This window comes from Burkholderia sp. KBS0801 (genome assembly GCF_005937855.2).
Classification (GTDB): domain Bacteria; phylum Pseudomonadota; class Gammaproteobacteria; order Burkholderiales; family Burkholderiaceae; genus Burkholderia; species Burkholderia ambifaria.
In genome coordinates, this window is record NZ_CP042179.1 from 288194 (window position 1) to 345864 (window position 57671).

Annotated in this window: 47 protein-coding genes (2 of these 47 running past the window's edge); 28 read left to right on the plus strand and 19 right to left on the minus strand. The window is 68.5% G+C overall.

Annotated elements, in window-relative coordinates; translation table 11 throughout:
• Nucleotides 1-184: the beginning of a LacI family DNA-binding transcriptional regulator gene (locus FFI87_RS30770; protein WP_012372361.1), read on the minus strand. 830 nt of this gene lie to the left of the window's left edge; only the first 184 of its 1014 coding nucleotides appear in the window; the start codon lies at nt 182-184; its stop codon lies off the left edge, out of view.
• A 235-nt stretch (nt 185-419) separates the two neighbouring features.
• Between FFI87_RS30770 and FFI87_RS30775 the strand changes: the two genes are divergently transcribed.
• The 6 genes from FFI87_RS30775 (at nt 420) to FFI87_RS30800 (ending at nt 8114) form a co-directional block, all read left to right on the plus strand.
• Entirely contained in the window at nt 420-1574 is a 1155-nt protein-coding gene (locus FFI87_RS30775; RefSeq protein WP_138850336.1) for an ABC transporter ATP-binding protein, read from the plus strand.
• Nucleotides 1575-1642: 68 nt separating this feature from the next.
• Nucleotides 1643-2881 carry an ABC transporter substrate-binding protein gene (locus FFI87_RS30780; protein ID WP_138850337.1) on the plus strand — a complete coding sequence of 413 codons (1239 nt, stop codon included), beginning with the start codon at nt 1643-1645 and terminating at the stop codon, nt 2879-2881.
• 143 nt (nt 2882-3024) lie between these two features.
• Nucleotides 3025-3942 carry a carbohydrate ABC transporter permease gene (locus FFI87_RS30785; RefSeq protein ID WP_138850338.1) on the plus strand — a complete coding sequence of 306 codons (918 nt, stop codon included), beginning with the start codon at nt 3025-3027 and terminating at the stop codon, nt 3940-3942.
• An 11-nt stretch (nt 3943-3953) separates the two neighbouring features.
• Nucleotides 3954-4805: a carbohydrate ABC transporter permease gene (locus FFI87_RS30790; protein WP_012372365.1), complete on the plus strand. Its 852-nt coding sequence runs from the start codon at nt 3954-3956 to the stop codon at nt 4803-4805.
• Between the two features lie 38 nt (nt 4806-4843).
• Nucleotides 4844-6814 carry a beta-galactosidase gene (locus FFI87_RS30795; RefSeq protein ID WP_138850855.1) on the plus strand — a complete coding sequence of 657 codons (1971 nt, stop codon included), beginning with the start codon at nt 4844-4846 and terminating at the stop codon, nt 6812-6814.
• A 4-nt stretch (nt 6815-6818) separates the two neighbouring features.
• Nucleotides 6819-8114 carry a sugar efflux transporter gene (locus FFI87_RS30800; protein WP_138850339.1) on the plus strand — a complete coding sequence of 432 codons (1296 nt, stop codon included), beginning with the start codon at nt 6819-6821 and terminating at the stop codon, nt 8112-8114.
• A 49-nt stretch (nt 8115-8163) separates the two neighbouring features.
• On the opposite strand, the gene FFI87_RS30805 is transcribed toward FFI87_RS30800, so the two are convergent.
• The 3 genes from FFI87_RS30805 to FFI87_RS30815 all read right to left on the minus strand — a co-directional run bounded on the left by FFI87_RS30805 (nt 8164) and on the right by FFI87_RS30815 (nt 11812).
• The gene (locus FFI87_RS30805; RefSeq protein WP_138850340.1) at nt 8164-9336 is read right to left on the minus strand and encodes an arabinogalactan endo-beta-1,4-galactanase; all 1173 of its coding nucleotides are present in this window, start codon (nt 9334-9336) and stop codon (nt 8164-8166) included.
• A 166-nt stretch (nt 9337-9502) separates the two neighbouring features.
• Nucleotides 9503-10591: an aldose epimerase family protein gene (locus tag FFI87_RS30810; protein WP_138850341.1), complete on the minus strand. Its 1089-nt coding sequence runs from the start codon at nt 10589-10591 to the stop codon at nt 9503-9505.
• Nucleotides 10592-10618: 27 nt separating this feature from the next.
• The gene (locus FFI87_RS30815) at nt 10619-11812 is read right to left on the minus strand and encodes a XylR family transcriptional regulator (RefSeq protein WP_105832117.1); all 1194 of its coding nucleotides are present in this window, start codon (nt 11810-11812) and stop codon (nt 10619-10621) included.
• Between the two features lie 265 nt (nt 11813-12077).
• On the opposite strand from FFI87_RS30815, the gene xylA reads away from it, so the two are divergent.
• The 5 genes from xylA to FFI87_RS30845 all read left to right on the plus strand — a co-directional run bounded on the left by xylA (nt 12078) and on the right by FFI87_RS30845 (nt 18796).
• On the plus strand, nt 12078-13400 hold the full coding sequence (xylA, locus tag FFI87_RS30825) for a xylose isomerase (RefSeq protein ID WP_138850342.1): 1323 nt from the start codon (nt 12078-12080) through the stop codon (nt 13398-13400).
• Nucleotides 13401-13404: 4 nt separating this feature from the next.
• Nucleotides 13405-14883 (plus strand): xylulokinase, encoded by a 1479-nt coding sequence (gene xylB / locus FFI87_RS30830; protein ID WP_138850343.1) that lies wholly within the window; start codon nt 13405-13407, stop codon nt 14881-14883.
• 57 nt (nt 14884-14940) lie between these two features.
• Nucleotides 14941-15969: a D-xylose ABC transporter substrate-binding protein gene (gene xylF / locus FFI87_RS30835; RefSeq protein WP_012372373.1), complete on the plus strand. Its 1029-nt coding sequence runs from the start codon at nt 14941-14943 to the stop codon at nt 15967-15969.
• Between the two features lie 71 nt (nt 15970-16040).
• Nucleotides 16041-17600: a D-xylose ABC transporter ATP-binding protein gene (gene xylG, locus FFI87_RS30840; protein ID WP_138850344.1), complete on the plus strand. Its 1560-nt coding sequence runs from the start codon at nt 16041-16043 to the stop codon at nt 17598-17600.
• A complete protein-coding gene (locus FFI87_RS30845; protein ID WP_012372375.1) occupies nt 17597-18796 on the plus strand; it encodes a sugar ABC transporter permease in 1200 nt (399 codons plus the stop codon). Before xylG ends, FFI87_RS30845 begins: the two co-directional genes overlap by 4 nt.
• A 27-nt stretch (nt 18797-18823) precedes the next feature.
• Here the strand turns inward: FFI87_RS30845 and FFI87_RS30850 are convergent, their stop codons facing one another.
• On the minus strand, nt 18824-19726 hold the full coding sequence (locus tag FFI87_RS30850) for a LysR family transcriptional regulator (RefSeq protein WP_012372376.1): 903 nt from the start codon (nt 19724-19726) through the stop codon (nt 18824-18826).
• A 99-nt stretch (nt 19727-19825) separates the two neighbouring features.
• Between FFI87_RS30850 and FFI87_RS30855 the strand changes: the two genes are divergently transcribed.
• Nucleotides 19826-20701: an aldo/keto reductase family oxidoreductase gene (locus FFI87_RS30855; RefSeq protein WP_138850345.1), complete on the plus strand. Its 876-nt coding sequence runs from the start codon at nt 19826-19828 to the stop codon at nt 20699-20701.
• A gap of 68 nt (nt 20702-20769) precedes the next feature.
• On the opposite strand, the gene FFI87_RS30860 is transcribed toward FFI87_RS30855, so the two are convergent.
• From FFI87_RS30860 to FFI87_RS30880, 5 genes are all read right to left on the minus strand, one after another.
• Entirely contained in the window at nt 20770-21168 is a 399-nt protein-coding gene (locus tag FFI87_RS30860; protein WP_138850346.1) for a cupin domain-containing protein, read from the minus strand.
• Between the two features lie 347 nt (nt 21169-21515).
• On the minus strand, nt 21516-21689 hold the full coding sequence (locus FFI87_RS34635; RefSeq protein ID WP_011661214.1) for a hypothetical protein: 174 nt from the start codon (nt 21687-21689) through the stop codon (nt 21516-21518).
• A complete protein-coding gene (locus tag FFI87_RS30870) occupies nt 21686-22654 on the minus strand; it encodes a DUF72 domain-containing protein (protein WP_138850348.1) in 969 nt (322 codons plus the stop codon). The genes FFI87_RS34635 and FFI87_RS30870 overlap by 4 nt, the downstream gene beginning before the upstream one ends.
• 182 nt (nt 22655-22836) lie before the next feature.
• Nucleotides 22837-24936 (minus strand): acetate--CoA ligase family protein, encoded by a 2100-nt coding sequence (locus FFI87_RS30875; protein WP_138850349.1) that lies wholly within the window; start codon nt 24934-24936, stop codon nt 22837-22839.
• Between the two features lie 19 nt (nt 24937-24955).
• On the minus strand, nt 24956-25732 hold the full coding sequence (locus tag FFI87_RS30880) for an enoyl-CoA hydratase/isomerase family protein (protein WP_138850350.1): 777 nt from the start codon (nt 25730-25732) through the stop codon (nt 24956-24958).
• Nucleotides 25733-26006: 274 nt separating this feature from the next.
• Between FFI87_RS30880 and FFI87_RS30885 the strand changes: the two genes are divergently transcribed.
• Nucleotides 26007-27338, plus strand: a complete 1332-nt coding sequence (locus FFI87_RS30885) for an MFS transporter (protein WP_012372382.1) — start codon at nt 26007-26009, stop codon at nt 27336-27338.
• Between the two features lie 27 nt (nt 27339-27365).
• Here FFI87_RS30885 and FFI87_RS30890 read toward each other — a convergent pair whose 3' ends face one another.
• Nucleotides 27366-28172, minus strand: coding sequence for an IclR family transcriptional regulator (locus FFI87_RS30890; protein WP_138850351.1), 807 nt, complete (start codon nt 28170-28172; stop codon nt 27366-27368).
• Nucleotides 28173-28296: 124 nt separating this feature from the next.
• On the opposite strand from FFI87_RS30890, the gene FFI87_RS30895 reads away from it, so the two are divergent.
• Nucleotides 28297-29082: a substrate-binding domain-containing protein gene (locus FFI87_RS30895; RefSeq protein ID WP_138850352.1), complete on the plus strand. Its 786-nt coding sequence runs from the start codon at nt 28297-28299 to the stop codon at nt 29080-29082.
• Between the two features lie 84 nt (nt 29083-29166).
• Here the strand turns inward: FFI87_RS30895 and FFI87_RS30900 are convergent, their stop codons facing one another.
• The 7 genes from FFI87_RS30900 to FFI87_RS30930 all read right to left on the minus strand — a co-directional run bounded on the left by FFI87_RS30900 (nt 29167) and on the right by FFI87_RS30930 (nt 38624).
• Nucleotides 29167-31125 (minus strand): phosphatase PAP2 family protein, encoded by a 1959-nt coding sequence (locus FFI87_RS30900; RefSeq protein ID WP_138850353.1) that lies wholly within the window; start codon nt 31123-31125, stop codon nt 29167-29169.
• Between the two features lie 238 nt (nt 31126-31363).
• Nucleotides 31364-32884 carry a GGDEF domain-containing protein gene (locus tag FFI87_RS30905; protein WP_138850354.1) on the minus strand — a complete coding sequence of 507 codons (1521 nt, stop codon included), beginning with the start codon at nt 32882-32884 and terminating at the stop codon, nt 31364-31366.
• A 217-nt stretch (nt 32885-33101) separates the two neighbouring features.
• Nucleotides 33102-34574, minus strand: coding sequence for an NAD-dependent succinate-semialdehyde dehydrogenase (locus FFI87_RS30910; RefSeq protein WP_012372387.1), 1473 nt, complete (start codon nt 34572-34574; stop codon nt 33102-33104).
• Between the two features lie 110 nt (nt 34575-34684).
• Nucleotides 34685-35176 carry an Lrp/AsnC family transcriptional regulator gene (locus FFI87_RS30915; RefSeq protein WP_006749694.1) on the minus strand — a complete coding sequence of 164 codons (492 nt, stop codon included), beginning with the start codon at nt 35174-35176 and terminating at the stop codon, nt 34685-34687.
• Between the two features lie 86 nt (nt 35177-35262).
• On the minus strand, nt 35263-36663 hold the full coding sequence (locus tag FFI87_RS30920; RefSeq protein ID WP_012372388.1) for an aspartate aminotransferase family protein: 1401 nt from the start codon (nt 36661-36663) through the stop codon (nt 35263-35265).
• Between the two features lie 161 nt (nt 36664-36824).
• Nucleotides 36825-37751, minus strand: a complete 927-nt coding sequence (locus tag FFI87_RS30925; RefSeq protein ID WP_012372390.1) for a 2-hydroxyacid dehydrogenase — start codon at nt 37749-37751, stop codon at nt 36825-36827.
• Nucleotides 37752-37763: 12 nt separating this feature from the next.
• Nucleotides 37764-38624, minus strand: coding sequence for a GNAT family N-acetyltransferase (locus tag FFI87_RS30930; protein WP_012372391.1), 861 nt, complete (start codon nt 38622-38624; stop codon nt 37764-37766).
• A gap of 482 nt (nt 38625-39106) precedes the next feature.
• Between FFI87_RS30930 and FFI87_RS30935 the strand changes: the two genes are divergently transcribed.
• From FFI87_RS30935 to FFI87_RS31005, 14 genes are all read left to right on the plus strand, one after another.
• Nucleotides 39107-39775, plus strand: a complete 669-nt coding sequence (locus FFI87_RS30935) for a haloacid dehalogenase type II (protein ID WP_006749698.1) — start codon at nt 39107-39109, stop codon at nt 39773-39775.
• Nucleotides 39776-39947: 172 nt separating this feature from the next.
• Nucleotides 39948-41486 (plus strand): methyl-accepting chemotaxis protein, encoded by a 1539-nt coding sequence (locus FFI87_RS30940; protein WP_138850355.1) that lies wholly within the window; start codon nt 39948-39950, stop codon nt 41484-41486.
• Between the two features lie 693 nt (nt 41487-42179).
• On the plus strand, nt 42180-43763 hold the full coding sequence (locus tag FFI87_RS30950) for an ABC transporter substrate-binding protein (protein WP_012372393.1): 1584 nt from the start codon (nt 42180-42182) through the stop codon (nt 43761-43763).
• A gap of 79 nt (nt 43764-43842) precedes the next feature.
• On the plus strand, nt 43843-44796 hold the full coding sequence (locus FFI87_RS30955) for an ABC transporter permease (protein WP_012372394.1): 954 nt from the start codon (nt 43843-43845) through the stop codon (nt 44794-44796).
• 30 nt (nt 44797-44826) lie between these two features.
• On the plus strand, nt 44827-45783 hold the full coding sequence (locus FFI87_RS30960; protein WP_138850356.1) for an ABC transporter permease: 957 nt from the start codon (nt 44827-44829) through the stop codon (nt 45781-45783).
• Complete coding sequence (locus tag FFI87_RS30965; protein WP_138850357.1) at nt 45783-47648, plus strand: ABC transporter ATP-binding protein; 1866 nt, start codon at nt 45783-45785, stop codon at nt 47646-47648. Before FFI87_RS30960 ends, FFI87_RS30965 begins: the two co-directional genes overlap by 1 nt.
• A gap of 139 nt (nt 47649-47787) precedes the next feature.
• Entirely contained in the window at nt 47788-49122 is a 1335-nt protein-coding gene (locus FFI87_RS30970) for an NAD(P)/FAD-dependent oxidoreductase (protein ID WP_138850358.1), read from the plus strand.
• A gap of 85 nt (nt 49123-49207) precedes the next feature.
• A complete protein-coding gene (locus FFI87_RS30975; RefSeq protein ID WP_012372398.1) occupies nt 49208-49663 on the plus strand; it encodes a helix-turn-helix domain-containing protein in 456 nt (151 codons plus the stop codon).
• Between the two features lie 120 nt (nt 49664-49783).
• Nucleotides 49784-50518 carry a cupin domain-containing protein gene (locus tag FFI87_RS30980; protein ID WP_138850359.1) on the plus strand — a complete coding sequence of 245 codons (735 nt, stop codon included), beginning with the start codon at nt 49784-49786 and terminating at the stop codon, nt 50516-50518.
• 2 nt (nt 50519-50520) lie between these two features.
• Nucleotides 50521-51846 carry an NAD(P)/FAD-dependent oxidoreductase gene (locus FFI87_RS30985; RefSeq protein ID WP_012372400.1) on the plus strand — a complete coding sequence of 442 codons (1326 nt, stop codon included), beginning with the start codon at nt 50521-50523 and terminating at the stop codon, nt 51844-51846.
• Nucleotides 51847-51983: 137 nt separating this feature from the next.
• On the plus strand, nt 51984-53261 hold the full coding sequence (locus FFI87_RS30990; RefSeq protein WP_138850360.1) for an NAD(P)/FAD-dependent oxidoreductase: 1278 nt from the start codon (nt 51984-51986) through the stop codon (nt 53259-53261).
• A complete protein-coding gene (locus FFI87_RS30995) occupies nt 53258-54727 on the plus strand; it encodes an aldehyde dehydrogenase family protein (RefSeq protein ID WP_138850361.1) in 1470 nt (489 codons plus the stop codon). The genes FFI87_RS30990 and FFI87_RS30995 overlap by 4 nt, the downstream gene beginning before the upstream one ends.
• Nucleotides 54728-54758: 31 nt before the next feature.
• Nucleotides 54759-55946 carry a M20 aminoacylase family protein gene (locus FFI87_RS31000; protein WP_138850362.1) on the plus strand — a complete coding sequence of 396 codons (1188 nt, stop codon included), beginning with the start codon at nt 54759-54761 and terminating at the stop codon, nt 55944-55946.
• Nucleotides 55947-56116: 170 nt separating this feature from the next.
• The gene (locus FFI87_RS31005; RefSeq protein ID WP_138850363.1) at nt 56117-57019 is read left to right on the plus strand and encodes a GNAT family N-acetyltransferase; all 903 of its coding nucleotides are present in this window, start codon (nt 56117-56119) and stop codon (nt 57017-57019) included.
• A gap of 31 nt (nt 57020-57050) precedes the next feature.
• On the opposite strand, the gene FFI87_RS31010 is transcribed toward FFI87_RS31005, so the two are convergent.
• On the minus strand, nt 57051-57671 hold the end of the coding sequence (locus FFI87_RS31010; protein ID WP_138850364.1) for a LamG-like jellyroll fold domain-containing protein. 1599 nt of this gene lie beyond the right edge of the window; 621 of the gene's 2220 nt are visible here — the last part of the coding sequence; its start codon lies off the right edge, out of view; it ends in the stop codon at nt 57051-57053.

Below are 57671 nucleotides of genomic sequence, written 5' to 3' on the forward strand. Positions count from 1 at the left end.
GCGTCGACGTGCGGCCTTCGGCGAGCGCCCGCGCGGTGAGATTCGGCCGATAGCCAAGTTCGCGGATCGCCGCCATCACGCGTTCGACGGTCGCCGGCTTCACCTTCTGCGGATTGCGCAACACGTTCGAGACGGTCGCCGCGGTGACGTTCGCGCGCCGCGCGACTTGCGCGAGCGTCACCATGCACGACCTCCGGCCAGTCGGGCAACGCTACGCAACGGAAGTGAAGCGGGGGAGTGTCTGCTCATATTCTGGGAGTGCGTCCCACAAGTTGCACAGGGACAGGCGATACGCTAATTTCTCGACACAACAGATGAAGGAGACGACATGGTACGGCCAACCGCGCGAACTGCGCCACCGAAATTTAAGCGTTTAAATTTTTCGATCCGCAGCGCCTGACAGAGGAGAGGAGAGCGCGATGACCGCCATTTCATTGAAGGATGTCTCGAAGCGCTACGGCGACCATGCGCCGGTGCTGCGCGACGTGAACCTCGAGATCGCCTCGCACGAGTTCTGCGTGTTTCTCGGTCCGTCGGGCTGTGGCAAATCCACGTTGTTGCGGATGATCGCCGGGCTCGAGGACGTGACCGAAGGCGAGCTGCGGATCGGCGGCGCGCGCATGAACGACACGCCGCCTGCCGAGCGCGGCGTCGCGATGGTGTTCCAGAGTTATGCGCTGTTTCCGCACATGACGGTGTTCGAGAACATCGGTTTCGGGCTGCGCATCGCCGGCACGCCGAAGGACGAGATCCGCCGGCGCGTGACCGAGGCCGCGCGCGTGCTGCAGCTCGACGCACTGCTCGATCGCAAGCCGAAGGCGCTGTCGGGCGGGCAGCGGCAGCGCGTCGCGATCGGCCGTGCGATCGTGCGCGAGCCGCGCGTGTTCCTGTTCGACGAGCCGCTGTCGAATCTCGACGCGACGCTGCGCGGCCAGACACGCGTCGAGATCGCCCGCCTGCACGCACGCTTCACGCAATCGAGCTCCGTCTACGTGACGCACGACCAGATCGAGGCGATGACGCTGGCCGACCGGATCGTGCTGCTGCACGCGGGCGACGACGTCGCGCGCTTCGGCAGCATCGCGCAGGCCGGCGCGCCGCTCGAGCTGTATCACCGCCCGGCCAACCGCTTCGTCGCGGGCTTCATCGGCTCGCCGCGGATGAACTTCCTGCCGGCGGTCGTCGAGGCGGGCGATGCGCACGGCTGCCGGCTGCGCCTGGACGGCACCGGCGAAACGCTCGCGCTGCGCGAGCGTCCGTTGCCGCGCCACGTGGGCGGCGGCGCGCGCGTGACGCTCGGGATTCGTCCCGAGCATCTGACGGTCGCGGGGTCCGGCGATGCCGACCTGCCGGCGATCGTGCGCGACGTCGCGCTCGTCGAGCAACTGGGCGAAGCTGCATACGTGCATCTCGATCAGCCCGGCGGCGTGCCGCTGCTCGCGAAACTGCCGGGCCAGGCTGCGTTGCGGCGCGGCGAGCGTCATGCGTTCAGCGTGCCGCCGTCGTGCTGCCACCTGTTCGACGAAGCCGGCATCGCATTGCCGGCCATTCACGCCGAAGCGGCATTCGCATAGCGGCGCGGCGCCGATCCGCTGCGCGCGACGCGGCACCCATCACATCACACCAATACCAGGAGACAACGATGAGACTTCGTGCGAGCCGACTGCTGCTTGCCCTGACGACTGCCGCGGTGTTCGCCGCGGGGACGGCCGACGCGGGCACGCTGAAGGTGAACGTCGCCGCGCGCGGCAACCAGCGCGCGACGTGGCAAGCGGTGTTCGACCAGTTCCACAAGGCGAATCCGGACATCGACCTGAAGGTCAGCTACGTCGGCGAGGAGGCGTACAAGGTGCAGATGTCCGGCTGGCTCGCGACCGATCCGCCCGACGTGCTGAGCTGGAACAACGGCGAGCGGCTCGCGTATTTCGCGAAGCGCGGGCTGATCGAGGACCTGAGCGCGGACTGGCAGAAGAACGGCTGGAACGACACGTATGCGGCCGTGAAGCAGTCGTCGACCTACGGCGGCAAGCTCTACAGTTTGCCGCTCGGCTATGACGCGTATGGTCTCTTCTACCGCAAGGACCTGTTCGAGAAGGCGGGCATTCACGGCGAGCCGGCGGACTGGACGCAGTTTCTCGACGCGTGCCGCAAGCTGAAGGCGGCCGGCATCGCGCCGATCGCGGTGGCCGCGCGCGACGCGTGGACGCTCGCCGCGTGGTTCGACTACCTCGACCTTCGGATCAACGGTTATGCATTCCACCAGAAGCTGATGGCCGGCGACGTCGCCTATACCGACCCGCGCGTGCGTGCCGCGTACGCGGCCTGGAAGAAGCTGATCGACGACAAGTATTTCATCGACAACGCGCTGTCCTACGACGTCGATTCGCTGAGCCCGCTGATCGTCAACGGCCAGGCCGCGATGACGCTAATGGGCACCTGGTATTCGGCGGGCCTGCTGAGCGCGACGCGCAACCCGATCAGCTTCTTCCGCTTCCCGGTGATCGATGCGTCGGTGCCGCTCGCGGAGGACGGTCCGGTCAACGTGCTGATCGTGCCGGCGAAGGCGCACAACAAGACGGATGCGCGTCGCCTGCTCGCGTTCATGGGGCAACCGGCGGTCAGCGGCGAGTTCGCGAAGGGGATGGGCCAGCTGCCATCGAACAACAAGGCGCCCGAGCCGCAGGACCCGATCTCGAAAATCGGCTTCCGCACGCTCGCGACGACGCCCGGCGGCATCGCGCAGTTCTACGACCGCGACATGACGAAGGAAATGGCGGACGAGGGGATGAAGGCGATGCAGCAGTTCCTGTCCGACCCGACGCAGCTCGATGCGATCCTGCAGCGCCTCGAGCAGACCCGCAAGCGCATCTACCGGAAGTGATGTGGCCACGCGGCCGGCCCGGCCACGCCTGGCCGGCCGCGCCTAGCCGGCCGCGCCTGGCCGGCCGCGTCGGTCCAGTGCCGCGTCGTCACCGTCATGCCCGTTTCGCCTCGTTTCGTCTCGTTTCGTCGAAGGTCACCACAATGTCAACCAGCCTGTCCGAAAGCGCCGCGCGCCGCGAAGCCGGCCACGAGCGGCATGCGCGCGCGTCGCTCGCGCGCCGGCGGAACCGCGCGGCGCTGCTGTTCGTGCTGCCGGGATTCGCGCTGTTCACCGTGTTCGTCTTGTATCCGATCGTCAGCAGCATCTGGCTGAGCTTCCATCACTGGGACGGGATGACGCCGATGACGTACGCGGGGCTCGACAATTATCGCGAGCTGCTGCAGTCCGATACGTTCTACGTCGCGCTGAAGAACAACGTGCTGTGGCTCGCGCTGTTTCTCGCCGCGCCGCCGCTCGGCCTCGCGCTCGCGCTGTACCTGAACCAGAACGTCTACGGGATACGGCTCGTGAAGTCGCTGTTCTTCGCGCCGTTCGTGTTGCCGGGCGTCGTCGTCGGCCTGGTGTTCTCGTGGTTCTACGACCCGACGTTCGGGCTGCTGAAGCTGATCGTCGGGCACGGAATCCCGGTGCTCGGCGATCCGCGCTATGCGACCTACGGCGTGATCGTCGCCGCGCTGTGGCCGCAGATTCCGTTCTGCATGATCCTGTACCTGACCGGGCTCACCGGCATCAACGGCGAAATCGTGGAGGCGGCGCGGATCGAAGGCGCGCGCGGCTTCACGCTGCTGTGGCACGTGATCCTGCCGCAGTTGCGGCCCGCGACCTTCATGGCGGTGGTGCTGACCGTGATCGGCGCGCTGCGCAGCTTCGACCTGATCTCGGTGATGACGGGCGGCGGCCCGTTCGACAGCTCGACCGTGCTCGCGTACTTCATGGTCGACCAGGCGATCAAGTATTACCGCGAAGGCTATTCGGCCGCGATCGCGGTCGTGCTGTTCGCGATCATGCTCGTCTATATCGTGTGGCAGCTGCGCAAGCTGGTGCGCGTCGAATCGTAAGGATTTCGAATATGTATCCGATGCCCATGTCCCGCTGGGGACGTCCCGCCCGATGGCTGTACCGGCTGTCGCTGCCGTGCGCGCTCGCGCTGTGGCTCGTGCCGCTGCTCGCGGTGCTCGTCACGTCGATCCGCTCGACCGACGAGATCATGGCCGGCCATTACTGGGACTGGCCGAAGCAGTTCGCGCTGGTCGAGAACTACGGCACCGCGCTCACGCAGACGCCGATGCTGCATTACTTCGCGAACAGCATCCTGATCACGGTGCCGTCGGTCGCCGCGTCGATCCTGCTCGCGTCGCTCGCCGGGCACGCGCTCGCGAACTACCGGTTCCGCGGCAATCTCGTGCTGCTCGGGCTGTTCGTCGCGGGCAACTTCGTGCCGATCCAGATCCTGATGATCCCGGTGCGGCAGATCATGCTCGGCGTCGGCCTGTACAACACCGTATGGGCGCTGGTGCTGTTCCATACCGCGTTCCAGACCGGCTTCTGCACGCTGTTCCTGCGCAACTTCATCCGCGAGCTGCCGTTCGAGCTGATCGAGGCCGCGCGCGTCGAAGGTGCGTCGGAGTGGGCGATCTACTGGCGCGTCGTGTTGCCGCTCGTACGGCCGGCGCTCGCGGCGCTCGCGATCCTCGTGTTCACGTTCGTGTGGAACGACTACTTCTGGGCGCTGTGCCTCACGCAAGGCGACGACGCGGCGCCGATCACCGTCGGCGTCGCCGCGCTCAAGGGGCAGTGGACGACCGCCTGGAACATCGTGTCGGCCGGCTCGGTGCTCGCCGCGCTGCCGTCGGTGCTGATGTTCTTCGCGATGCAGAAGCACTTCGTCGCGGGGCTCACGTTCGGCGCGACGAAAGGCTGATGGCCTCCCTCCTTCCACTCTCCAGCAAGGAATCCACGATGCACCTCGGCGTTTGCTACTACCCCGAACACTGGCCGCGCGAACAATGGGCGCGCGATGCGCGGCGCATGGCCGAACTGGGCCTGACCCGCGTGCGGATCGCCGAATTCGCGTGGAGCCGGATGGAGCCGGAACCGGGCCGCTACGACTGGGCATGGCTCGACGAAGCGATCGACACGCTCGCCAGCCGGCAGTTGAAGGTCATACTCGGCACGCCGACCGCGTCGCCGCCGAAATGGCTCGTCGATCGCCATCCGGAGATACTGCCGGTCGGCGCGGACGGCGCGGTGTGGCAATTCGGCTCGCGTCGCCATTACGACATCGCGAGCCCCGTGTATCGCGCGCACTGCGTGCGCATCGCGGACGCGATGGCGCGGCGCTACGGCGCGCATCGGGCGGTGATCGCCTGGCAGACCGACAACGAGCTCGGCTGTCACAACACGCTGCCGAGCTATACGCGTGCGGCGCTCGACGGCTTTCGCGCGTGGCTCGCCGTGCGCTACGGCGACATCGGCACGCTGAACCGCGCGTGGGGCAACGTGTTCTGGAGCATGGAATATCGCGGCTTCGACGAGATCGAGCTGCCACGCCATACGCCGACCGACGCGAACCCCGCGCACCTGCTCGACTTCCGGCGCTATCAGTCGGACGAGGTCGCGCGGTTCCATGCGGCGCAGGTCGATGCGATCCGGCCGCATGCGCCGGGCCGCGACGTGCTGCACAACTTCATGGGATTTTTCACCGAGTTCGATCACTACGCGTTCGCCCGCGGCGGCCTCGATGTCGCCGCGTGGGACAGCTACCCGGTGCCGCGCACCGAAGTGCTGCCGCTCGACGAAGCCGACAAGCGGCGCTGGGCGCGCACGGGGCATCCCGACGTGTCGGCGTTCTCGCACGACCTGTATCGCGGTGTCGGCAACGGCCGGATGTGGGTGATGGAGCAACAGGCGGGGCCGGTCAACTGGGGGCCGTACAACCCGGTGCCGCACGCCCGCGCGGTGCGGTTGTGGACGTGGGAAGCGTTCGCGCACGGCGCGGAGCTCGTGTCGTATTTCCGCTGGCGGCAGTATCCGCATGCGCAGGAGCAGCTGCACTCGGGGCTCAACGCACCGGACGACGAGTTGTCGCCGGGCGGCCGTGAAGTGGCGCGTGTCGCACGCGAGCTGGCCGCGCTGGATTCCGCGCTTGTCGCCGGCGCGCGCGAGCCCGCCCGCGTCGCGCTGCTGTTCGATTACACGGCCGACTGGATGATCCGGATCCAGCCGCACGGCGCCGGTTTCGACTATCAGCAGCACGCGTTCGACTGGTATCGCGCGCTGCGCGAACTCGGGCTCGACGTCGATATCGTCGCGGCCGATGCCGACGTGTCGCGCTATGCGCTCGTCGTCGTGCCGACGCTGCCGGTCGTGCCGGATCGTGTCGCCGAGCAGGCCGCGCGCGGGAACGCGCACTGGTTGTTCGGGCCGCGCACCGGGTCGCGCACCGCTGACTTCGCGATCGTGCCGGGCCTTGCGCCGGGCAAGCTGCGTGACGTGCTGCCGGTGCGGATCGCGCAGGTCGAGTCGCTGCGGCCGTCGCTCGCGCCGCGCGTCGCGTTCGACGGGGTCGATGGCCATGCGCTGAAATGGCGCGATCACATCGATCTCGACGCGAGCACCCCTGTCGACGTGCTTGCCGCCTGCGACGACGGCGTGCCCGCGCTCGTGCGACACGGCCAGGTGACGATGGCGACTGCGTGCTTCGATCCCGCGCTGTTGCGCGCGATCGTCGGCCGCTGCGCGCGCGACGCCGGACTGCCGGTGCGCGAGCTGCCTGACGGCGTGCGCTTGTGCCGGCGCGGGCGCGTCGTGTTCGCGTTCAACTACGGCGATACCCCGTGCACGCTGCCCGTGCCGGACGGTGCGCGCTTCGTGCTCGGCGGCCGCGAACTCGGCGCGGTCGATGTCGCCGCATGGGTCGAGCCGGACTGACGCGATGCAGTCGTTGCCGTCGCCGCGGTTGCATGTCGCGCGCCTCGCGCGGATCGCGCATTTCGTGCCGCTGTCCGCGGCGGCGCTGATGCTCGGCGTCGCGATGTCGTTTACCGCGCCGTACCTGTCGCTGTTCGGCGTGGAGGCGGCCGGGATGTCGCCGTTGCTCGCGGGCGTCTTCATGACGCTGATCGCGGCGAGCGGAGTGGTCGCCAGCACGTGGGCCGGGCGGTGGTCGGATCGTCGCGACCGCCACCGGCCGCTGCTCGTCGTGTCGCTCGCTGCGGCCGCGCTCGGTTTCGCGCTGCTGTGCGTGCTGCGCGAGCACGGGCCGGTGATCGCCGCCGGCACGATCCTGCTCGGTGCGGGCGCCGTGTCGCTGTCGCAGATCTTTTCGTTCGCGCGCGCGGTGCTGCCGGTCGACGACGATGCGCAGCGCGAACTCGCATCGGCCGCGCTGCGCACGATGCTGTCTGTCGCGTGGGTGTTTGGTCCCGCGCTCGGCGCGCTGATCCTCGCGCAGACGGGTTTTACCGGGCTCTTTCTCGCGGCTGCCGCGGGCTTTGTCGCGTGCGCGGCGATCGTCGCGCGGATTCCGGAGCCCGCGCGGCGGCCGGCAGCCGTTCACGTGCAAGCGGTCGGCGACGACGCAAAGACAACCGTCGATACGACGGCGATCGTCGTCGCGCCGCGCGCGAGCGTGCTGCGGACCCTCGTCGCGCTCACGCTGATGGGGCTCGCGGCGAACGCGACGATGATCGTGCTGCCGCTGTACATCGTGCGCGGGCTCGGCGGCACGCCGACGAACGTGTCGGCCGCGCTGGGCCTCGCCGCGTTGCTCGAGATCCCGATGATGCTGTGGCTCGGCGTCCGGTCGACGCGGCTCGACAAGGCACGCTGGCTGACCGCGTGCGCGGCCGTGCACGCCGCGTATTTCATCGGGCTCGCGGCGGTGACGCGGGCCGACATGATCCTGCCGCTGCAATTGCTGAGTGCGTGCGTGGTCGCGATCACGTCCTGCCTCGGGATGACGCGCGTGTGCGACCTGATGCCCGCGCGCCCCGGCACCGCGACCGCGATGTTCTTCAGCACCGCGCGAGTCGGCTCGATCGCGTCGGGCGTGCTGTCGGGCGCGTGTGTGGACCTGTTCGGCTATCGCGCGACGTTCGCGGGGTGCTGCGGGCTCGCGCTCGTCGCATTCGTGCTGCTTGCGCGGGATGCGCGCGGCCAGCAGGGCGGTGCGAGTGACGCAAGCGGCATGGCGGCCCCTGCGAGGCGCCGCTTCGATGCACCGCACTGACGCGCGATGCGCCGGTGCGGTGATGCCGTGATGTCGCAGACGGGATCGATCAGCGCCGGCGGAACGCGTCGAGCGACGACAGCGCGTTGCCGTGGAAGTCGAACCACGTGTTGTTGTCCCACTGATCACCCGCGCCGACCTTCCAGCCGACGCCCGGCGTCGGGATCCATTCCGGCTCCCACCAGAACACGCCCTTGCCGCGATTGCCCGGCACGCCCTTCACGATATCGACGACCGCCGCGAGGAATTGCGCCTGGCCGGCCGGTGAAGGCGGGAACGCGGTCGAGCCCGTGTTCGTCATCGCGTTCGGTTCCGAGTCGCCGTCGCTGGTGGTCCACGGATACGCGGTTTCCACGACGATCAGCTCCTTGTCGTAGCGCACCGCGAGGTCGTTCGCGTTGTTGCGCAGGTCGTCGAGCGAGCCTTGCCACTGCGGGTAATACGACAGGCCGATCACGTCGAACGTCACGCCGCGCTGCGTCGCGCTGTCGAACCACCAGCGGCTTTTCGCGTTGTCGCCGCCGCTGTCGATATGCAGCATCACCTTGATGCGCGGATCGACGGCCTTCACCGCATCGCGGCCCGTCTTCAGCAGCTGCGCGAGGTTGTCCCACTGGTCGTAGCGGCCGAGCGGCCACAGCATGCCGCCGGTGATCTCGTTGCCGATCTGCACCCACTCGGGCCGCACGCCGGCGCGCTGAAGCTGGCGCAGCACGTCGGTCGTATAGGCCGACAGCAGCGCGCACGTGTCGGCGAGATTCTTGCCGGCCCACGCATGCGGCGGGTATTGCTTGCCGGGGTCGGCCCACCAGTCGCTGTAGTGGAAGTCGATCAGGATGCGCATCCCCAGCGCGGCCGCACGTTTCGCGAGCGCCACGACGTGTGCGGCATTGTTGTAGCCGGCCGCATCGCTCTGGTTCGCGGGGAAGAAGTCCGGGTTGCCGGGATCGTTCCAGACCTTGATGCGGATCGAATCGACGCCATGCGCGTGCAGGATCTTCAGGCAGTCGCGCGGATGCCCGCGGTCGAAATATTGCGCGCCGTGCGCTTCGAGCTCCGGCAGCGTCGACACGTCCGCGCCCATCGCCAACGGGGCGCCACCCGCGGCGCGCGCAACGTCTTGCGCAACCCCTTGCGCGACGGCCGGCAGCGTGCCGGCCAGGTCGATGCAGGCGAGCGCCGCGGTCGAGATACTCCAGCGCAACATCGATCTTCTATTCATTGTCATCCTCCAGTGTTTGGCCCGGTCGGTCGATTGCCTGAGCGCGGGCGTCGGCAGTTTAAGCGCTTAAATTTCAGCCTCGATACGAGACGACACGAGGCCGGAACGAGCGTAGCGCAGCCGCCGATGCCTACGCAAAGAACGCGTGCGTTGCCTACTATCTGCGCTACGCGCGCACGCCTACCCGATACCGCGTCGTCTGGCGATAGGTATCGCCCGGCTGAAGGATGGTTTCGTCGCGCAATGCGTTCATGTTGACCTGGTTCGGAAAGAACCCGGCTTCGACGCACAGCGCCGCATGCTGCACGCACGACACACCGCCGCTTGCACGCAAACCGTCCAGATAGTTGCCCGTATAGAGCTGCAGCCCGCGCTGATCCGTCGATACGGCGAGCTCCCGGCCGCTTTCCGGATCGTAGATCGCCGCGACGGGCCGCACGCCGCGCCCAAAGTCGCGCAGCACGTAGCAGTGGTCGAAGCCGCGCCCGCGTGCGAGCTGCGCATGCGGCCAGTCGAGGCGCGCGCCGATCGGCGCGCTCTGCCGGAAATCGAACGCGCTGCCCGTCACGTCGGCCGTGCCGGTCGGGATCAGCGCATCGTCCACTTCGACGAACGCATCGGCGTCGATCTGCAGCAGATGCCCGCGCACGTCGCTGCCCGCGCGTCCGCTCAGGTTGAAGTAGCTGTGATTCGTCAGGTTCAACGGCGTGGGCGCATCGGTCACGCCCGTATAGTCGATCGTCAGCGTGCCGTCGTCGTCGAGCGTGTAGCGCACCTGCACGCTTACGTTGCCGGGGAACCCGGCATCGCCTTCCGGCGAATCGAGCCGCAGCGTCAACCCGCCGTGGTCGTCGATCACGTCCCAGCACGCGCGATGAAAGCCGCTCGCGCCGCCGTGCAGCAGGTTGCCGTTCTCGTTGCGGTCGAGCGTGTAGTCCACGCCGTCGAGCGTGAAGCGCGCATCCGCGATCCGGTTCGCCCAGCGGCCGACCGTCGCGCCGAGGTACGCGCCAGAGTCGATGTAATCGGCCGGCGTGTCGTGGGCCAGCACGATATCGGCGAAGCGCCCGGTGCGGTCGGGGGCGAGCCACGACACGACGGTCGCGCCGAGATCGCTGACGACGACGCGCATTCCGTGCGCGTTGCGCAGCGTATAGCGCCGCACCGGATCGCCGCCGGGCGGCGTGCCCCACGGCTCGGACGGAATGCGGCCGACGTCGGCTGCCGGGCGGGAAGTGGCGGTATCGATAGGCATGAGTGGGTTCGCTCGTGGGCGGTGAATTCAGTGGGCAGGCGCAGTGCGTTCCTGGTATTCGCGCGGCGTGCAGCCGAGTTCGCGGCGGAACACCGCATACATGTATTGCAGCGACGTGAAGCCGCAGCGAATCGCGACTTCCGCGCTCGACGCATTGCGGGCCGCGAGCAGCGCCTGGGCGGCCTCGAGCTTGTGACGCAGGATTTCCTGGTGAACGGTGCGCTGCAGTTCGCGCCGGAAGTGCTCCTCGAGCAGCGAGCGCGACACACCGACGTAGTCGGCGACCTGTTCGGTCTTGATCCCCTGGCACGCGTACTGGCGGATGAAATGCCGTGCGCGCATCACGTGCGGGCTCGCGAGCGGCTGGTGGCGCGTCGATTCGAGCACGTTGATGCCGACCGGCGGCACGAGGATGCGCTGCCCGGGAAAACGCGCGCCGCGCAGCATCCGGTGCAGCAAGTGCGCGGCGGTGCGGCCCATTTCCTCGGTGCCCTGGATCACCGACGACAATGGAATGCGCGTCAGCGTGCGGGTGAGCGGATCGTTGTCGATGCCGATGATCGCGACCTGTTCCGGCACCGCGATGCCGGCGATCAGGCACGCCTGCAGCAGGTGCCGCGCGCGCGCATCGGTGACGGCGATCACGCCGACGGGTTTCGGCAGTGCATGCAGCCAGCCGATCAGCTGCTCGATCGCATGATCCCAGCCCGACGCGCTCGTCGACACGCCGCGGTAGATCGGCGCGTCGAGCCCGTCCGCGCGCGCGAGCCGGTCGAACGCGAGCTCGCGCTGCTGCGCCCAGCGATTCTCCTGGGCGGCCGGCAGGCTGTACATCGCGAAATGCGCGAGCCCCGCGCCGATCAGGTGCGTATAGGCGAGCGACACGAGCTTGGGGTTGTCGGTCGCAATATATGGGACGCCGTCCGGATACTGCGCCGGATCCTCGTATGACGAGCCGACCGCGACGATCGGCAGCGGCGAACCGGCGAGCGCGTCGGCGACGGCCGGGTCGTCGAAGTCCGCGATGATGCCGTCGCCGTCGAAGCGCTCGATGCCGGCGAGCCGGCAGCGGAAGTCGTCTTCGAGGAACAGGTCCCACACGACGCGCGTCGTGTGCAGATACTGGCCGATGCCGCTGATGATCTCGCGGTCGTAGACCTTGTTCGCGTTGAACAGCAGCGCGATGCGGTGCGGTGTCTGGGCGGAAGGGGCGCGGTTCATCTGGTGTCGGGGCACGCGCGCCGGGCGCGTCGTGCCGTTGTCTCCGGGGCGCGCCCGGGGCGGCGGCGCGCGGTGTTCTGGTGTCCGGCGATTGTAGGACGGAACGCGCGTCGCGCGCAGCAACTGGCAAGAAACGTTAAGCATGCTGCGCAATTTCGCAATTGCCGGCCGGCAGGCGCACGGGCACGATCCAGTCAACCGAATTCGGCCGCGTGCGTCGCCGCGACGCGCGTTGCGCTGCAACAAGAGCCTGCACGGAGACGCCATGTCGTATTTCGAACACATTCCCGCGATTCGTTACGAAGGTCCGCAGTCGGACAACCCGCTGGCCTACCACCATTACGACGCCGAGAAGCGCGTGCTCGGCAAGACGCTGGCCGAGCATCTGCGGATCGCCGTGTGCTACTGGCACACGTTCGTATGGCCGGGGCACGACATCTTCGGGCAGGGCGCATTCCAGCGGCCCTGGCAGCAGCCCGGCGACGCACTCGAGCGGGCGCGGCTGAAGGCCGATGCGGCATTCGAATTCTTCACGAAGCTCGGTACGCCGTTCTATACGTTCCATGACACGGACGTCGCGCCGGAGGGCGACAGCCTGCGCGAGTACGCGGCCAATTTCGCGCGGATGGTCGACTATCTCGGCGAGCGCCAGCAGGCGAGCGGCGTGCGGCTGCTGTGGGGGACCGCGAACCTGTTCTCGCACCCGCGCTTCGCGGCGGGCGCCGCGACGAACCCGAACCCCGACGTGTTCGCGTGGGCCGCGGCCCAGGTGTGCCATGCGCTCGACGCGACGCACCGGCTCGGCGGCGAGAACTACGTGCTGTGGGGCGGCCGCGAAGGGTATGAGACGCTCCTCAATACCGACCTGAAGCGCGAGCGCGAGCAGTTCGCGCGCTTTCTGTCGATGGTCGTCGAGCACAAGCACCGGATCGGCTTCAAGGGCGCGCTGCTGATCGAGCCGAAGCCGCAGGAGCCGACCAAGCACCAGTACGACTACGACGTCGCGACCGTGCACGGCTTCCTCGTGCAGTACGGACTGCAGAACGAGATCCGCGTGAACATCGAGGCCAACCACGCGACACTCGCCGGTCATTCGTTCCATCACGAGATCGCAAATGCGTTCGCGCTCGGCGTGTTCGGCAGCGTCGACGCGAACCGCGGCGATCCGCAGAACGGCTGGGATACCGACCAGTTCCCGAACAGCGTCGAGGAGCTGACGCTCGCGTTCTACGAGATCCTGCGCCACGGCGGCTTTACCACCGGCGGGATGAACTTCGACGCGAAGGTGCGCCGCCAGAGCGTCGATCCGGAAGACCTGTTCTACGGCCACGTCGGCGCGATCGACGTGCTCGCGCTCGCACTCGAACGCGCGGCGGTGCTGGTCGAGAACGACCGGCTCGACGCGCTGCGCCGGCAGCGCTACGCGCAGTGGGACGAAGCGTTCGGCCAGAAGATCCTGTCGGGCGGCTATACGCTGCAGTCGCTCGCCGACGACGCGCTCGCGCGCGGCGTGGACCCGCGGCATGCGAGCGGCGCGCAGGAGCGGCTCGAGAACATCGTGAACCAGGCGATCTACGGGCTGCGCTGACGCCATGTATATCGGACTCGATCTCGGCACGTCGGGCGTGAAGGCGGTGCTGCTCGACCGCGACGGCGCGGTGCGCGCAAGCGCGACCCGCCCGCTGACGGTGAGCCGGCCGCGGCCGCGCTGGTCCGAACAGGCGCCGCGCGACTGGTGGGACGCGGCAAGCGGCGCGCTCGCCGCGCTCGTCGATGAAGCACGCGCGGCCGGCATCGACCCGCACGACATCGCCGCGCTGGGACTGACCGGGCAGATGCATGGCGCCACGCTGCTCGACGCGCATGGCGACGTGCTGCGCCCCGCGATCCTGTGGAACGACGGTCGCGCGGATGCCGAGTGCGCCGAACTCGAGCGGCTCGCGCCCGCGCTGCGCACCGTGGCCGGCAACATCGCGATGCCTGGCTTCACCGCACCTAAGCTGCTGTGGGTGCGCCGTCACGAGCCCGACGTGTTCGCGCGCATCGCGCACGTGCTGCTGCCGAAGGACTATCTGCGCTACCGGATGACCGGTGCGTTCGCAACCGATCCGTCGGATGCCGCCGGCACGCTGTGGCTCGACGTCGCGAAGCGCGACTACGACGACGCGCTGCTGGCCGCATGCGGGTTGTCGCGCGCGCAGATGCCACCCGTGTTCGAGGGCAACGGCGTGACCGGCACGCTGCTGCCGGCCGTCGCCCGCACGCTCGGGCTGCGCGAGATCCCGGTGGTGGCCGGCGGTGGCGACAACGCGGCCGGCGCGGTGGGCGTCGGCATCGTGCGGCCAGGCGACGCGCTGCTGTCGCTCGGCACGTCGGGCGTCTATTTCGCGGTGTCGGACGGGTTTCGCGCGAACCCGGAATCGGCGGTGCACAGCTTCTGTCACGCGCTGCCGGATACGTGGCACCTGATGTCGGTGATGCTGAACGCGGCCGGCTGCCTCGACTTCAGCGCGCAGCTGGCCGGTTACGACGGCGTCGCGGCGCTGCTCGACGATGCCGAGACGAACGCGCGCGCAAGGCGCCCGTGGTTCCTTCCGTACCTGAGCGGCGAGCGCACGCCGTACAACGACGTGAATGCGAAGGGCGTGTTCTACGGGCTCACACCCGACACGCAGCGTGCGGATCTCGCGAACGCGACGCTCGAAGGTGTCGGCTTCGCGCTGCTCGACGGCATCGACGCGCTGCATGCGGCCGGGCTCGCGCCCGACAGCATCACGGTGATCGGTGGCGGCTCGCGCAGCGCGTACTGGACGCAGATGCTTGCCGACCTGAGCGGCCGCGCGCTGACGCTGCGCGCGGGCGGCGAAGTGGGGCCGGCGCTGGGCGCCGCGCGCCTTGCGCGTCTCGCGCTCGAACCGGGTGCGTCGCTCGACGACGTGTGCCCGCAGCCGCCGATCGTCGCGGTGCGCGAGCCCGATCTCGCGCGGCACGCGTGGTATCGCGACGAGCGGCGTCCGACGTTTCGCGCGCTTTACCGCGCGCTCGAACCGGTGTTTGCGGCCGGTGCGTGACAGGCCGGTCGACCGGCATTCGTGAAAGCAGTCCAATCAATAAAGAGGAATGGAGACATGAAATCCGTGACGCGTCGTACCGTATTGAGTTCCCTTGCCGGCGCCGCCGCGCTGGCAGTCCTCGCGCTGGGCGCACCGCTCGCGCACGCGAGCAAGGACAAGCCCGAGATCGGCTTCTGCATCGACGACCTGCGCGTCGAGCGCTGGTCGCGCGATCGCGATTATTTCGTCGCGGCCGCGACGAAGCTCGGCGCGAAGGTGTCGGTGCAGTCGGCCGACGCCAGCGAGGCGCGGCAGATTTCCCAGATCGAGAACCTGATCTCGCGCGGCGTCGACGTGATCGTGATCGTGCCGTTCAATTCGAAGACGCTCGGCAACGTCGTCGCCGAAGCGAGGAAGGCCGGTATCAAGGTCGTGTCGTACGACCGCCTGATCCTCGACGCGGATGTCGACGCGTACATCTCGTTCGACAACGAGAAGGTCGGCGAGCTGCAGGCGCAGGGCGTGTTCGACGCGAAGCCGAAGGGCAATTACTTCCTGCTCGGCGGCGCGCCGACCGACAACAACGCGAAGATGCTGCGCGAAGGACAACTGAAGGTGCTGAAGCCGGCGATCGACCGCGGCGACATCAAGCTCGTCGGCCAGCAATGGGTGCCCGAGTGGAGCGCGTCGACCGCGCTGCGGATCGTCGAGGACGCGCTGACCGCGAACAACAACAAGATCGACGCGATCGTCGCGTCGAACGACGGCACCGCCGGCGGCGCGATCCAGGCGCTCGCCGCGCAGCATCTGGCCGGCAAGGTGCCGGTGTCCGGGCAGGATGCGGATCTCGCGGCGGTCAAGCGCGTGATCGCCGGTACGCAGACGATGACGGTCTACAAGCCGCTGAAGCTGATCGCGAGCGAAGCCGCGAAGCTCGCGGTCGATCTCGCTAAGGGCGCGAAGCCCGCGTTCAACGCGCAATACGACAACGGGAAGAAGAAGGTCGACACGGTGCTGCTGCAGCCGACGCTGCTGACGAAGCGCAACGTCGACGTCGTCGTGAAGGACGGCTTCTACACCCAGGCCCAGCTGGCGAGCCAGTAACGGCACGACGGCGGCGAGGCACGCGGCCGGCCGGGCGGGCGGCCGCGTGCTCACTGCGAGGCGATGAACGTATGACCGAACCCTTGCTGACGATGCGCGGCATCGTCAAGGCATTCGACGGCGTGAAGGCGCTCGACGGAATCGACCTGACCGTGCGGCCTGGCGAGTGCGTCGGCCTGTGCGGCGAGAACGGCGCCGGCAAGTCGACGCTGATGAAGGTGCTGTCGGGCGTCTACCCGCACGGCACGTGGGACGGCGAGATCCGCTGGGAAGGCGCGCCGCTCGTCGCGTCCGGCGTGCGCGACACCGAGCGCGCGGGCATCGTGATCATTCACCAGGAGCTGATGCTCGTGCCCGAACTGTCGGTGGCCGAGAACATCTTTCTCGGCAACGAGATCACGCTGCCCGGCGGACGCATGCACTACGCGGAGATGGTGCGCCGTTCGGAAGCGCTGCTGCGCGAGCTGCGGATCGACGCGATCAACGTCGCGCAGCCGGTGATGAACTACGGCGGCGGCCACCAGCAGCTGATCGAAATCGCGAAGGCGCTGAACAAGCGCGCGAAGCTGCTGATCCTCGACGAGCCGTCGTCGTCGCTGAGCGCCGCCGAGACGCGCATCCTGCTCGACATCGTGCGCGACCTGAAGCGTCGCGGTGTCGCGTGCGTGTACATCTCGCACAAGCTCGACGAAGTCGATGCGGTATGCGACACCGTGACCGTGATCCGCGACGGCCGCCATGTCGCGACCGAGCCGATGCGCGGGCTGACCACCGACCGGATCATCGCGATGATGGTCGGCCGCGAGATCCGCAACCTGTATCCGCGCGAGCCGCACGAGATCGGCGACGTCGTGCTGGAGGCGCGCAACGTGACCTGTCACGACGTCGCGAACCCGCGCCGCAAGCGCGTCGACGACGTATCGTTCAGCGTGCGGCGCGGCGAGATCCTCGGTGTCGCCGGGCTCGTCGGCGCGGGCCGCACCGAACTGATGCAGGCGATCTTCGGCGCGTATCCGGGCGCGAGCACGGCGAGCGTGCGGATGAACGGCCGGCCGCTCGCGATCCGCGCGCCGGCCGATGCGATCCGCGCGGGCATCGCGATGGTGCCGGAGGACCGCAAGCGTCACGGGATCGTGCCGCAGCTCGGCGTGGGCCACAACATCACGCTGTCGGTGCTGCGCCGTTTCGCGACGCGCGGACGGATCGACGCAGCCGCCGAGCTCGACGCGATCCGCACGGAAATGCAGCGGCTGTCGGTGCGCGCCGCGCATCCGTTCCTGCCGATCGCTAGCCTGTCCGGCGGCAACCAGCAGAAGGCGGTGCTCGCCAGGATGCTGCTGGCCGACCCGCAGGTGCTGATCCTCGACGAACCGACCCGCGGCGTCGACGTCGGCGCGAAGGCGGAGATCTACCGGCTGATCTTTGCGCTCGCGAAACGCGGCGTCGCGCTGATCGTCGTGTCGTCGGAGTTGCCGGAAGTGCTCGGGCTGGCCGATCGCGTGCTCGTGATCGGCGAAGGCGAGCTGCGCGGCGATTTCGTGAACGACGGCCTCACGCAGGAACAGATCCTCGGCGCCGCGCTGACGCCCGCGCGGCGCCCGGCCGAACCCATTGCAGCGAGTACCCCATGAATACCGAACTGTCTTCCTCTTCCGCCGTGCCGCCGGACGCCGATGCGCGCCGCGCGCACGGCCATCCGTTGCGCCAGGTTTTCGTGCGCTACAAGGTGCTCGCGCTGCTGTTCGCGGTCGCGGCGATCTGGGTGTTCTTTTCGGTGCTGACCGACGGGGCGTTCGTCACGCCGCGCAACGTGTCGAACCTGCTGCGGCAGATGTCGATCACCGGGATGCTCGCGTGCGGGATGGTGTTCGTGATCATCGCGGGCGAGATCGACCTGTCGGTCGGTTCGCTGCTCGGGCTGCTCGGCGGTGTCGCGGCGATCCTCGACGTCAATCGTCACTGGCCCGTCGCCGCGACGGTGCCGGCGGTGCTCGCGCTCGGCGTGCTGGTCGGGTTGTTCAACGGCTGGTGGTCGACCTACCGTCGCGTGCCGTCGTTCATCGTCGGGCTCGGCGGGATGCTGGCATTCCGCGGCATCCTGCTCGGCGTGACGGGCGGCTCGACGATCGCGCCGGTGTCCGACGGCTTCGTGTTCATCGGCCAGGGCTACCTGCCGCGCATGGCGGGCGACGGCCTCGCGCTGCTGCTGTTCGCGCTCGTTGCGCTGCTGGTCGTCCGGCAGCGCGGCACGCGGCGCCGTTACCGGCTCGCGGTCGCGCCGCTGTGGCAGGACGTCGCGAAGATCGTCGGCGCCGGGGCCGTGCTGTTCGCGTTCGTCGCGATGCTCGACCGCTACGGCGGCATTCCCGTGCCCGTGCTGCTGCTGCTCGCGCTGCTCGGCGCGTTCTCGTGGATCGCGACGCAGACCGTGTTCGGCCGCCGCATCTATGCGGTGGGTTCGAACCTGGAGGCGACGCGGCTGTCGGGCGTCGATACGGATCGCGTGAAGCTGGCGATCTTCGCGCTGATGGGGCTGATGTGCGCGTTCGCGGGGATCGTCAATACCGCGCGGCTCGCGGCCGGCTCGCCGTCGGCCGGCACGATGGGCGAACTCGACGCGATCGCCGCGTGCTTCATCGGCGGCACGTCGATGCGCGGCGGGTCGGGCACCGTCTACGGCGCGCTGATCGGTGCGCTCGTGATGGCGAGCCTCGACAACGGGATGTCGATGCTCGACGTCGACGCGTACTGGCAGATGATCGTCAAGGGCGCGGTGCTGGTGCTGGCGGTGTGGATCGACGTGGTGTCGCGGTCGAACCGGCGGTGAGGTGCCGTTCTATCCCTTCTATCCCTTCTATCCCGCTTCGGCCTTGATGAAATCGACGAAGGCCCGCAGCGGAGCCGGTACGAAACGCCGCCCCGGATAGTACAGATACGGCCCCGAGAACGGCCGCCACCAGCCGTCGAGCACGGGCTCGAGCGCGCCGCTCGCGAAGTACGGGCGCAGCCAGTCTTCGTACAGATGCACGATGCCGAGCCCCGCACAGGCCGCGTCCACGACGAGATCGACGGCGCCGCCGATCTGCACGACGAGCGGGCCCGACGGCTCCACGCGCACCACTTCGCCGTCGCGCTCGTATTCCCACGCCGGCATCGCGCCGCTCGCGAAGCGGCCGCGCAGGCACGCGTGATCGAGCAGGTCGCGCGGATGGGCGGGGCGGCCGCGCCGGTCGAGATAGGCGGGCGCCGCGGCGGTCGCGAGGCGTTGCGATCGCGGGCCGATCGGCACGGCGATCATGTCCTGTTCGAGACGCTCGTCGTAGCGAATGCCGGCGTCGCAGCCGGCCGCGAGGATATCGACGAAGCTTTCGTCGGCCACGACCTCGAGCCGTATCTCCGGATACGCATCGAGAAAGCGCGGGACGATCGACGGCAGCACGAGCCGCGCCGCGCTCATCGGAACGTTGAGCTTCAGCGTGCCGACCGGCTTCTCGCGGAACGTGTTTACCACGTCGAGCGCCGCTTCCACCTCGCTCAGCGCCGGCGTGAGCCGCGCGAGCAGACGCGCGCCGGCTTCGGTCGGCGACACGCTGCGCGTCGTGCGGTGCAGCAGCCGCACACCCAGTTGCGCCTCCAGCCGGCGCACCGCTTCGCTGAGCCCCGACGCACTCGCGTCGGCCAGGCGTGCAGCTTCGCGAAAGCCCTTCGCGCGCGCCACCGCCACGAACGCGTTCAGATCGCCGAGATCGACTTGCATTGTTCGCCTTTTCGTACAGGTTGTGCGCATTATGACCGCTTATCGTGCAGCGCCCCGCGGCGTAACCTGCGATTCACTAGTTCATCCAGGAGCACGATCATGTCCCCCGTCGTTCAATCCGGCACGTTTTCCGTGGCAGGCCGCCGCGTTCACCGCCTCGGTTATGGCGCGATGCAGCTGGCCGGGCCGGGCGTGTTCGGGCCGCCGAAGGATCGCGACGCGGCGCTCGCCGTGCTGCGCGCAGCCGTCGAAGCGGGCGTCGACCACATCGACACCAGCGACTTCTATGGCCCGCATGTGACGAACCAGCTGATTCGCGAGGCGCTGCATCCGTATCGCGACGATCTGCTGATCGTGACCAAGATCGGCGCGACGCGTGGCGACGACGGTTCATGGCTGCCGGCGTTCTCCGCCGACGCGCTGGCGGCCGCCGTGCACGACAACCTGCGCAACCTCGGTCTCGACGTGCTCGACGTCGTCAATCTGCGGATCATGTTCGACGTGCACGGCCCGGCCGAAGGCTCCATCGAGGCGCCGCTGTCCGCGCTGGCCGAACTGCAGCGGCAGGGCCTCGTGCGACACATTGGGCTCAGCAACGTCACGGCCGCGCAGATCACCGAAGGCCGGCGGATCTGCGACATCGCCTGCGTGCAGAATCATTACAACCTCGCGCATCGCGACGACGATGAGCTGATCGATGCGCTTGGCCGCGACGGCATCGCCTACGTACCGTACTTTCCGCTCGGCGGCTTCAATCCGTTGCAGTCGTCGACGCTCGACGCGGTCGCCGCGCGGCTCGGCGCGACGCGGATGCAGACAGCGCTCGCATGGCTGCTGCGCCGCGCGCCGAACATCCTGCTGATTCCGGGAACGTCGTCGGTCGCGCATCTGCGCGAGAATCTTGATGCCGGCGCGCTGGTGTTGCCGGACGATGCGGTGCGCGAACTCGACGGGGTCGGGGCTGCTGGCGGTTGACGCGGGCGGGGGGCGCAGGTGTCGTACATCACATCGTACGGCCGCTGCGTCCGCCCCGGCCGCTGAATTCAGCGAACCTGACCCAGCTGCTCGTCGATCGTGCGCGTCAACGGTGACTGGACGTCGCCGGTGTGCTTCGTCTGCACGGGCTCGATCAGCACGATCCAGCATTCGTCGTCGGCGACCGGGTTATGCTGCGTGCCGCGCGGCACCACGTGCATCGAGCCGGCGGGCAAGTCGACGACGCGACCGCCTTCATACTCGATCCTCAGGTGTCCGCGCACGACGAAGAACAGCTCGTCTTCATGCGCATGGTCGTGCCACACGAGCTGACCGCGAACCTTCGCGATTTTCACATACTGATCGTTGACCTGCGCGACGACCTTGGGCGACCAGTATTCGGATACATCGGCGAAGGCAGCCTCGAGGTCGAACGATTCGGCGAACGCAGCGGCGGGTAGGGTCATCTCGTCTCCAGATCCAGGGGTGGCATGCAGGATCGAAACCGGCACGTTGCCGGTTCATCGATATGTGGGGGTCACGCCGATTATATTGACGCCGGCGTTACGGCGCACGACGGCGCCGCGCTCAGCGGACCAGCGCTGCCGCGAAGTCGCGGTATGCATGCAGCGGGCGGCCGAGGATCGACGACAGGCGCGCCGCATGGGACGTCACGCATCGCGATCGAGCCGGTGGCCCGGCTGTCGCCGCCGATCATGGTGCGCGATAGGGTCCGCTGCCTATATCGACGCGCAACCGTGATACCGCGCCGCGCGCGGCGAGGGGTTCGCGATACCGCGGCGGCGCGCGTGCGCTACGTTCGGTCGCGAGTGCGTGCGCGTACCGCGCCCGTGATCACCGCGATGCCGAACAGGATGACGGCGACGATCTCGATGATGTGCTGCGACACGTGCAGCGTCATCAATCCCCATGCCACGCCGCCGATGAAAATGATCCATCCGACCAGGTAGATAAGCAGAGTCATCATTTTTCTCCTTGCGGTTCGGGTTCTCGCTCGGATTGCCGTCGCGCGGCGGCCGCGTTCTCCGGCGGCGGTTCGTGTGGATGCAAGCCGAGGCGTTCCATCAGGCGCCCAGCGTCGAACGGTGCTTTCGTCTTCACGTCGTTGTCGAAATAGCAGTACACGTCGCGCCGCTGCGCGCGCGGCGGCGCCAGGTCCGGCGCCGCAAGGTGCGCATCGGCGGGCTGCGCGCCGCCGCGCCACGACGTGATCCTGCGCGCCCACCGATCGAGCGACGCATCGGAATACGCGCCGGAATACTTCGTTTCCGTGCCGTGCAGCCGCATGTAGACGAAGCGCGCGGTCAGATCCTCGAACTGCGGCCACGCCTCGGTGGAGTCCGAGACGACCAGCGCGGCCTTGTGGCGGCGCAGCAGCTTCACGAACGCCGGATCCACGAAGCTCGCGTGACGCACTTCGACAGCGTGACGCAATTTGCGCTTGCGGTCGATCTGCAAATACGGCGTCTTGACCCTGCGATCGTGCTGGTGCGCGAGGGCGAGCGCGGCTTCGGTGTCGGGCGGCAGCAGGCTCAGGAAATGTTCCATATGCTCGGGGTCGAAACGCAGCGACGGCGGAAATTGCCACAGGATCGGCCCGAGCTTGTCATTCAGCGCGAGGAGGCCCTGCGCGAAGAAGTTCGCGCAGGCCGCCGTCGCCGTTTCGTCGCGAAAGCGCAGCATGTGGGTCAGATAGCGCGAGCCTTTCACGCTGAACGTAAAACCCGGCGGCGTTTCGTCGTACCAGCGCCGCCAGCTGGCGAGCGATTGCAGGCTGTAGTGCGTGCCGTTGATCTCGATCGTCTGCATCCGGCCGGACGCGTATTGCAGCTCGGCGGCCTGCTTCAGCCCCTTCGGATAGAAGGTGCCGCGCCAGCCGTCGTAGCGCCAGCCTGAAATGCCGATGTGTATCTCGCCGGTCGTGCTTTTCACGTCGATGCCCGGAAGTCCGTGGATATCCGTCGCAAGTAGCAATGCGCGTGCCACGGCGGGGCACGCGCGTTGTTGTGGGCCAGCGGGTTGTGCACCTCGGCGAGCGGCACGGAACACCTGCTTACGGGCGGCACGCCGCAAGCGCCGGTACCGGGCCCTCGGCGTCACTCAGGCGTTCGACGTCAGGACAGCACCGCGACGCCGTCCGCAGCACGCACGCCGCGGCCGGCCTCGAGCACGAACAGCGGATTGATTTCCGCTTCGACGAGCCGCGGACCGAGCTGGCGCGCCATCCGCGCAAACGCGACGAGCGCGTCGGCGAGCGCGTCGACGTCAGCTTTTGGCCGGCCGCGATAGCCATCGAGCAGCGGCCACGTGCGAAGCGCGCGGATCATGTCGAGCGCGTCGTCGCGCGACAGCGGCGCGTCCTCGGGCAGCATTCGCAACACCGTGTCGTTGAAAATCTCCGCGGTCACGCCGCCCATCCCGAGCAGGATCGCGGTGCCGAGCGGGTCGCGATGCAGGCCGACGATCATTTCGACGCCGCCTGCGACCATTTCCTGCACGAGGAACGCATCCGGCGCAAACCCGGCGCCGGTCTCGACGTCGTCGCGCATGCGTTCGAGCCGCGCACCGATCGCATCGGCGGCCACGCCGACCGCGACGCCGCCGATGTCGCTCTTGTGCGTGACGCGGTTCGACAGCAGTTTCAGCACCACGCGATCGCCGAAGTGCCGTGCCGCCTGCTCGGCGTCCGCTGCATCGCGCACGACGCGCTCGCGCACCGGCGTCACGCCGAAGCGCGCGAACAGCGCCTTCGCCTGCGCTTCGTCGAGCGGCCCGCACGGCAGGTCGTGCACGTCGACGCCGGTTGCCGCGGCATCGGCATCGGCGATGGGCGCGGCCGCCCGCGCGCGCCAGCGGCCGGTGTCCCGCATCGCGGCCAGCGCGCTCGCGACGCTCTCCGGCGACACGAACGCCGGCACGCCGAGCCGGTTCATCGCGTGCGTGACGGCCGGCGCATGCGGGCTCACGAACGCGACCACCGGCTTGTCGGTGCCGGGAAATGCATCGCGCACGGCGCCGGCCATCAGCTCCGGCATGCCGATGCTCGACGAGCCGGCGATCACGGCGACCGCGTCGTACGACGGGCTTGCGGCGAGCGTGCGGATCGCGCGGCGCAACAGGTCGGGTTGCAGGCCCGCGAGCGTCACGTCGATCGGATTGCGATCGAGCACCGCGTGATCGCCGGTCTGAAGCGCGCGCAGCGCGGCCGCCGTGTCCGCATCGGGCTCGGGCGTGTCGAAACCGGCAAGCCCCAAGTTGTCCGCGACGAGCGTGCCCGCGCCGCCCGTCGACGTGAGAATCGCGACGCGCGAACCGCGCAGCGTGCGCCCAGCCGCGAATGCGTTCGGCAGGTCGAGCAGATCGCCGAACGTCTGCGCGCGAATCACGCCGGCGTCGCGGAACAGCGCGTCGTACATCCGGTCCTCGCCGGCGAGCGCGCCGGTGTGCGAGACGGCCGAGCGCGCGCCGGACGCCGATCGTCCGATCTTGTACGCGACGATCGCCTTACCCGCATGCGCCGCGCGGCGCGCGGCCGCGCGAAACCGCACGGGATCGCGCAGCCCTTCGAGGTACAGCGCGATCACGGATGTCGCATCGTCGTCGATGAAGTAGTCGATGAAGTCGCTCACGTCGAGGTCGACTTCGTTGCTGGTCGACACGAGCTTCGACAGGCCGATCCCGCGATCGGCCGCGCGCGACAGCAGCGCGCCGAGAATGCCGCCGCTCTGCGACACGACGCTCACGCCGCCCACGGCGAAGCCGTCGGTATCCAGCGCGCCGCTCGCGGACAACGTGACGCGATCGGTGAGGTTGACGACGCCGATCGTGTTCGGCCCGAGGACCCGCATCGAGCCGGCCGCCTCCTTCAGTTGCGCCTGGCGACGCGCGCCAGCCTCGCCGGTTTCGGCGTAGCCGCTCGCGAGCACGATCGCGGCGGCGGTCCCGCGTTTCGCGAGCGCCGCGACCGCGACATGCGCGCGCTCGGCGCCGAGCAGCACGATGCCGACATCCGGTGCGTGCGGCAGCGATTCGACGTCCTCGTAGCAGCGCAGGCCGGCAATCGACGGATAGCGCGGATTGACCGGGTAGATGTCTCCGCCGAAGCCGTGTTTCTGCAAGTAGGCGACGGGCCGGCCGGCGGTCTTCGCGGGATCGGCGGACGCGCCGATGACGGCGACGCGGGCCGGCCGCATCAATTTTTCAATGGCGTTCATCGGAAGTTCCTGGCGGCGCTCAGCGCACGTTGTCGAGGAAGGCGCGCACGGCATCGCGGTGCTCGCGGCTCGTGTAGCAGATCGCCTGCGCCTGGCTGCCTTGCGACAGCACTTGCGGCGCCGACAACTCGTAGCTCTGGTTCAGGATCGCCTTGCCGAGCGCGAGCGCGGTGGGCGAGCCCTGGATCAGTTCGCTCGCCCACGCGGTGGCATCGGCGAGCAGCGTGTCGGGCGTGCTGATCCGGTCGGCGATGCCCAGTTCGCGCGCCTCGCGCGCGTCGACCTTACGGCCGCTGAAGATCAGGTCCTTGGCGGCCGCGAGCCCGACGCGCCGCGGCAGGAAATACAGGCCGCCGCCGTCGGGAATCAATCCGCGCTTGATGTAGCTCCACACGAACGTCGCCGCTTCCGACGCGATCACGAAATCGCACGACAGCGCCATGTCGGCGCCCAGCCCGGCCGCGGCGCCATTGACGGCCGCGATCGTCGGCTTCGGCATCGTGTGCAGCAGCGAGACGGCATGATGGACACGCTGCTGGCGCGACCAGCCGTTGAACGCGACCTCGTCGGCCGGCGCGTCCATGCGCTGCGCCATCCCGGCGATGTCGCCGCCCGCGCAGAACCCCTTGCCGCTGCCGGTGACGATGACGGCGCGCACTTCCGGCGCGCGTGCGAGCGAATCGAGCGCTTCGATGAGCTCCGCGCGCATCGCGTCGCTGACGGCATTGCGCTTGTCGGGGCGGTTCAGGGTCAGGGTCGCGATGTTCGATTGAATCGTGACGTCGATGGTTTGCATGATCTCTTCCTGCGTGGAGAACGAAAGCGGTGCGATGAACCGGCGGCGCATGGCGCGGGGCCGATCCGGTTGCTGCAAGCGTAGCGCAGCCCCACGCGGCTGCCATCGGCGCGGTTTCACTGAATGAAACTGTCAGGTGGCCAGTCGTTGTTTCATTCAGTGAAACACCGCGGTTGCGGCTTGCCGCCAGCCGCCGATAATCGATTTCACCGCGACAGGTGAAAACAACACACCGATTCGGCGTCGCGGCGCGATCAACAAGACTGGAGACAAGATGCAACACGCCATTGCAACGGAACCGCTCGAGCGAAGCGGCGCCGATCGGCCGGCACTCGACGCGGTATATGCGAAGGTCACGAGGCGGCTATTGCCGTTCCTGTTCGTCTGCTACGTGTTCGCGTATATCGATCGCGCCAACATCGGCTTCGCCCATCTGCAGTTCTCGCGGGACATCGGGCTGAGCGAAGCGGCGTTCGGTTTTGGCGTCGGCCTGTTCTATGCCGGTTACATGCTGTTCGAGGTGCCGAGCAACCTGTGGCTCGCGCGGGTCGGCGTGCGCAAGACGCTGATGCGGATCATGGCGTTGTGGGGGCTCGTATCGGCGGGGACCGCGTTCGTGCAGACGCCGATGCAGTTCTACATCGCACGCGTGCTGCTCGGCGTCGCAGAGGCCGGTTTCTTCCCCGGCATCATCCTGTATTTCACGTACTGGTTTCCGTCGGCGCGCCGCGCGCGCGTCACCGCGCTGTTCATGACGGCGATCTGCGTATCGGGCATCGTCAGCGGCCCGGTGTCCGGTTTGATCCTGAACAACCTGTCGGGCGCGCTGCACCTGAAGGGCTGGCAGTGGCTCTTCGTGATCGAAGGGTTGCCGTCGGTCGTGGCCGGCCTGTTCGCCTACCTGTATCTGACCGATCGGCCGGAGCAGGCGACGTGGCTGAGCGACGACGAGAAGGCGCTGCTGCTGCGCGAACTCGAACACGATGCGGCGCTGAAGGCATCGCACGCGCACGGCTCGATCTGGGATGCGCTGAAGGAGCCGAAGTTCTATTTCCTGACGTTCGCGTATTTCAGCGTGCCGTGGGCGAGCATCGTCGTGCACGTGTGGGCGCCGAGCGTGATCCGCAAGAGCGGCATCACGAACTTCTGGACCATCGGGCTGCTGTCGGCGATCCCTTACGTGTTCGGCGCGGTCGCGATGTATCTGCTCGGCCGGCATTCCGATCGCAAGCTCGAACGGCGCTGGCATTTCATGGGCAGCGCCGTGATGGCCGCGCTCGGCGTCGCGCTGTTGCCGGCCGCCGCATCGCAGCCGACGGCACTCATCGTACTCCTCTGCATCGCGACGGCCGGCTATCTCGGGATGCTGTCGCTGTTCTGGACGATTCCGCCCGCGTATCTGTCGAGCACCGTGGCCGCGAGCGGGATCGGGCTGATCAGCAGTCTCGGCCAGTTCGGCGGCATGGCGGCGCCGTCGGTGATCGGCTACACGTCGACGCACTTCGGCAGCAGCGCGATCGGCCTCTACACGGTCGCGATCGTGTCGGTGCTCGGCGGCCTCGCGGTCGTGCTCGGCATTCCGGCCCGCGCGATTCGCGAACGCTGAAGCCTGCGCAAGCGGTTCGTCGTCGCGTCAGCTGTCGAGGCGCAGCGTCGCGGCGACGATGTCGTCGCGCAAGGCCAGCAGCGCCGCCGACAGGCGCGCGGCGACGGCCGACGGCGCATCGAGCGTGCGCACGCTGAAATTGAGCGCGAGCGTGCGGTGGCCCGCGATTTCGAGCGGGGTCGCGAGCGCGACGACTTCCGGCTGCCAGCTGGCGACGCAGAATCCTTGCGCGCGCACCGATGCGACGGCGTCGTCGATCTCGGCACGGATGCGCGGCCATGAAGTGCGATGCCGTTTGAGCTCGGCGAGTTGCCGCGCCTGGTCGGCGTCCGGCAGCGACGCAAGGAACGCGCGGCCGAGCGAAGTCAGCGCCATCGGCACGCGCTGGCCGCTGACGACGGTGCGAAGCGACGCGCGCGGGCTGTAGCGGATCGATTCCAGGTAGACCATGTCGTCGCGGTCAGGGCCTGCGATGCCGACGTTGATGTGCAGCGACTGGGCCGTTTCGCGCAACCGCGGGGCCGCGGCCTGCAGTACCGTCGAGCCGCTCCTGAGCGCATGCGCGAGGCCGAGCACCGGCAGTCCGAGCCGATAGCCGCGGTGCACGGGATCGTGTTCGAGATAACCGGCTTCGACGAGCGTGCGCGCCAGCCGCGTGACCGTGGCTTTCGGCAGACCGGTGAGTTCGACGAGGTCGCCGTTGCCGAGCAGGGTCGCGCCGGAGCCGAACGCGCGCAGCACGTCGAGCCCGCGTTCCAGCGAGCGGTTGGACACCGTCGACGACGGGCCGCGCGTGGTCGTGGCGGGCGAACGGGAAGGGTGGGAGTCGCGCATGCGGGATAGAAATACAGGTTCATCAGGGCTTTGTCAAAGCACGCGCGCGGCACCGTGCCGGCGCTCCATCGCTTGCCGAGCCGCGCGGCGAACGCCGCGTTCAAGTCAACCACAAGGAGCACGCATGAAGGACCGGACAAACTGGCGGGCAGCGCTCGCCGCCGCCGCATGGATCGCACTCGGCGCCGGGCCGGCGGCCGCGCACGCGGACGACATCCACGTGCTGGCGACGGGCGCGTTGCACGGCGCGTTCGACCGACTGGCGCCCGCGTTCGAGCAATCGTCCGGGCACCGTCTGAAGATTGAATGGGGGCCGTCGTACGGCACGTCGCCGGAGGCCCTGCCGATGCGCGTGCGCAATGGCGAAGCCGTCGACATCTGCTTCATGATCAAGCCCGCGTTGGAGCGGGAAGTCGACGCCGGCAGGTTCGATCGGGGGACGCTCGAAGACATCGCGGCGACCGGCATCGGCGTCGCGGTGCGCCACGGCGTGGCCGTGCCCGACGTCGGCACGGTCGACGCGTTGCGCCGCGCGCTGTTGAGCGCGCGTTCGGTCGCGTTCTCCGAAGGTGCGAGCGGGACCTATATCGTCGGCGTGCTGTTCGAGAAACTCGGGATTGCCGAGCAGATGAAATCGAAGAGCGTGCTCGTGCGCGGCAAGGAGCTGGTCGGCACGGCGCTCGCGCGCGGCGACGCGGAACTCGGCCTGCAGCAGATCAGCGAATTGAAGGTGACGCCCGGCATCGATTTCGCCGGCCCGTTGCCGGCCGACGTTCAGAAGACGAGCGTGATTGCGTCCGCCATCGCCGTGGACGCACGGGCCGCCGACGCGTCACGCGCGTTCGTGGCCTTTCTGAAGACCGCGCCGGCCGCCGCGATCCTGCAACGCAGCGGCCTCGATCCACGGTGACGCGAATGCCTGCACGGTGCGCCGCGACGACGCGATCAACGCGTTGAAAGCGATCAAAGCGACGTCGCACGCCCCGTGCAACGATCACGACGCGGACAACCTCACCGACACGCCCGTCGCCGTATAAACCGGCGTCGCCTTGAACCCGTCTACCGTGACCGTCGAAAACTTCGCCGCGCCCGCAGCGCCGTCGATCAGCGCGATCGTGTCGCCGGCCTTCGGCGCATAGCCGTTCACGAACTTCACGTGCAGCGTACCGCCCGCGACGGTCAATTGCCCGCCCACGCGCAGCAGGCCGCCGCCGTTGCCGTCGATGTCGAGTTCGAGCGTCGCGTTGTCGAGCTGCGTATAGCGCGTCGCGATCGTGACGGGCACGCTCGCCGCGATCCGGACGCTGCCACCGGCACCGACGTACACGTCGCCATTGCCGAACGCCGACGCGGAGGCCGCGGCGAGCGTGCCGCCATTGACCTGAGTGCCTCCCGCATAGCGGTTGTTGCCCGCCAGCGTCAGCGTGCCGGTGCCTTGCAGCGTCAGCTTGCCGGCGCCGGCGATGTCGTTGCGCCACTGGTCGGCCGCGTTGAGTCCGCCCTGCGATGCGTCCATCGACACGATCACGTTGCCATTGAACGCGCCGTAGCCGTCGCCTGCGGCGAACAGGTTCAGGCGGCCCCAGCCTTCCGCGTCGTCCATCACCGGGTAGCCGGACTGCAGCTCGGTCGTCTTCAGCACGACGCGGCGCTGGTCGGCGCTCAGGTACGGGAAGCGCGTCTGCAGCAGGATTTCCGCGCCCTTCGGCACGACGGGCGGTGCGTCGGTCGACTCGATCGCGCCGAAGCCGAACGTCATGCGGCGCGCGAAGGCCGCCTTGTTCGCCGTGTAATCGGCGAACCGGTCGTTGGCCGGCGTGCCCGAGTGCGCGAACGCGGCGAACGTCGTGCCGGTCGTCCCCGTGAGCTGCTGCAGCGCCTGGTGGGCCTGGTTGTACGCGGCCTGCGCATCGCTTGCATACGCACTCAGGTTCGCCGCGCTGACAGCCAGCGCGAGCATGCGGCCGCCGATCACGTCGAGTGGCGAGTGCATGCCGGCGAGGATCCGGTTCTCGCCCAGTTCGAGGCCGCGGCTCACCATCTCCTGGAATCGCTCCGGCACGAGCCACGCCATCGTCATCGCATCGCGCATCGCTTCGGCCTCGTGGCCGCTGATGAAGCCGCCGTCGGTCGCGGGCGTCGTGCTTTCCGCCGGCACGAGCGTCGGCGCGACGACGACGCTCGAACTCCAGCGATACGGCCGCGCGTACTTGTAGAAGCGCTTCGACGGTTCGGTCGACGCGTTGGTGCCCATTTCGTTGAGCAGGTCGACGACCTTGCCGAAGCTCGCGTTCGTGCTGCTGCCGACGCCGACGTTGTTGCCCGCGTCGTTGTACAGCACCGTTGTCGCGTCGGCGGGCACGCTGGTGATGCTGGTGGTCTGCTGCGCGGCCGTGCGCCACGCGCTGGTGAGCGGGCCCATGCCGTCGGTCACGCTATAGCCCTTGCCGCGCCGGTCGTCGAAGTAGGCGGCGTCGGCCTGCTGTTGCGTGCGCGCGGTCGTTGCGTTGACCACGTACTGCACATTCGCCGCCAGCACCGTGTCGTTCAGGATCGTGCCGCACGGCGTGCCGCTGCCTGGCAGGCCCGAGCAGGTCGACGGCGAGATCGCCGGAAACGCGCCGTTGGCCGGCGCGCTCACGCCCGCATCGACCAGCATCGTCGACGGCTGCCACAGGTAGAGGAAGCGGCTCACCACGCGCACGGCCGCGTTGGTCGACAGCGTGGCATAGCGCGCGTCGCCGCGCTGGTTGGTCGCGATGTTGTCGACGAAGGCCGGCACGCTCGGCACGGGGGCGCTGTCGACGAAGCCCGGGTCCGCCGGCGGCGCGGGAACGGCCGCGATGGTCGGGTTCGTCGACGCGACGTCGTCACCGCCGCCGCAGGCGACCAGAACGAACGCACTCGACAGCGCTGCGACGTGCAGCGGGAAACGGCTCCGTGATACCAACATGCAAGACTCCATCCTGAGGGTCGAAGATGGCGGATTGTCGTGGGCGATCGTGACGTGGCGGTTAAGGATTTGTTGCGGCGCGTGGTCGACGCGCACGAATTCTCACTATTTGGTGAATTCGTGATGCTGACCATGCCGGACGGAGCGATCCGGTCGTCGGCGAAGCCACGATAGTGGACGGCGACGCGCAAGCCGCGCAAGCGTGCGCGGTCGAATCAGGAGACCGGAACCGCAGCGCTCACGCCGGTTGCGCGAGCGATTCCACGTCGGCGACGCACACGCGGTTTCTGCCCTGGCGCTTGGCCGCATAGAGGGCGAGGTCGGCCTGATGCGTGAGCGCATGCACGGACGGCGGCCGCGCGCGATGGCCGGTCGCGCAGCCGATGCTGACCGTGAAGGCCGGCATCGTCGCGTCGAACCCGTCGAGCCGGTTGCGCTCCACGGCGCCGCGAATCGCCTCGGCGACCTGCTGCGCACCGCGCTCGTCCGTGTCGGGCAACACCGCGACGAATTCCTCGCCGCCGTAACGTGCGGCGAGGTCGCCGCGCCGTCGCGTATGCGCGCGGATGCATTCGGCGAGAAAGCGCAGCGCGGTGTCGCCTTGCGCATGGCCGTAGCGGTCGTTGTACTGCTTGAAGTGATCGGCATCGATGAACAGCACCGACAGGCTGCCGTCGCTGCCGCGCTGCAGCCGTTCCCATTCGTCGGCGAGCGCGGCATCGAGTGCGCGACGGTTGTGCAGGCCCGTCAGCGGATCGGTGCGCGTGAGGTCCGTGAGCAGCGTCTGCTTGCGCAGGTTGTCGCGCAGCGCGAAGGCGAGCAGCCACACCACCGCGCAGAACAGCGCGCCAATGACGCACGCCGACACGCCCGCCGTCCACGTCAGGCGCGTGATGCCGGCCAGCACGTCGCGCTCGGCCGGCGCGACCACGGCGATCAGCGGCGTGCCGGGTACCCGCTGATATGTGTACAGCCGCAAGGTCCCGTCGATGCTCGAGCGCGCGGCATAGAAGCCCGCTTCGCGGCTCACCATCCGCTCGAACGACTTCGACCGGCGCACGCGCACCATCTGGTGATCGGTCAACGGCGGATTGCGCGCGAGGATCGTGCCGTCCGCGCGCAGGATCGCGCTGACGCCGTGCGGGCCGACGTTCAACCGCGACAGCAGCTGATCGAAGTAGGCGAGATCGACGGCGACCACCGCGATCCCGTCGAATGCATGATCCGGCCGTTCGATGCGCCGCGACAGCGCGATCGATTCGGTGCCGCCGCGCGAACGCGCGCGGTACGCCTCGGACACGTAGAGGCCGACGTTGTCCGAATCGCGATGGACCTTGAAGTAGTCGCGATCGCTGAAGTCCCAGTTGTGTGTCGGGCCGCAACAACCGTCGATCAGCCGCCCGTAGCGGTCCGTCACGCCCATGCCGGTCACGTATTGCGCGGCCGTGCGCTCGAACAGCACGTCGTGACGCAAGCCGGCCTTCAGGCGCACGATCGCGGGGTTGCCGAGATCGGCGGCGAGCGACACGAGCGCGTTGTTGGACGTTTCGACGGTGCGCGCGATCTCGCTGACGAGGACAGCCGCGACATTGCGCGACGTCTCGTGCGCATGTTCGACGACTTCGCTGCGCGCGGCCCACAGCGTCACCGCGCTGATGCCGAGCGCCGCGACCGACATCAGCGTGCCGAGCACACCGACGATCAGGTGGTGGCGGCCGGCCCAGTCGGCAATTTTCTCGATCGAAGAGGATGCAGGCATGGCTCGCGCTCGTACGGGAAGCGGGCTGCGACGGCAGCGGCGCTGGTCAAATCCGGGTTAACGGCAGGTGCGCCCGGAAATCGAGGCCGGCATGCGAGGCGATGACTGCGCGCAGGCACCGCAAACGTGTGCGAGCGGGGCGCGCCGGCAGCGGCGCGCCGTGCAACGACTGCGTGACGATTGCATAACCGCCGCGGATGACGGCGGTGGCGCGGCTTCAGTCCAGCCCGCCCTGACACAGGTACTTGATCGACAGGTAATCGTCGAGGCCGTAGCGCGAGCCTTCGCGGCCGTAGCCCGATTCCTTCACGCCGCCGAACGGCGCGGCCTCGCTCGCGAGCGCGCCTTCGTTGATGCCGACGAGGCCCGTTTCGAGCCGTGCCGACACGCGCGCGATGCGGCGCACGTCCTGCGTATAGAAATACGCGGCGAGCCCGAACGGCGTGTCGTTCGCGGCGTCGACGGCTTCGTCTTCCGTGTCGAACCGGAACAGCGCGGCGATCGGCCCGAAGGTTTCCTCGCAGGTCAGCTGCATGTCGGCGGTGGCGTCGCCGAGCACCGTCGGCGCGTAGTAGTTCGGCCCGAGTTCGGGCAGGCGCTTGCCGCCCGTAAGCACGCGTGCACCGCGTTCGATCGCGTCCCCGACGTGGCGCGCGATCTTGTCGACCGCGCGTGCGTTGATCATCGGGCCGATCTGCGCGGCAGGGTCGGTCGCGGGCGCGACCTTCAGCGCCGCGACACGGGCGGTGAGCTTGGCGGCGAACGCATCGTAGACGCCGGTCTGCACGTACACGCGGTTCGGCGACACGCAGGTTTGCCCGCCGTTGCGGAACTTGGCGGCCATCAGCCCGTCGACCGCCGCGTCGAGTTCGGCATCGTCGAACACGATGAACGGCGCATTGCCGCCGAGTTCCAGCGACAGCTTCTTCAGCGTCGCCGCCGATTCGCGTGCGAGCAGCTTGCCGACGGGCGTCGATCCGGTGAACGTGATCTTGCGCACGCGGCCATCGGCGAGCCAGTCGGCCACCGCGTCGACGCCGCGTTCACGCGACGCGGCGATCATGTTCAGCACGCCGGGCGGCACGCCGGCTTCCTGCGCGAGGAACGCGAGCGCGAGCGCGGTGAGCGGCGTGTCCTCGGCCGGCTTCGCGACGACCGTGCAGCCGGCCGCGAGCGCGGGCGCGATCTTGCGCGCGATCATCGCGAGCGGGAAATTCCACGGCGTGATCGCGGCGACGATGCCGATCGGCTCCTTGACCGCACTCAGCCGCTTGCCGCGCTGCTGCTGCGGAATCAGGTCGCCGTAGGTGCGCGTCGCTTCCTCGGCGAACCACTGCACGTACGACGCGCCGTATGCGACTTCGCCGCGCGCTTCGGCGAGCGGCTTGCCCTGTTCGCGCGACATCAGCTTCGCGAGATCGTCGGTATGCGCGACGATCGCCGCGTGCCACGCACGCAGGATCGTGGCGCGGTCGCGAGCGGGCGTCGCGCGCCAGGCGGGCAGCGCGCGTGCTGCCGCGTCGGTCGCGGCGCGCGCGTCGGCGGCGTCGCTGTCGGGGGCGTGGGCCACGGTGTCGAGCGTGGCCGGATCGGTGACGTCGAAGCGACGGCCGTCGCGCGCGTCGCGCCACGCGCCGTCGATCAGGTTGGCGGTGCGAACGAGTTCGGGTCGGGAGAGCGTAAGCGGCATGACAGGTCCTTGTGTGAAGCGATTCGGCGACGGCGGCTGCGGTGCGGGTGCGCGACTACCCCGCGCGGACAGCGAACTGCCGCGCTCATGGGTGCCGCACGCTGCGGTAGTCAGTGACGTTCGCCGAACAGCGATTCGAGCGGGTAGTGCCGTTTGACGAACGGCGACTTGATGATCACGTAGCTGAAATACTTCTCGATGCCGATGTTCTGCTCGAGCAGCCCTTCGACGATCGTCTGGTAATGGCTCACGCTGCGCGTGATGAACTTCAGCAGATAGTCGTAGCCGCCGCTCGCGAGATGGCACTCGACGATCTCGTCGACGTTGCGGATCGCCGCGACGAAGCGGTCGAAGTCCTCGCGGCGGTGGTCGGCCAGCGTGACCTCGGTAAACACGACCTGCACGTCGCCGAGCTTCTCGAGCTGGATGTGCGCGCCGTAGCCGCCGATGTAGCCGGCCTTCTCGAGCCGCTTCACGCGGATCAGGCAGGGACTGGGCGACAGCCCGACCGCATCGGCCAGTTCGACGTTGGTCATGCGGCCGCGCTTCTGCAACTGGGAGAGGATGCGCAGGTCGATGCGATCCAGCTTGCTGTCCGTCATGTTCACGTGAGAGCGGAAAAATGGAATGTCCGGTTACTTTAGAGTCGAACGATGGCCGCCACAAGCCCGGCTTTCCCTCGGCCAGCTCAGGCCGGCTGCGCGTGCGCGGCGTCCAGCGCGCGCTGCACGCCCGGGTCGGCCAGCACGTCGTCGAGCGTCTTGCGCACGCGTTCGAACAGCAGGTCGAACTCGCCCGCCGTGAAGCTCAGCGCCGGCGCGAAACCGAGCACGCCGTCGCCGAATGCGCGAAACACCACGCCGTTCGCGTACGCGGCCGCCGCGATCCGGTCGGGCACGTTCAGCGCCGGGTCGAAGCGCGTCTTGCGCGCCTTGTCGGACACCAGTTCGAGCGCGCCGAGCAGGCCGACCGAGCGCGCGTCGCCGACGAGCGGATGCGCGCGCAGCGCATCGAGCCCCGCCGCGAAGCGCGGCGCCATCGCCTGGCCGTTCGCGAGCAGCCCGCCTTCGTGATAGAGCTTGAGCACCTCGAGGCCGATCGCCGCGCTGACCGGGTGCGCGGAATACGTATGCCCGTGACCGACCACGGCCGACTCCGCGCGGCTGCCCGCGAGGCCTTCGTAGATTTCGTCGGACATCAGCACCGCGCCCATCGGCGCATAGCCGGCGGTCAAGCCCTTCGCGACGGTCATCAGGTCCGGATCGACCTGCTCGGCCTCGCACGCGAACAGCGGGCCCGTGCGGCCGAAGCCGGTGATCACCTCGTCGGCGACGAACAGGATGCCGAGGCGCCGGCAGGCGTCGCGCATCGCCTTCAGCCAGCCGGCCGGCGGCACGATCACGCCGCCGGAGCCCTGCACGGGCTCGCAGAAGAACGCGGCGACATTGTCCGCGCCGAGTTCCGCGACCTTCGCTTCGAGCGCGGCGACCGACGCGGCGATCAGCGCCTGCGGATCGTCGCCGAGCGGGTGGCGATACGGGTAGGGCGACGGAATATGGTGCTGGTCCGCGCGCGGCAGGTCGAAATGGCGGTGGAACGCGGGCAGCGCGGTGAGCCCCGCGCCGATCGACGACGAACCGTGATAGCCGCGCTCGAGCGCGATCATCTGCTTCTTCGACGGGCGGCCGGTCGCGTTGAAATAGTGCGTGATGAAGCGCACCGCGGAATCGACCGCATCCGAGCCGCCGAGCGTGAAGTACACGCGGTTCAGCGACGGCGGCGCGAGCGCCGCGAGCCGTTCGGCGAGCTCGATCGCGGGCTGCGAGCCGAAATGGAAATAGCCGGTCGCGTAGGGCAGCTTCGTCATCTGCTCGGCGGCGGCCTTCACGATGCTGTCGCGGCCGTAGCCGACGTTCACGCACCACAGGCCCGAGAACGCATCGAGCAATGTATGGCCGTCGGCGTCGCGCAGGAACACGCCGTTAGCGGATTCGAGCACGGTGACGCCGCGCGCCTCGTGCGCGCGATAGTTGACGACGGGGTGGATCAGGTGTTGACGATCGGCTTCGATCAGCGCGGCTTGGTTCATGGCAGGGCGGGACTCTCGTCGGGTGTCAGCGGTGAGTCCATGCTACCGGGCGAGAAATCCGCACGCGTCTTCAATTTGTCGCCCGAAACGTATGGTCGCGGCGTTTGCACGGGGCGCTGCGGCATTTTCTGCTGCGCGCCCCGCCGGGCCGGGCGAGCGCGTCAGTAGCCGCGCGCGCGATCGACGATGCCGATCATCGGCTGGCCCGCGCGATGGCGCGCGAGGTTCTCGAGCACCGCGTCGACCGCGGTGTCGGGCCGCGTCGCGCTCGCGATGTGCGGCGTGATGCGAATGCGCGGATGCGTCCAGAACGGGTGGCCGGCCGGCAGCGGTTCGGGCTCCGTCACGTCGAGGATCGCGCTGTCGAGCCGGCCGCTGTCGAGCGCGGCGAGCAGCGCGGCCGCATCGAGCTGCGGGCCGCGCCCGACCTGCACGAGCGATGCGCCGGCCGGCAGCGCGTCGAACACGCGAGCGCCAAGCAGGCCGCGCGTGCTGTCGGTGAGCGGCAGCAGGCAGATCAGGATGTCGGTGCGGGCCAGGAACGCGTCGAGCGCTGCGTCGCCCGCGTAGCAGTCGATGCCGTCGAGCGTGCGCGGCGTGCGGCTCCAGCCCGCGCACGGGAAACCGAAGCGCCGCAGCGTGTCGAGCACGGCCTGGCCGAGCGTGCCGAGCCCGAGCACGCCGACGCGCCGCGACGCGGCCGCGCGCACCGGCTTCTCGCACCATGTCTGGACGCGCTGTTGCGCCGCGTAGTCGAACAGGTCGCGGTGGATCGTCAGCACGGCCTGCGTCACGTATTCGACCATCCCTTCGACGATGCCCGGCTCGATCATCCGCACGACCGGAATGTGTGCGGGCACGCGCGACAGGTCGAACTGATCGATGCCGGCGCCGACCGAGAACACGACCTCGAGGTTGGGCAGCAGCGCGACCGGATCATCCGGCGGTTGCCACGCGGCGAGGTAGCGCACGTCGTGCGGATCGCCGAGATCCGGCCAGATCCGGAATGGGAGCTCGGGCGCGCGTTGCGCGAAGCGTTGTGCCCATTGCGCGCCGCGCACCGGGTCGGCTTTGTACAGGAAGCTCATCGTGCGCGTCGCTCAGCCGAGCGCCTGGTTGACGATCGCGAACGCGCGCAGCGCCGGATCGCGCGCGGGCGCCGCACCGCGCGCCATCGCGACGACGGTATCGACACGCGGCAGGCCGAGCCCCTGCAGCCAGTCGGACAGCCCGCTGTCGCCCGGCACGTCGAGGCGCACGAACATGCCTTCGTGCAGCGCGAGCCAGTGGCTGATCAGCGCCTGCGCGCGCAGCGCGTCCGGCGCGATCACCGGGCCGATCACATGGCCGCGGCCGAAGCGCCGGAACAGCGCGAAGCCGAGCAGTTCGCCATCGCGATCGAGCGCGATCCCGTTCGCGACGTCGAGCAGCGCATCGACTACCGCGCCGCGCTCGTAGCCTGCGGCGCGCGACGCGAGCGCCGCGAGGCGCGGCCCGTCGTTCGTGCCGAGCGGGCGCAGGCGCTCGCCCGGCGGCAGCGAGATCAGCGGCGGCTGGAACGCGGCGCCCTGGTGCTGGTCGATCGTGGCGATCGCTTCGAAGCCGAACTTCACATAGAGCGGTTCGCCGGACGGCGTCGCATGCAGGAATATCGTGCGCGCGCCGAGACTGTCGACGACGCGTGCGAGCAGTTCGCGGCCGATGCCGCGGCCCTGGCGCTCGGGCGACACGATCACCATGCCGAGCGACGCGTGTGAGTCGTCGAAGCGCCAGCCGAGCGCGGTGCCGACGACGCCGGATTCGTCCTCGGCGACGAAGCCGCCGCCGAGCTGGAGCGCGAAGCGCCAGTCGTCGAGGCGGTGCGGCCACTTGACCGCTTCCGACAGGCGGTGCGCGGCGGGCAGGTCGGTGTCGACGAACGGGCGATAGGTAAGCGTGCGGGAAGGATTGAGGTCGGCCACGCCGGACTCCGGATGGGTAGAAATGACCTATCGACTCTGCCAGCGACCCACGGGCGCGGATAGGACGATTCGCCTGTTTTCCGGCGTCGGCGGGCGGCCGCGCGAGATCGATGCAAACCGGCTCGATCGGCGCGGACGAACGCGCGCGTCGTGCCGGCCGGGCCCGTCAATCCGACAGCTTGTGCTGCATGAACGCCGGTACGATGGGAGCACCGTGGTGGCGCGGCGGCGGTTGCCGCGCCGCACCGCGCGGCGGCCGTGCCGGGCATGCGCGTGGCGGTGTCGCGAGACCCGTCGGCCCGCCGGCGTGCACCGCACGGGCGCGCACCGCAGATCGTGCCGTGCAGGGCGCGCAACACGCGGCGATCGTGCGTTTCGGGCGGCATTGAACGACGTGCGACGGATTTTTTGCCCTGATTCAATTTTGTACAACCCAGCCCATCCCCGGCCCTGCCGGGGCTTCACACCGACAGGACCTGACCATGATCCAGTTTGAACCGAAGTACATCACCTTCGACTGCTACGGCACGCTGACCCATTTCCGGATGGCCGAGACGGCGCGCGAAATCTATGCGGATCGGTTGTCGCCGGCCACGATGGAGGCCTTCGTGCGCGCGTTCGCCGCCTATCGGCTCGACGAGGTGCTCGGCGCGTGGAAGCCGTACCGCGACGTCGTCGTCAACGCGGTCCGCCGCACGTGCGCACGGGTCGGCGTGAAGTTCGACGAAGCCGAGGCCGAGCTTTTCTATCATGCGGTGCCGACGTGGGGCCCGCACCCGGACGTGCCGGCCGGGCTGTCGCGGCTGGCGTCGAAGTACAAGCTCGTGATCCTGTCGAACGCGATGGACGACCAGATCATGAGCAACGTCGACAAGCTCGGCGCGCCGTTCCATGCGGTGTTCACCGCGCAGCAGGCGCAGTCGTACAAGCCGCGGATGCAGGGCTTCGAATACATGTTCGACAAGCTCGGCTGCAAGCCTGAGGACGTGCTGCACGTGTCGTCGAGCCTGCGCTACGACCTGATGACGGCCGAGGATCTCGGGATCAAGCACAAGGCGTTCGTGAACCGCGGCCACGAGCCGGGCACGCCGTTCTACAACTATTACGAAGTGTCGGACATCGGCCAGCTGGCGACGCAGCTCGGGCTGTAAGCCGGCTGCGCCGGCCGATTCATCGAGCGCCGGGACGCGGCCGTGATGCCGTCGCGTCCCGGCGCGTTCGGTCAGCGCACGAAACGAGGGTAATTACCGATATCGAGTCGTTCAAGGCGGGGCCGCCCGGGCCGATATATGTACCGAACGGTTAATATTTCGAGGCCCCCGCATGAAGTTGTCCACCAAACTGCTGATGCTCGTCGCCGCGGCGTTGCTCGGCGTCGTCCTGCTCGCCGCGTTGTCGCTGCACACGCTGCGCGACGCGCTGATCGACAGCCGCCGCGAAGAGATCGTCATTCTGCTGACCAAGGCCGAGCACCTGGTCGATTCGTATCGCGCGATGCAGACGAGCGGCACGCTCACGCAGGAACAGGCGCAGCAGCAGGCCAAGGCCGCGCTGGCGGCGCTCAACGCGAATTCGAAGAGCTACTTCTGGGTCACGACGTCCGACGGCGTCAACCTCGTGCACCCGAACGCGAAGTTCATCGGCACGCGCGCGAAAGGCAACCGCACGACCAGCGGCATGACCGACAGCGACGCGTACCGCGCGGGGATGGCGCACGCGCATTTCGCGCTCGTCGACGTGCTGATCAAGCGCAGCCCCGACGCGGACCTGGAGCCGAAGCTGCAGGGCGTGGTCGCGATTCCGGACTGGAACTGGTGGATCGGCACGGGATTTTTCTACGACGACATCAACGCGGCGTTTGCCCGGCTCGCGATGGTGCTGGGCGCCGTCGCGCTCGTCATCGCCGCGGCGCTCGCGGCCATCGCATGGGGCGTGCTGCGCAGCGTCAGGCGCACGCTGGGCGGCGAGCCCGCGCATGCGACGCAGATCGCCGCCCGCATCGCCGCCGGCGAACTGGACGTGCAGTTCGATACGGCGCACGCCGCGCCCGGCAGCCTGCTCGTCGCGCTGGGCGACATGAAGGCGCGGCTGACCGACACCATCGCCGAGATCCAGACCACGACCCACTCGATCGCCACCGGCACCGGCGAGATCGCGCAAGGCAACCTGGATCTGTCGCAGCGCACGGAGCAGCAGGCCGCGTCGCTGCAGGAAACGGCCGCAAGCATGGAGCAGATCACGTCCACGGTCAAACAGAACGCCGACAACGCGCGCCAGGCGAATGCGCTCGTGGCCCAGGCGAAGGATGCGACGGAACTCGGCGGCGCCGCCGTGCAGGCGGTCGTCGAAACGATGCGGCAGATTTCGGATGGATCGGTGCGGATCGCCGACATTACCGTCGTCATCGAAAGCATCGCCTTCCAGACCAACATTCTCGCGCTCAACGCCGCGGTGGAAGCCGCGCGGGCCGGCGAGGAGGGGCGCGGGTTCGCCGTCGTTGCGTCGGAAGTCCGCTCGCTCGCGCAACGCAGCGCCGCGGCCGCGAAGGACATCAAGGGATTGATCGACGCGTCGGTCGAGCGGGCCGGCAGCGGCAGCCGGCTCGTCGAGACGGCCGGCGAGCGCATGACGGAGATCGTCCGGTCGATCGACCGGGTGGCCGACATCATGGGCGAGATTTCCGCGGCATCGGCCGAGCAAAGTACCGGCATCGAACAGATCGGGCTGGCGGTCGCGCAAATGGACGAAGTCACCCAGCAGAACGCCGCGCTCGTCGAGCAGGCGGCTGCGGCCGCTTCGTCGCTGGACGAGCAGGCGGCGCGCCTGCGGGCCGCCGTATCGGTATTCCGGCTCGCTGCGTGACGGCTTCGCGCCGTCCGCTCGCGGCCGGCGTATCACGCTGCCTCCTGGGCGTCGCGCCGGCGCCCGCCCGGCGTGCGCGGCGACATGCCGGTGACGCACGCGTCGCCGCACGCGGGCGCGTCGCCTGACGGCTGCACGCGCCCGGTTTCCGGGCAGTCCCGCCTTCTTCCCGTCTTCCCGCCAAGCCGTTCCGATCGAGCGGCATTCTTCTGAACTTTCCTGCGCGACGTCCCGTCGCGATCCCCACCGTCGACGCCCGTGCATGCGGCGATCTGCCGCAACGTGCCGCTCGTTTCGGCCGTCGTGGGCAGGCGCGCACGCATTCGACACAAACGTGCGGTTTGCGTGAGCCAAACGCGCGCCGGATGCCGAACGGGCAATTTTGTCGGCGCAATCTGCGGCGGCCGCGGCCTTACGATTTCCTGCATCGACACGGGTTCGGCAACCACCGCGACACGCCGCCGGGCCAACGGCGACACGTGCGTGCACGCAGCAATTCATGCTGCGCGGGCCGCTCAAAACGGTCGATTCGTATCGTGCGGGCCGCCCGAATCGCGACAAACCGCATTTTGGCGATGCTTAAATGAATTGCATGTGTACGACGTTGCGCCCGCCACCAGCAAGCGGGCGCGGCGGGATTCGAGAACCACGCTGGACCCAGGACCCCACTTTCCACAGTCAGGAGCAGTTCGGATGAGCGACGATATCGACAACGGCGGCAAGGGCGGCTTCACGCGCCGCGACATGATGAAGGTCATGGCGGCGAGCGGCATGATGGCCGCCGGCGCCGGCGGACTGCTGATGACCCCCGGCTCTGCATTCGCCGCGCCCGCGCCGAAGCGCGGCGGCAAGATCCGGGTCGCGAACGAAGCCGGCTCGACGGCCGATACGCTCGACCCGGCCAAGGGCTCGACGGGCGCGGACTACACGCGCTTCTTCATGTTCTACAGCGGCCTCACGCAGCTCGATGCGAGCCTGACGCCGCAGATGAACCTCGCCGAGTCGCTGCAGACGACCGATGCGAAGACGTGGATCATCAAGCTGCGCAAGGGCGTCACGTTCCACGACGGCAAGCCGGTCGGCCCGGCCGACGTGGTGTTTTCGCTGATGCGCCACAAGAACGCGGCCACCGCGTCGAAGGTCAAGACGCTTGCCGAACAGTTCGTGGACGCGAAGGCGAGCGGCCCGGACGAAGTCACGCTCACGCTCGCCAGCGCGAACGCGGACCTGCCGGTGATCCTCGCGACGCCGCAATTGGTGATCGTCAAGGACGGCACGACCGACTTCTCGACCGGCATCGGCTGCGGCCCGTACAAGCTGAAGTCGTTCAAGCCGGGCGTGTCGACCGTCGGCGTGCGCAACGACAGCTACTTCAAGCCGGGCAGGCCGTATCTCGACGAGATCGAGCTGATCGGCATCAGCGACAGCGCAGCGCGCCTGAACGCGCTGCTGTCGGGCGACGTGCACCTGATCAACGCGATCGATCCGCGCTCGACGCAGCGGGTCTCGTCGACGCCGGGCTACGCGCTGAAGGAAACCAAGTCGGGCCTCTATACCGATCTGATCATGCGCAGCGACAACCCGATCGTCTCGAGTCCCGATTTCGTCGAAGGGATGAAGTACCTGTTCGATCGCGAGCAGCTCCGCACGGCGGTGTTCCGCGGCTACTCGGTGATCGGCAACGACCAGCCGATTCCGCCGGGGCACCGCTACTTCAACGCGTCGCTGCCGCAGCGGGCGCACGATCCGGACAAGGCCAAGTTCCTGTTCAAGAAGGCGGGCGCGCTCGGCGCCACGTTGCCGCCGGTCTATGCGACGTCCGACGCGAACGGGTCGATCGAAATGGCCGTGCTGCTGCAGCAGGCCGGCCAGAAGATCGGGCTGAACCTGCAGGTCAACCGCGCGTCGCCCGACGGCTACTGGTCGAACCACTGGATGAAGCACCCGCTCACCTTCGGCAACATCAACCCGCGCTCGAGCGCCGACGTGCTGTTCACGCAGTTCTTCAAGTCGGATGCGCCGTGGAACGAGTCGGGCTGGAAGAACGCGAAGTTCGACCAGCTGCTGCTCGCCGCGCGTTCGGAAACCGACGACGCGAAGCGCAAGCAGATGTACGGCGACATGCAGGTGATTGTCGCGCAGCAGGGCCGGGTCGGCATTCCGGCGTTCATCAGCTTCCTCGACGGTTACGACAAGCGGCTCGCGGGCCTCGGCTCGATCCCCACCGGGCCGATGATGGGCTTCACGTTCGCCGAGAACGTGTGGTGGAACGCATGACGTTGTGGCTGGCCGCCGTCGCGCGGCCGGTGCGGACCACCGCGCCGGCCGCACGCGGCTTTTCCGGGAGTGCGACTCCATGAACCGAATTCTCATCGGCCTGATCGGCCGGCGCATCGCGGTCACCGCGCTGACGCTGCTGATCGTATCCGCGATCATCTTCACGATCACGAACCTGCTGCCGGGCGACGCCGCGCAGGCCGCGCTCGGCCAGTCGGCGACGCCGGAGACGGTCGCCGCGCTGCGCCAGCAGTTCGGTCTCGACATGCCGGCGCACGTGCGTTACCTGCACTGGCTCGGCGGGCTGTTGCACGGCGACTTCGGCCGGTCGTTTTCGGGCGACATGCCGGTGTCGGAGCTGATCGGCGGGCGCCTGCCGAAGTCGCTCACGCTGGCGGCGATCACGACCGCGGTGTCGGTGCCGATCGCATTGCTGCTCGGGATCCTCGCGGCGGTCAAGCGCGAGTCGGCGATCGACCGCGTGATCAGCCTCGGCACGCTGTCGCTCGTCGCGACGCCGGAATTCCTGATCGCGACGGTCGCCGTGCTCGTGTTCGCGGTGAAGCTGCACTGGCTGTCCGCGCTGTCGTACAGCGGCCCGATCGAAAGCCTGCACGATTTCCTGCGTGCGTATGCGATGCCGGTGCTGACGCTGTGCGCGGTCGTGATCGCGCAGATGGCACGGATGACGCGCGCCGCGGTGATCGAGCAACTGAGCGCGTCGTATGTCGAGATGGCCGTGTTGAAGGGCGCGAGCCCCGCGCGCGTCGTGCTGCGCCATGCGTTGCCGAACGCGATCGGCCCGATCGCCAATGCGATCGCGTTGAGCCTGTCGTATCTGCTCGGCGGCGTGATCGTCGTCGAGACGATCTTCAACTATCCGGGCCTCGCGAGCCTGATGGTCGACGCCGTCAGCAACCGCGATTTCCCGTTGGTTCAGGCCTGCACGCTGATCTTCTGCGTCGCTTACCTGACGCTGGTGCTGTTCGCCGACCTGTGCTCGATCGTGTCGAACCCGCGACTGCGCACCTGAGTGTTTCGTTTTCCTTCCGAGATGCCGCCCATGCAACCGATCGAACCCGTACAACGCAGCAGCGCGCTGCCGCCATCCGGCGACCCGCCCCTCGGGCGGGGCAGCATGCCGCCTGCCGCGCCCGCCCCCGACCAGCCGCGCAAGCGCCGCGCCGCGCGCATCGCCTTGACGACCGGCGGCCGCGTCGGCCTGTCGATGGTCGGCCTGATGCTGTTCGTCGCGGTGTTCGGGCCGCTGATCGCGCCGCACGACGTCGGCGCGATCGTCACGCCGGACGTGTTCGCGTCGTTCAGTGCGAAGCTGCCGTTCGGCTCCGACTTCCTCGGCCGCGACATGCTGAGCCGGATCCTGTACGGCACGCGGCTGACCGTGCTGCTCGCGCTGGCCGCGGTGCTGCTCGCCGCGGTGACCGGCACGACGCTCGGGCTGCTCGCGACCGTGTCGGGCCGCGCGGTCGACGAGACGATGAGCCGGCTGCTCGACGCGCTCACGTCGATTCCGTCGAAGATGTTCGCGCTGATGTTCGTCGCCGCATTCGGCTCGTCGCTGCCGCTGCTGGTCCTCACCGCCGCGATCAGCTACATGCCCGGCTCGTACCGGATCGCGCGCGCACTGGCCGTCAACATCAGCACGCTCGAATTCGTGCAGGTGGCCAAGGCGCGCGGCGAGAGCGCGCTGTACATCGCGTGCGTCGAGATGCTGCCGAACATGATCCACCCGATGCTGGCGGACACCGGGCTGCGCTTCACGTTCGTCGTGCTGCTGCTGAGCGGCCTGAGCTTTCTCGGGCTCGGCGTGCAGCCGCCGTATGCGGACCTCGGCTCGCTCGTGCGCGAGAACATCGCCAGCCTCGGCGACGGCTCGGCCGTCGCGATCATGCCCGCGGTCGCGATCGCGATCCTGACGGTGGGCGTCAACCTGTTGATCGACGGCCTGCCGCATCGCGGCCGCCGCAAGGGCGCGGCCGCGGCCGCGGGAGAACGCTGATGCGAGATGAATCGACTCCGCTCGTGCAAGTGCGCGGGCTGCGCGTGGTCGGCGGCCGTCCGGGCGGCGTGGAAACGACGATCGTCCACGACGTCGACTTCGACGTCGCGCGCGGCGAGGTGCTCGCGCTGATCGGCGAGTCGGGCTCCGGCAAGACGACGATCGCGCTGTCGCTGATGGGCCATGCACGCGCCGGCTGCCGGATCGCCGGCGGCTCGGTGAAGCTCGGCGGCACGGACGTATGCACGCTGTCCGCGCAGGCGCTGACCGCATTGCGCGGCCGCAAGGTCGCGTATATCGCGCAGAGCGCCGCCGCCGCGTTCAACCCGTCGCGCACGATTCTCGACCAGGTGATCGAGAGCGCGCTGATCCACAGGACGATGACGAAGCGCGATGCGCAGGCGAAGGCGGTCGAGCTGTTCCGCGCGCTCGCGTTGCCCGAGCCGGAGACGATCGGCAAGCGCTATCCGCACCAGGTGTCGGGCGGCCAGTTGCAGCGGCTGATGGCCGCGATGGCGCTGATTACCGATCCGGAGCTGGTGATCCTCGACGAGCCGACGACGGCGCTCGACGTGACCACGCAGATCGACGTGCTTCAGGCGTTCAAGAACGTGATCCGGCGCTACGGAATGAGCGCGGTGTACGTGTCGCACGACCTGGCGGTGGTCGCGCAGATGGCCGACCGGATCGTCGTGTTGAGCGACGGCCAGATCCGCGAAGCGGGCGAGACCGAACAGATCCTGCACGCGCCGGCGCATCCGTACACGCAAAGCCTGATCGCGGCCGTCACGCCGGGCGCGATCGAACGCGATGCGAAATTCGCGCAGGCCGCGCCCGCGCCGCTGCTCGACGTGCGCGGCGCGGTCGCCGGCTACGGCGGCCGCACCGCGAAAGGCTGGCCCGCGAAGGTGATCCTGCACGAAGTGGACCTGCGCATCGGGCGCGGGCAGACGGTCGGCGTGATCGGCGAATCCGGCTCCGGCAAGACGACGCTCGCGAAGGTGATCGCGGGTCTCGTGCCGGCGACGGCCGGGCAGATCCTGCTCGACGGCGAGCCGCTCGCGCTCGACATCGGCAAGCGCTCCAAGGAGCAGCACCGCCGCGTGCAGATCGTGTTCCAGAACGCCGATACCGCGCTCAACCCGGTGCATACCGTCGAGCGCACGCTGGCCCGACCGCTCGCGTTCTATCACGGGATCAAGGGCGCGCGGGCGCGGCAGCGCGTCGCGGAACTGCTCGACCTCGTGCGGCTGCCGCAGGCGGTGGCCGCGCGGCGCACCGGCGAGCTGTCCGGCGGACAGAAGCAGCGCGTGAACCTCGCGCGCGCGCTCGCGGCCGAGCCCGACCTGATCCTGTGCGACGAAGTCACGTCGGCGCTCGACACCGTGGTCGGCGCCGCGATCATGGACTTGCTGCGCGACCTGCAGGCGAAGCTCGGCGTGTCGTACGTGTTCATCACGCACGACATCGCGAAGGTGCGCGCGATCAGCGACGACATCGTCGTGCTGTATGCGGGCCGCCGCGTTGAAACCGGCAGTCGCGATGCGCTGTGCGCGCCGCCTTATCACCCGTATTCGCATCTGCTCGTGTCGTCGGCGCCGGAGCTGCGCGCGGGCTGGCTCGACGATGCGGCGGAGCGTTGCCACCGGCCGCTGGTGCCGATCGGCGAGCGCGAGAACGAGGCCGAGCTGTGTCCGTTCCTGTCGCGCTGCGCGATGCGCGTGGACGGCGTGTGCAACCGGACGGCCCCGTCGCTGCGCACGCTCGGGAACGGCGCGCAGGTGCTGTGCCATCGCAGCGAGGAGGATCTCGCGCGCTTCCAGGCGGAGCCGATTCCCGCTGGTGTCACGCCGGTGCAGCTGTAGTGCGTGGCGCGCGAACCGTTCATCGCACGGTGCGGTGAACGGCGCGCCGCATAGTCTGCTGCGGCAGTCGCGCAAAACGGCAATTTGTACGCGTGCCGTGCGCGAATACGCGGCAACTGCGGTTTTTGACGGTGATTAAATGATTCTCATTGAACGGTCGCCGATCGTCGTTGCCGGCATGCACAAGAAGGATCCCATGAAACTGGAATCGTACTGGCTGGATACCCGACCCGCGTTTCGCGCCGGGAGCGTGGGCCCCGTCGAAGGGCGGGCCGACGTCGTGGTGATCGGCGGCGGTTTCACCGGCTTGTCGGCAGCGCTCGCGCTCGCGCAGCGCGGCGTCTCGGTGGTCGTGCTCGAAGCCGCGCAGGTCGCGGGCGAAGCGTCCGGCCGCAACGGCGGCCAGTGCAATACGGGCGTCGCGCAGGACTACGCGTCGCTGGCCGCGCGCATCGGCGCCGCGCAGGCGAAGCAGTTCTATCGCGCGTACGAAAGCGCGGTGAAGAGCGTCGAGACGATCGTGACCGAACAGGCGATCGATTGCGATTTCCGGCGCGCCGGCAAGCTGAAGCTCGCCGCGAAACCGCAGCATTTCGCGGGGCTTGAAAAGACCTTCAACGCGTTGCGGCGCGACGTCGATCCGGACATCGAGCTGATCGACCCGTCGCACATCCGCGACGAAGTCGGCTCCGACGGTTTCCACGGCGGGCTCCTGCAGCGCAACGGCGCGCAGATGCACATGGGCAAGTTCGGCGTCGGGCTCGCGCAAGCGGCCGTGCGGGCCGGCGCACGCGTGTACGAGCACGCGGCCGTCACGCAGCTCGACCGGCTCGACGGCGAGCGCCACAGAATTACCTGCGCTCGCGGCACGATCGTCGCCGATCGCGTGCTGGTCGCGACCGGCGCATCGCAGCACGGGCCGTTCACGTGGTTCCGGCGACGCATCGCGCCGGTCGGCAGCTTCATCGTCGTGACCGAGCCGCTGCCCGACGCGCAGTTGAACCGGCTGTTTCCGCATCGCCGCGCATACGTGACGTCGCGCCAGATCGGCAACTACTTCCGCGTGACGCCCGACAACCGGCTGCTGTTCGGCGGCCGCGCGCGCTTCGCGATGTCGAGCCCGCGCTCCGACGCGAAGAGCGGCGACGTCCTGCGCGCCGGCATGGCCGGCTATTTCCCGGAACTGGCCGGCGTGCGGCTCGACTACTGCTGGGGTGGCCTCGTCGACATCACCGCCGACCGGCTGCCGCGCGCGGGCCAGCACGACGGGCTCTATTACTCGATGGGCTACAGCGGCCATGGCGTGCAGATGTCGGTGCACATGGGCCGCGTGATGGCCGACGTGCTGTATGGCGCGGCCGCGTCGAACCCGTGGCGCGAGCTCGACTGGCCGGCGATACCCGGCCATTTCGGGCACGCGTGGTTTTTGCCGCTCGTCGGCGCGTATTACCGGATGCAGGATTTCCTGCATTGAAGCGAGCGCCCAGGAGATTCGACATGAAAGTGCGTTTCGTTGGTCCATTCGCCGTCGTGCGGGCGGCGGCATGAGGGCGGCGAGCATGGCTGTTCCGTTCCACGATCCGATCGACGGCGCGATTCCCCGCGCGCCGCGTGTCGCGCGGCCCGTGTCGCCGGCGATCGGCGACGTGCTGCGCACGATCGACGCGTCGTTCGCGCAGCCGCTGAACCTCGACACGCTCGCGGCGGTGGCCGGGTTGAGCGTGTCGCGTTTCACCGCGCGCTTTCGCAGCGAAACCGGGCTGTCGCCGCACCGGTATCTGTGTCTCGTGCGGATACGGCGGGCGCAGGACCTGTTGCGCGCCGGTCTCGCGCCGTCGGTCGTCGCGACCGACGTCGGCTTCTTCGATCAGAGCCATCTGTGCCGGCATTTCCGGCGCGTGCTCGGGATCACGCCGCGCGATTACGTGGTCGCCCGCACGGGCGGCGCGCCGGCGCGAGCGCCATCGACGCGCATGCGCAGCGAACGCCGCGATGCGTCGTGTCACGCGGCGTAAGCACAGGCATGGACGACATGCCCCGCTGAGGATGTCCGGCAGGAGAGCCGGCGAACGACGTTTTCCGATATCGCGTGACAGCTTTCGAACGAATCCGTCACGCACTGCACAGGAGCAGAAATGACCGCAGTTTTCGTGTTGCACCGGGCCGACGGCGCACCGCCTTCCACCGCGTTCCGCAAGCAGGCGTTCGGCGCGAGCGATCCGTTCGCGTCGCATCGCGAGATCGCGTGGGAAGGCCCCGACGCGATGGCCGCGGGGCGCATCGGCTTCGTGGGCGAACTGGACGTGCCGAGCTTTCCGCACATCGAAACCCTCGTCGTCGTCCAAGGCGAACTGACGCTCGAAGCGGGCGGGGCCGCACCGCTGGTGGTCGGCCCGGGACAGGGCGCCGTCATCGGCGGCGGCACGGCGCTGCGCATCGCCGCGCAATCGCCGGTGCGGCTGATGTTCTGCGCGGCAGCGTGCGCGCAACCGACGAAACGCGGCGTCTTTGCACTGCACGCCGACGCGGACTTCAAACCGTCCGCCACGCTGGCGGCCGAGGTACTGCTCGGCCCCGCGCCGCAATGCCGCAGCGACAACGTGTTCACCGACGACGGCGCCGGGTACTGCGCGGGCACATGGGATTCGACGCCGTATCACCGGATCGTCCGGCCGCATCGTGCGAACGAGTTCATGTTCCTGCTGGACGGCGGCGTCCGGTTCGCGGCGCCCGACGGCAGCGTGCAGTCGCTCGGTACCGGCGACGCGCTGTTCGTGCCGCGCGGCGCGTCGATCGGGTGGGAAAGCAGCGAACGCGTGGCGAAGTTCTACGTGATGCAGAACGCCAAACCCTCCACCGAACGAGACTGAGCATGTCCCCTCCGCTGCGCCATATCGAAACCTTGTCCACGCCGCCGGCCGCGGCCGACGTCGTCGTGATCGGCGGCGGCATCATCGGCGTCTTCACCGCCTACTATCTGGCCCGCCGCGGCATATCGGTCGCGCTCGTCGAGAAGGGCCGCATCGGCGCCGAACAGTCGAGCCGCAACTGGGGCTGGTGCCGCCAGCAAAACCGCGATGCGCGCGAGTTGCCGATGGCGAGCAAGAGCATCGATCTGTGGGAACGATTCGCGGCCGAATCCGGCGAAGACACGGGCTTTCATCGCTGCGGGCTGCTGTATCTCAGCAATGACGAGGCCGAACTGTCCCGCTGGGCCAGCTGGGGCGAATTCGCGAAGACCGCGGGCGTGACCACGTACATGCTCGACAGCAAGCAGGCCGCCGAGCGCGGACGGGCAACCGGGCGGCAGTGGAAGGGCGGCGTGTTCTCGCCGACCGACGGCACGGCCGATCCAGGCAAGGCCGCGCCGGCCGTGGCCGCCGCGCTGATCAAGCTGGGCGGCAGTGTCCACCAGCACTGCGCGGCGCGCGGCATCGAACTCGAAGGCGGCCGGGTCGCGGGCGTCGTCACCGAGGCGGGCGTCATCAAGACCCGAACGGTCGTGATGGCCGGCGGTGCATGGGCGTCGTCGTTCTGCCGCCAGCTCGGCATCCGGTTTCCGCAAGCGTCGATCCGTCAGTCGATCCTGAGCGTGTCGCCGGTCGAAACGCCGTTGCCGGATGCGATGTACACGTCCGGCGTGTCCATCACGCGCCGCAGCGACGGGCGCTACGCATTGGCGATCAGCGGCCGCGCGCGCGTGGACCTGACGCCGCAGTTCCTGCGCTTCGCGCCGCAATTCGTGCCGATGTTCGCGAAACGCTGGCGCAATCTGCTGCCGGGCGGCCTCGAAGGCGTGCGCGGCGGCCACGAAACGTTGAAGCGCTGGCGCCTCGACGCGCCGACGCCGATGGAAGCCGTGCGCATTCTCGATCCGAAGCCCGACATGCCGACGGTCGCCGAAACGTACCGCCGCGCGGCCGAACTGTTGCCCGAACTGCGCGAAGCGAAGATCACGCACGCGTGGGCCGGGTTCGTCGACAGCACGCCGGACGGCGTGCCGGGCATCGGCGAAGTGCCGGGCGTGCCGGGGCTGATCCTCGCGGCGGGGTTTTCGGGTCACGGCTTCGGGATCGGCCCGGGCGCCGGGCACCTGATCGCCGATCTCGCGTCTGGTGCGCAACCTTTCGTGGACCCGGCGCCGTACCGGCCCGGCCGGTTCAGCGAGTCCGCATGGGGCAAGGTCGCGGATTTCTAGTCCGCGGTCGTCACGGGAACGATGGTGGCGGCCTCGGGATGATGCGTTTCGATCCGGACGGCGCGCGAGCGGTCGGATCGGTGTGGTGAATGCTCGCCGTGCTGTGCAGCCCGGTGCTGCCGACAATGGAGTGCCTGATGCGTTTCGGTTCCTACTGGCTCGATACGTCCGAGCCGTTCGTGAGCCGCTCGACCGAGCGGCCTGACGGAAATTGCGACGTGGTGGTGGTGGGCGGCGGGATCACGGGTTCGGCGGCCGCGCTCGCGCTGGCGAAAAAGGGCGCGCGTGTCGTCGTCTGCGAAGCGGGTACCGTCGGGCAGGCGGCGTCGGGACGCAACGGCGGCATGTGCAACAACGGCTTCGCGCAGGATTACGCGTCGCTGTCGCAGCGCATCGGCACGGAACTGGCGAACCGGTTGTATCTCGCTTTCGATGCGGGTGTCGATACGGTCGAGCGGCTGGTCAGGGAGGAGTCGATCGATTGCGCTTTCGCGCGGCGCGGCAAGCTCAAGCTCGCGGCGAAGCCCGAGCACTACGACAAGCTCGTGCGAAGCCACGCGCTGCTCGCCGCCAGCGTCGACCCCGACACGCGCCTGGTGACGAAGGCGGAACTGCGCGACGAGATCGGTTCGAACCGCTATCACGGCGGCCTGATCTTCGAGAAGAGTGCGGGGATGCACGTCGGCCGCTATGTGCGCGGCCTGGCGAACGCCGCGCAGGCGCGCGGCGCGCACATTCTCGAGCATGCGCCGGTGCTCGGCATGACGCGGGAGGCGGGCGGCGCCTACGCGGTGCGAACGCCGCTCGGCGAGATCCGTGCGCGCCAGGTGCTGCTCGCGAGCGGCATCTCGCAGGTCGGCCCGTTCGGGTGGATCCGGCGCAGGATCGTGCCGGTCGGCGCGTTCATCATCGTCACCGAGCCGTTGCCGCGCGAGTTGCTCGACCGGTTGCTGCCGACCCGCCGGATGGTCACCGACACCAAGAACTTCGTCAATTTCTTCCGCGTCACGCCCGACAACCGGATGCTGTTCGGCGGGCGCGCGCGTTTTGCCGCGTCGAATCCGCGCTCCGACGAAAAGAGCGGGGCGATCCTGCGACAGCAGATGGCCGCCGTGTTTCCCGAACTAGCCGCTGTGCGCATCGACTATTGCTGGGGCGGGATGGTCGACATGACGGCCAACCGCCTGCCGCGCGCGGGCCAGCGCGACGGCGTGTATTACTCGATGGGCTATAGCGGCCACGGCACGCACATGGCGACGCTGATGGGCACGCTGATGGCCGAGATCATGGATGGACGCGCCGATCTCAATCCGTGGAAAAGCTTCGACTGGCCCGCGATTCCCGGGCATTTCGGCAAGCCGTGGTTTCTGCCGTTCGTCGGCGCATGGTATCGACTAAAGGACACGCTGCAATGAATTCACTCGTCAATTCACCGCTTCGTCATCTGAAGGAAGCCGGCAGGCTCGATCGCTTCTTCATCGACGGCGACTGGGTGTTACCCGATGGCGGCGACCGGTTCGCGGTCGTCTGCCCGTCCACCGAAGACACGCTGTGCGACATCCCGCTCGGCAATGCACGCGATGCCGACCGCGCGGTGCAGGCCGCGCGCAACGCGTTCGAGCGCTGGGCCGCGACCTCGCCGCAACAACGCGCCGCGCTGCTCGACCGCGTGCATGCATTGATGCTGGAGCGTGCGGAATCGTTCGCCATGGCGCTCGCGCTGGAAATGGGCGCGCCGATCGCTTATGCACGCGGCGCCCATGTGCCGCTCGCAGCCGAACATATCCGCGTCGCGCGCGACAATCTGGCCCGCTACCCGTTCGTTTCGCGGCGCGGGACGACCGCGGTCGTACGCGAGCCGATCGGCGTGTGCGCGCTGATCACGCCGTGGAACTGGCCGATCTACCAGATCACCGCGAAAGTCGGCCCCGCGCTAGCGGCAGGCTGCACGGTGGTGCTGAAACCCAGCGAGCTGTCGCCGCTCAGCGCGCTGCTGTTCGCGGAAGTGATCGCCGATGCGGGCGTGCCCGCGGGCGTGTTCAACCTGGTGAGCGGCAGCGGCGACGCGGTGGGTGCCGCGCTTTCGTCGCACCCCGAGGTCGACATGGTGTCGATTACCGGGTCGACGCGCGCGGGCGTGCTCGTCGCGCAGGCGGCGGCCCCGACCGTCAAGCGCGTCGCGCAGGAGCTGGGCGGCAAATCGCCGAACATCGTGTTGCCGGATGCGGACCTGCAGCGGGCCATCGGGCCGGGCGTGGCCGCCGCGTTCCGCAACATGGGGCAATCGTGCAGCGCGCCGACCCGCATGATCGTGCCGCGCGATGCGCTCGGCGTGGTGGAGGAACTGGCTGTCGCGGCAGCGCAGCGGCTGATCGTCGGCGATCCGTTCGACGACGCGACGACGCACGGGCCGCTCGCCAATCGCGCGCAGTTCGGTCGCGTCGCGCAGATGATCGACGTGGGCATCGGCGAACGGGCGAAGCTGATCGCCGGCGGCCCCGGACGGCCCGCGGGATTCGACCGCGGCTTCTATGCGCGGCCGACGATCTTTTCCGAGGTTCGCACCGACATGGCGATCGCGCAGCAGGAGATCTTCGGGCCCGTGCTCGCGATCCTTCCTTACGATACGGTCGACGAAGCCGTCGCGATCGCGAACGACACCGTCTACGGGCTCGGCGCGCATGTGCAGGGCGCCGACAAGGAACGCGCACGTGCGGTGGCCGCGCGCATCCGGTCGGGGCAGGTGCATCTGAACTACCCGGCATGGGATCCGCAGGCGCCGTTCGGCGGCTACAAGCAGTCGGGCAACGGTCGCGAGTACGGGATCGAAGGGATGGAGGAGTATATGGAGATCAAGTCGATCGTCGGCTATTACGACTGACGCAGCCGTCTACTTTTCGAAGGTGCCGAAATTGGAAAACCCCGTCATCCCCGACACATCGCTGCAAGCGCATCACGCGCACTGGGCGAAGCTGCGCCGCGACCTGCATGCGCATCCCGAGCTGCGATTCGAAGAACACCGGACGGCCGACGTCGTCGCCCGCGAGCTTGAAGCGCTCGGCTATGCGGTGTCGCGCGGGCTCGGCGGCACGGGCGTCGTGGCGAGCCTGCCCGGCGCGGATCCGGGCCGCGGCATCGTCCTGCGCGCCGATCTGGATGCGTTGCCGATCCACGAAGCCAACGACTTCGCGCATGCGTCGTGCACGCACGGGATCATGCACGCGTGCGGCCATGACGGCCATACCGTGATGTTGCTCGGCGCCGCACGCGTGCTGAAAGAGCTACCGCAGCTGCCGGGCACCGTCCATTTCGTGTTTCAGCCGGGGGAAGAGGGCGGTGCGGGCGCGCGCAAGATGATCGACGACGGGCTGTTCGAGCAATGCCCGACCGAGGCGGTATTCGGCATGCACAACTGGCCCGGTTTGCCGGCCGGGCATTTCGGCTTGCGCACCGGCCCGATCATGGCCGCCGGCTCGCGGTTCAGGATCACGATCACCGGCAAGGGCGCGCATGCGGCGCAGCCGCACCTCGGCGTCGATCCCGTTCCGCTTGCGTGCTCGATGGTGCTGCAGTGCCAGACGATCGCCGCGCGGCACAAGGATCCCGTCGACCCGGCGGTGATTTCCGTCTGCATGTTCCATGCGGGCACGACGGACAACGTCATTCCGGACACGGCCGAGCTGCGCGGCACAATCCGCACGCTGTCGTCCGCGTTGCAGCAGCAGCTGCAGCGCGACGTCCGGCTCATGTGCGAAGGGCTGGCGGCGGCTTATGGCGCGCAGGTTGTCGTCGAATTCTTTCAGTACTACCCGGCAACGGTCAACACGCCGACCGAGACGGCGCTGTGCGAAGCGGTGATTCGCGACACGTTCGGCGACGAACGCCTGTATCCCGATGTGCCGCCGAACATGACGTCCGAAGACTTCGGCTTCATGCTGGAGGAGCGCCCCGGCGCTTACGTGCTGATCGGCAATGCGCCGGTTGGATCGGCGTCGCCGGCGTTGCATCACCCGAAATACGATTTCAACGACGAGATCATTCCGGCGGGTGTCCGGTACTGGGTTGCGCTGGCACGGCAGTATTTCGCGCGATTGCCGTGACGCTGTGCGTGATGCCGACCCGGTCGGCAGTCGAGGCGCATTGAATGGTCATGCGCGTACTCGGCGTTAAGTTTTTATTAATGGCGAATTTATAGATCGTTAGGCACAGGAAAATCATTCCTTCCTATAGTCGGTTTGTGAAACTGCGCCATTTCGAATGGATGACATTGATGAACGACGAACACGTGATGAACGCTTCCGGCGCCGCGACGGCGCTGAACTACCGACGGTTTACCGCGGCCGACGTCCCGGCGGCCCACGCACTCTCGATGGCGCTTCGCTGGCCGTTCAGGGCGGAGGACTGGCAGTTTTCCGCGGACACCTCGATCGCGTTCGCGGCCGAGGAAAACGGGGTGGTCATCGGTACGGCGATGTGCTGGAAGTACGGTGCGGGCCGTGCCGCGATCGGACACGTGATCGTGTCGTCCGAGCATCAGGGCCGCGGGATCGGCCGCGCGCTGATGGAGATCCTGCTCGACGAACTGGGACAGCGCATCGTGTTCCTGCATGCGACGCCAGCCGGCCAGCCGCTCTACGAAAAGCTCGGTTTCAACGTGTGCGGATCGCTGGATCAATTTCAAGGGAACGTGAGTCGGCCCGCGGCGGTGGCGCTGCCCGACGGCGCTCGACTGCGGGCCGGCACACCTGCGGACCTGAGCCGATTCGTCGAGCTGGACGCGCGTGCTTCCGGCCTCGAGCGCGACGCGCTGATGTCGGCCTTGATGAAGCGGGGCGAAAGCGTCGTGCTCGAGCAGGATGGCGAGATCGCCGGATTCTCAGTGCTGCGCCGGTTCGGCCGCGGTTACGTGGTCGGCCCGGTCGTCGCCCCGCGTTCGAGCGACGATGCGCACGCGAAGGCGCTGATCAGTCATTGGCTGAGCGCGCGGGAGAACGAATTCGTTCGCATCGACGTACCGTCGGGAACGAGCTTGCCGGACTGGCTCGACGCGCAGGGGTTGAAACGCGTCGACACCTGCTCGAAGATGGTTCGCAACGCGCCGGCCGACGCGCACCGCGGCGCGTCCGACCCGGTATATGTGCAGTACGGCTTGATCAGTCAGGCGATGTTGTAGGCGCCGGCCGTGCGGCCGGCGGCCGCGCGCATCACGCTCCCTGCGCGAGCGCCTTCACCTGTTCGGCCGACATTGCACCGCGATAGATGCGGAATTCGTCGATCAACCCGTTGAAGAACGGATCGCCCGGGTATTGCGAACGTCCGATCCAGTTCTGCGCGGTTTTCCCGATGCGCCACGGCGCGAAGATCACGTCGTTCGCCGAGCCGATCGCATTGCCGTTCAGATAGAGCGTCGCGGTGTCGGCCGCCAGCGTGACGGCGACGTGTGCCCATTGCCCTGCCGGCAGGGCCGCGTTGCCGTCGATCGTGCGCTCGCCATGCCCGCCATTGGTGGTGATCGCGAAGCGCATCGTGCCGCCGTGGCTCTTCGGCGTGACGAACAGATAGCGGCCGGTGCCCGAACCGAAATCGAAGATGCGCGCCCACGTCTGGCCGCCGCGCCAGTTGACCCACGCCGCGATCGTGAAATCCGACACGTCCGCGACGATGTCGTTCGGCAACGCGACGTAGCCGGTCGAGCCGTCGAGCGACACCGCATTGCCCGTTTTGCCGGCCCCGCGCGATGCGCCGCCGACGAGCGTGCCCGCATGAGCGTTGCCGCTCGCGTCCGCCGCACTCGTGCCGCCTGTCTCGTCGAACGTCAGCAGCGT

Bases quoted from the DNA above. Each gene is read 5' to 3' on its own strand.
- xylF (WP_012372373.1), top strand. From the start codon at position 14,941: ATGAAATCCGTGACGCGTCGTACCGTATTGAGTTCCCTTGCCGGCGCC.
- FFI87_RS30900 (WP_138850353.1), bottom strand. From the start codon at position 31,125: ATGTTGGTATCACGGAGCCGTTTCCCGCTGCACGTCGCAGCGCTGTCG.
- FFI87_RS30810 (WP_138850341.1), bottom strand. From the start codon at position 10,591: ATGCCTATCGATACCGCCACTTCCCGCCCGGCAGCCGACGTCGGCCGC.
- FFI87_RS30965 (WP_138850357.1), top strand. From the start codon at position 45,783: ATGCGAGATGAATCGACTCCGCTCGTGCAAGTGCGCGGGCTGCGCGTG.
- FFI87_RS30895 (WP_138850352.1), top strand. From the start codon at position 28,297: ATGAAGGACCGGACAAACTGGCGGGCAGCGCTCGCCGCCGCCGCATGG.
- FFI87_RS30960 (WP_138850356.1), top strand. From the start codon at position 44,827: ATGCAACCGATCGAACCCGTACAACGCAGCAGCGCGCTGCCGCCATCC.
- FFI87_RS30935 (WP_006749698.1), top strand. From the start codon at position 39,107: ATGATCCAGTTTGAACCGAAGTACATCACCTTCGACTGCTACGGCACG.
- FFI87_RS31005 (WP_138850363.1), top strand. From the start codon at position 56,117: ATGAACGACGAACACGTGATGAACGCTTCCGGCGCCGCGACGGCGCTG.
- xylB (WP_138850343.1), top strand. From the start codon at position 13,405: ATGTATATCGGACTCGATCTCGGCACGTCGGGCGTGAAGGCGGTGCTG.
- FFI87_RS30975 (WP_012372398.1), top strand. From the start codon at position 49,208: ATGGCTGTTCCGTTCCACGATCCGATCGACGGCGCGATTCCCCGCGCG.
- FFI87_RS30885 (WP_012372382.1), top strand. From the start codon at position 26,007: ATGCAACACGCCATTGCAACGGAACCGCTCGAGCGAAGCGGCGCCGAT.
- FFI87_RS30915 (WP_006749694.1), bottom strand. From the start codon at position 35,176: ATGACGGACAGCAAGCTGGATCGCATCGACCTGCGCATCCTCTCCCAG.
- xylG (WP_138850344.1), top strand. From the start codon at position 16,041: ATGACCGAACCCTTGCTGACGATGCGCGGCATCGTCAAGGCATTCGAC.
- xylA (WP_138850342.1), top strand. From the start codon at position 12,078: ATGTCGTATTTCGAACACATTCCCGCGATTCGTTACGAAGGTCCGCAG.
- FFI87_RS30775 (WP_138850336.1), top strand. From the start codon at position 420: ATGACCGCCATTTCATTGAAGGATGTCTCGAAGCGCTACGGCGACCAT.
- FFI87_RS30800 (WP_138850339.1), top strand. From the start codon at position 6,819: ATGCAGTCGTTGCCGTCGCCGCGGTTGCATGTCGCGCGCCTCGCGCGG.
- FFI87_RS30995 (WP_138850361.1), top strand. From the start codon at position 53,258: ATGAATTCACTCGTCAATTCACCGCTTCGTCATCTGAAGGAAGCCGGC.
- FFI87_RS30795 (WP_138850855.1), top strand. From the start codon at position 4,844: ATGCACCTCGGCGTTTGCTACTACCCCGAACACTGGCCGCGCGAACAA.
- FFI87_RS30785 (WP_138850338.1), top strand. From the start codon at position 3,025: ATGTCAACCAGCCTGTCCGAAAGCGCCGCGCGCCGCGAAGCCGGCCAC.
- FFI87_RS30855 (WP_138850345.1), top strand. From the start codon at position 19,826: ATGTCCCCCGTCGTTCAATCCGGCACGTTTTCCGTGGCAGGCCGCCGC.
- FFI87_RS30880 (WP_138850350.1), bottom strand. From the start codon at position 25,732: ATGCAAACCATCGACGTCACGATTCAATCGAACATCGCGACCCTGACC.
- FFI87_RS30860 (WP_138850346.1), bottom strand. From the start codon at position 21,168: ATGACCCTACCCGCCGCTGCGTTCGCCGAATCGTTCGACCTCGAGGCT.
- FFI87_RS30985 (WP_012372400.1), top strand. From the start codon at position 50,521: ATGTCCCCTCCGCTGCGCCATATCGAAACCTTGTCCACGCCGCCGGCC.
- FFI87_RS30780 (WP_138850337.1), top strand. From the start codon at position 1,643: ATGAGACTTCGTGCGAGCCGACTGCTGCTTGCCCTGACGACTGCCGCG.
- FFI87_RS30850 (WP_012372376.1), bottom strand. From the start codon at position 19,726: ATGCAAGTCGATCTCGGCGATCTGAACGCGTTCGTGGCGGTGGCGCGC.
- FFI87_RS34635 (WP_011661214.1), bottom strand. From the start codon at position 21,689: ATGATGACTCTGCTTATCTACCTGGTCGGATGGATCATTTTCATCGGC.
- FFI87_RS30950 (WP_012372393.1), top strand. From the start codon at position 42,180: ATGAGCGACGATATCGACAACGGCGGCAAGGGCGGCTTCACGCGCCGC.
- FFI87_RS30920 (WP_012372388.1), bottom strand. From the start codon at position 36,663: ATGAACCAAGCCGCGCTGATCGAAGCCGATCGTCAACACCTGATCCAC.
- FFI87_RS30980 (WP_138850359.1), top strand. From the start codon at position 49,784: ATGACCGCAGTTTTCGTGTTGCACCGGGCCGACGGCGCACCGCCTTCC.
- FFI87_RS30955 (WP_012372394.1), top strand. From the start codon at position 43,843: ATGAACCGAATTCTCATCGGCCTGATCGGCCGGCGCATCGCGGTCACC.
- FFI87_RS30905 (WP_138850354.1), bottom strand. From the start codon at position 32,884: ATGCCTGCATCCTCTTCGATCGAGAAAATTGCCGACTGGGCCGGCCGC.
- FFI87_RS30970 (WP_138850358.1), top strand. From the start codon at position 47,788: ATGATTCTCATTGAACGGTCGCCGATCGTCGTTGCCGGCATGCACAAG.
- FFI87_RS30890 (WP_138850351.1), bottom strand. From the start codon at position 28,172: ATGCGCGACTCCCACCCTTCCCGTTCGCCCGCCACGACCACGCGCGGC.
- FFI87_RS30910 (WP_012372387.1), bottom strand. From the start codon at position 34,574: ATGCCGCTTACGCTCTCCCGACCCGAACTCGTTCGCACCGCCAACCTG.
- FFI87_RS30940 (WP_138850355.1), top strand. From the start codon at position 39,948: ATGAAGTTGTCCACCAAACTGCTGATGCTCGTCGCCGCGGCGTTGCTC.
- FFI87_RS30875 (WP_138850349.1), bottom strand. From the start codon at position 24,936: ATGAACGCCATTGAAAAATTGATGCGGCCGGCCCGCGTCGCCGTCATC.
- FFI87_RS30990 (WP_138850360.1), top strand. From the start codon at position 51,984: ATGCGTTTCGGTTCCTACTGGCTCGATACGTCCGAGCCGTTCGTGAGC.
- FFI87_RS30815 (WP_105832117.1), bottom strand. From the start codon at position 11,812: ATGAACCGCGCCCCTTCCGCCCAGACACCGCACCGCATCGCGCTGCTG.
- FFI87_RS30925 (WP_012372390.1), bottom strand. From the start codon at position 37,751: ATGAGCTTCCTGTACAAAGCCGACCCGGTGCGCGGCGCGCAATGGGCA.
- FFI87_RS30790 (WP_012372365.1), top strand. From the start codon at position 3,954: ATGTATCCGATGCCCATGTCCCGCTGGGGACGTCCCGCCCGATGGCTG.
- FFI87_RS30805 (WP_138850340.1), bottom strand. From the start codon at position 9,336: ATGAATAGAAGATCGATGTTGCGCTGGAGTATCTCGACCGCGGCGCTC.
- FFI87_RS30845 (WP_012372375.1), top strand. From the start codon at position 17,597: ATGAATACCGAACTGTCTTCCTCTTCCGCCGTGCCGCCGGACGCCGAT.